Origin of the sequence: Limnobacter sp. MED105, assembly GCF_000170915.1 — a bacterium.
In the GTDB taxonomy this organism is placed as follows: Bacteria; Pseudomonadota; Gammaproteobacteria; order Burkholderiales; family Burkholderiaceae_B; genus Limnobacter.
Window position 1 is genome coordinate 57,672 of sequence record NZ_ABCT01000010.1, and the last position, 57,396, is coordinate 115,067.

The window sequence follows — 57,396 nt, forward strand, 5'->3', positions numbered from 1 at the left end:
CTCACCTTTTCAACAGGCACCTCACAGGTTATGCAAGGCAGGCCACCACTTTTCTCCAGTACCGATTTGCTGGTGACCGAGAAAGGAATTTTGGGCGAGCAAAGCAGCCCGATCGGTAACAAACTGACGTTGGTGCGAAAGACAAATATCAACTAAGTACCGCACCACCATAGAACTGCAAAAAGCACTTGTATTGATAATCATTATCATTTACGATGAATTCTCATTTGAATAAATCGGGAGTTCTTCATGCAGCAGGAAAACTGTACAGCTCAACTGGGTCAATGGCTGGCAGGCAGCGAAAACGGTTCAGTCTATTATTGCCAGGAAACCGAGGTAGTATCGCTCTGCCTTCACTACATGACCATGCGTTTTGAAGCCACCGCCTTTCGGGATTTGCTGGGCATGATGGGCTTTGCACAAGCCGAAATTCAACGGATCAAACAAGCTTTGGAGCACCCCACCTTGCAAAGCCAAAACCGCCGGCATGCAGGTGGTGCGCTTCATTGATTCATGAAGGAAATTGCCCCATGAAAGTCGAAGCCTACATGAATAAATCGATGGACACTTTGCTGATTGAAAACGACGCACTTTGCCGGCAACTGGCCAAACTGCAAGAGCGCGCCAGTGAGTTGATTCAAAAACGATCGGCCGAAGTGGAACAATTAAGCACGGTGGTGGAGTACCTGAGTGCAGAACTACATGACCGTGAAGCGATGATTCTTTTTTTGCGGGCAAAGCTTCAGGAGTTCAGGAAAATCACTGAACTCCAGTAAATCAACCCTGATCAATTGGTTTGAAGGTAACCAAAATCAAACTTGTGCGTGTCATCGTCAACACGCACAGTCACAGTGATGTCTTGCGCGCTGCTGGCCGATAGCTTTTTGGCCACGATAATTTCACCTTGTGTTTGCTCACCAGGTCGCACTACTTTCGGCTTTAAGCTGTACTTCTGAATTCGATCAAAGTCTGCAAAGGCCTGTTGCACATCAAGCCTGTCATTGAAATCGGTTTGAAACAAAAAGCCACTTCCGTGAAAACCTCGATAAAACTGAGGGTGATAAAACGGGCTGTAGAAAATTGGCGCCCTGAAACCGTAGTAAGAAAGCCGATTCTGAACATCTTGAATTTGTGCTTCATAACTAACCACAGTGGCTGGTTGACCATTGAATGTCACGGTGATGTTCTCTGTCGAAAACTCGACGGGAAACTTGCCTTTATTCACGAATGTCACGTTGAACCGCGGGTTATCGAATTGACGCATCGAGTTGTACACGGAACCAACCTGTACGGTGTGTTTTTTACTTGAGCTCAAAGACTCAAAACCCTGGTTTTGAACGGGCACCTGATTCTCGGCAACCACGGGCCGAACGCTGTACATGGAAGCACATGCACTCAAAAGCAAGGAAGCCCCTAGAACCACACCTGTTGACACGCTGAACATACGCATTTGAATCACCTTTTGCTGCTGGAGTTACTGCAAGAACCACTGCCTGATAAGGCCTGTTCATTTTATCCATATTGCATAGACCGTGATAGACATTCTTGGTTCACAGCTTGCGAGCTGGCACAGTTTCTGCATTGCAACATGCATACACGCAGTTTTGGAGACCAAAGCCGGAAATCGAGACTGTGTGGGAGGGCCAGGTGCACCTTTTGAGTGCGCGAGGTTTTCATTTGCAGCAAAAACGGGCAAAGGCGCTCACCATTTGAATGAATCCAGAGGTTCGTTCAGAAGGTGAGCGCTTTTTATTTTGATTTCAAAAAAGAGCCATTCGTTATGAACGACCATGCCAAACTGAATCTGTTTTCTTTTGCGGGAAAAATGAAAATCCTGCACATGAGCTGGATCGCATTTTTCATTACTTTCTTTGTGTGGTTCAACCATGCCCCCATGCTGGGTGCGATCGCAGAATCACTGAGCTTAAGCAAGGAACAGGTCAAAACATTGTTAATTTTGAACGTGGCGCTGACCATTCCGGCACGAATACTGATCGGCATGTTGACTGACAAATTTGGTCCCCGCCTTGTATACGCGGTACTGCTGTTTGTCTCGGCCATTCCCTGCTTCATGTTCGCGTTCTCAACCGACTTTGCGCAGGCCGCCATCTCCCGCTTTTTATTGGGCTTTATCGGTGCAGGGTTCGTGATTGGCATTCGCATGGTCAGTGAATGGTTTCCTGCGCACCAGTTGGGTACGGCTGAAGGCATTTACGGCGGTTGGGGTAACTTCGGCTCGGCAGGCGCTGCCATGTTGCTACCTACCCTCGCGCTAATGTTTGGCGGTCCCGATGGCTGGCGCTATTCAATTGCGCTGACCGGCCTGATCTGCCTGGTGTTCAGTTTCGTGTGGTATTTCAATGTCAGCGATACACCGAAAGGCTCTACCTACTTCAAGCCCAAGAAAAGCGGTGGCATGGAAGTGACCAGCGTCAGCGACTTCTATTTCATGCTGTTGATGAAGTTGCCCATGTACGCAGCACTGGCCTTGTTAACCTGGAAGTTGTCGCCAGAAGGTGTCAGCATGTTGAGCAGCGCTGCCGCCAATTCCATTTACGGCTTTCTGTTACTGATACTTGTGTACGACTGCTATGGTGCCTACAAGGTGAACAGTGATATTTTCAAAGTCCCGGTCCCTGAATTGCACCGCTACAAATTCAAACAAGTGGCAGTGTTGAATGTGTTGTACTTTGCAACCTTTGGTTCTGAATTGGCCGTGGTATCGATGCTGCCACTGTTTTACTCTGAAACATTTTCGCTGAGCCCGGTGTATGCCGGCCTTGTAGCCTCGATGTACGCTTTCATGAACTTGATGTCGCGGCCCGGTGGCGGCTGGATCAGCGACAAGTTCGGTCGCAAACGCACCTTGCTTATTCTCACCGCCGGCCTTGCCGTGGGTTACGCATTGATGGGCTTGACTGAATCAAGCTGGCCCCTGTGGCTGGCCGTAATCACCACCATGGCCTGTTCATTTTTCGTGCAGGCTGGTGAAGGTGCCGTGTTTGCAGCCGTACCATTGATCAAGCGGCGCCTGACTGGTCAAATTGCGGGCATGACTGGCGCTTACGGCAATGTAGGTGCAGTGGTTTACCTCACGGTGTTGTCGTTTGTCAGCTATCAGGCTTTCTTCTTCGTGATTGCTTTAACTGCTGTGGTGGGTTTTATTACACTGCTGTTCATGGAAGAACCACAAGGCCACATGGCTGAGGTAAAAGCAGACGGTACGGTTGAACTGATCCGCGTGGGGTGAATAAAAGCAATATGAGCAGCACACTGCAAGTTCGTTTTGGGGGTTATTCCATCGCAGGGCAAAAGCCTGTGAATCAGGATGCCTTTGCCGCCTGGTGTGGGCAAGCCGAATCGAACTTGCTCAAAGGCGCCGCGGCCGCCATTGCAGATGGGGTTAGCAGTTGCGCGGATTCTCATGTGGCCAGCCAAACTGCAGTGACCAGTTTTCTAGAGGACTATTCTTCCACGCCCTACACCTGGAGCGTTCACAAATCAGCTCGGCAAATTATTTCTGGCTTGAACGCCTGGATTTATCAGCAAAACACCAACCGTGCCAGCCACAACGACAGCCTGTTGACCACGTTCAGCGCGGTGGTGTTGAAGTCCATCACGTTACACTGTTTTCATGTGGGCGATTCACGGGTTTATCACGTGCGTGGCGATGCAATAGAGCGCCTCACCCAAGACCATGTGCGTACCGAGCGCGGGCAGGAATACTTGTCGCGCGCACTGGGCGCAGACCGGCATCTGGAACTGGACTACAGCACCCATGAATTGCAGGTGGGTGACTTGGTGGTGCTAAGTACCGATGGGGTTCACGGCGTGCTGAAGCGCCCGGAAATACTTGGCTTGATTGCGGAACATGGCACGAGCGATTTGGAACGACTTGCCCAAAACTTGGTGCAAGCGGCCTTGAGTGCTGGCAGCGACGACAACCTGACTGTGTTGTTGATGGCCATCGACGCCCTGCCCCATGAAACGCTGGACGAAGTACACCGAAAGTTGACGCAATTGCCCATACCGCCAGTGCTTCAGGTGGGCAATAAAATAGATGGCTATGAAGTACTTGAGATTATTTTCAGCGGAACCCGCAGCCACATGTACCGCGTGCGCGACATGGAAACCGGCGAACAATTCACGCTGAAAGCCCCTTCCTTGAACTTCGCTGAAGATGCCATGTACTTGAGCGGATTTGTTCGCGAAGAATGGGTGGGGCAAAGCGTTCAACATGTGAACGTGATGCGCACGCATGTACCGAAACGGCCCAAGCAGTTTCTGTATTACCTGGGCGAGTACATCGAAGGCATCAACTTGCGTGAATGGATGTACGACAACCCCAAGCCCGGTATGGATGCGGTGCGGCGCATTGTAAAGCAAGTGGTGGCAGGGCTGCGGGCCTTTCAGCGCGCCGACATGGTGCACCAGGACATCAAACCCGAAAACATCATGATTGATTCACAAGGGTGCGTGAAAATTCTGGACTTCGGCACAGTGTTGATTGCGGGTGCCGATGAACTGATTTCACCCTTGGACAAATCGGTGCCACAAGGCAGTGTGAATTATGTGGCTCCCGAATACCTGATGGGTGAAGTGGGTACTTTCAAATCCGATTTGTTTTCACTGGCCGTGGTGGTCTATGAAATGCTGACGGGCCACTTGCCGTTTGCAGAGAAAACCGTGAAGCAAGTTGAACTGAAAAGCTACAGCGATTTGCGCTACATTCCCGCCAACCACCCGCGTCGTGATTTGCCCCTGTGGGTGGAAGCCTGCCTTCGCAAAGCGCTTCAACCCAACCCGCGTTACCGCTATGATGCGCTGAGCGAATTTCTGCAAGACCTGACTGTACCCAACACCAAGCTGGAAGCCAGCTTGGCCAGGCAGCCTTTGATTGAAAAAAACCCGGTTGTAATTTGGCAGGTACTGGCTTTGGTTTTGCTGGTGCTGAACCTGATTCAAATTGTGCTTAATTAATTTGCCGACTAATTTGCCAACTAACTTGCCAACTAACGCGCCAACACCTGCGCAGGCACCGGGGCCAAAGGCGCTGCCCGTGAACTGCTGCTGGCTTGAACAGGCATGCCGTGCAAGGTGACTGAATCGACCTGGTTTTTGAAACGCGGTGTGGGCAAACGGGTGGGCTCATCGTTTGCAAAACTCACCATTTGCACACCCAGTACATCGGGTGCATTGTCTTGCAGCTTGTTTTGCCACCAGCATTCAAATACGGCTTTGTCTTGCTCCAACTGCACAATACCGTAGCCATGTTCCACCCATTCCATGAATTGAACATGCTTGTTGCCCAGCATGGTGGCGGTTTCAATGGCGCGGCTAGCGGCCACATGAACAGCAAATGGACTACCGGGCAAGGCGTTGGCTACAATTTCATCCGCCCCACCCCGTCCCATTGAAGAGGGTGCAAATTCGACTGCGGCTGAAGCTGCGCGCAAGTTAATACCAGGCAAATTGGCCGTTGCAGCCCGCTGAAAACCGGCCGCAATATTTTCTGGAGAGGTTCCCTGCCTCAAAGTGGGCACGGGTGGTGCCACTTGATACTGATTCAGCAATGCGGTTTGATCGTCCTCAACTACATCAGAAATCCAGTTGCCATGCATGTCTCCGGAGACAAACACAGTGCCATTCACGGGGGGCATTGCTCCACCGCCGCGCAATTGCGAAATCAACAAATTCCGTTCGGTGTTGTAATCGTTCCAGCGCACAGGCAATGGCACCACTGGCGAGCCCACCACATTGGGCACCACCCAAGGCGCAATCCAGGTTTGGTTGTTCAGCACTTTCCACACCACTCCGTCGGCCTCGTCTTGGCGCAGTTGTGAAAGCAGCCAGTCAAATTGAGGTTTTCCAAACAAGGTGGGTGCGCCTTCTGGCAAATGGGAAGCATCGGCCTGCAAACCATAACCTGGCAAATAACTTTGCGTGTCCAAGGCACGAATACTGGCCAGCGGGCCGTAGTTCAAACTGCGGTACACCAGTAAAGGATCAACTGGTGCGGGGTATTCAGTGTCAGGATAAAAAATGAATTCGCCACTGCCATCGGCTTTGACCGGGCGGGACGGGGTCCATTCCCAAAAGGCGCGTGTGGTGTCTAGCAAGGTACAAGTGGACTCAACACCCTCGGGCAAGGTGGTGGGCAATTCATTGCCAAAGCCTGGGTCGATGTCGTGGTTGTCCCAGGTAATAAACCAAGGGTGTTGCTGGTGCGCGGCCATCAAGTTTGGATCTGAACGAAACAGCGCATAGCGCCTTCTACATTCGTCGATGTTCAACCAGTCGCGATAATCCACATACGCGGTGTCTTCAATGTCGCGTCGGGCGCGTACCTGTTCATCTTCATCCACAAAATCGTAAATGTAGTCGCCGCAATGAATGACCAAATCCAGGTCTTCACGTTGCGCAATTGCGCCGTAACCGCTCCAAGTGCTGGACCAATAACTGGAACAGGACACCACGGCCAGGCGAATGGCTGAAACCATGTCTGCGGGTGCAGTGCGCGTGCGCCCTACAATGCTGCTGTGTGGGCCAGTTTTAAATTGATAGTAGTAAGTGGTGGCGGGCTGCAAACCCTGTGCGTCTACTTTCAAGGTGTGGTCATGCTCTGCCACCACGCGCTGTGTGCCTTGGCGCACTACATTTTGCATGTCGGCAGTGGTGCTCACCAACCAGCGCACCTGCACACCTTGTGGCGGGTATTCGGGCAAGGTAATTCGAGTCCACAAAATAACGCGGTCGGCCAAGGGGTCGCCACTGGCCACCCCGTGTGCAAATGGCATGGCCAACACCATGGGAAAGTCAAAACCAGCGGGTTCGAACCCTGGCTGTGGCAAGGCCTGCTCGAATTCATTGCTGGCAATTGGCGCGCCAGTGCCCGGATCAGAAGGCCCCACGGGTCCAGTCGGGTTGCTGGTCACCAGCGAATCGTCGCCCCCGCCGCAGCCTACCAAAGTGCTTGCCGCCATCACTTTCAACACATCCCGCCGCTTCATCCTGCCACCTTTGCTCTGTTCCTCTAGCTTGTACTGCCCAAAGCCCGGAAAGGATTGAAAATACAAAAGAGCAGGCTTACTAGATGACTCGTTTTGATTCTGAAATATGTCAAAAGCGTGGCTAGTCACACTGAGTGCTTTACCCAAACCGTGTGCCCGGTTGCGCAGTATCAAATGGTGCCGCTTTCTACATTTCTACAGGTTTCGCCATGCATCATCCAGCCATTCCCTCATTCAAACGCCGCGCTTTATTGCGGGCCATGTTTCTTGGTGCTGGTGCTTCGGCCCTGCCATTCTTGAGCGCGTGCGGTTCAGATTCCGATGCATCACTAGCCACGGCTACACCCACAGGGCCCAATGAAACCGGGAACCCGCCTGTGGTAAACCCGCCGAGTCTTGGGCCTTTGGCCATGGAATTGCCCCTGCAAGCCGGGCCTTTGGCTGGCATTGGCGAATTGGTGGCCACGGGTGTAGACAATATTTTTGCGCCAGCTGGTTTTACCGTACGCCCAGTGGCCAGGCATTTGAGCAACCCTGTGTTGGGTATTCCCGATTTACTGGGATTGACCGGTTATAACTGGCATATGTTTCCGGATGGTGGTGCAGTCTTCCCGACCGAAGATGGCGGTTGGGTCTATGTATCCAACAGCGAAACCGAAGCACCACAAGGTGGCGTGGGCGCGCTTAGGTTCAATTCACAAGGTGACATTGAATCAGCCTATCGAATTTTGACCGGAACAGCTCGCAATTGTGCAGGCGGAGCAACGCCATGGGGAACCTGGCTTAGCTGCGAAGAAACGCAAACCGGCGTGACCTCGGAATGTGACCCCTTGGGCAGCACGGCAACTGCGCGCGCATTGCCAGCGCTCGGTGTGTTCAATCACGAAGCTGTTGCCGTAGACATGGCCACCAAAACCTTGTTCCTGACCGAAGACGCGGGCGACGGCCGCTTGTACCGTTTTGTGTCGGAGGGCGAGCTACGCCCGGCAGTCAATGGGCAAATGGGCTTGAACATGGAGCAAGGCAAGCTGCAAGTTCTGGAAATTGTTGGTTTTGAAGCCGGCGCTTATCAGGAAGACATTGCCGTGGCCCAACGTGTTCACCGTGTGAAGTGGGTCGATGCGCTTGAACCAGAAAACCCGCAGGCTCAAGTGCGTACACGCACCGCCGCAGCCGGTCTTCCGGTTCCGGGCACCGTGTTCAGGGGTGGTGAAGGCATCTGGATTCAAGAATTCCCGCAGGGCGAAGCACCTTCAGTGAGCGGCGTGGCCAAGCCGATGCGCGCTGTGGTGTTCTTCGCCTGCAAGGGCGACAACCGGGTTTACGCACTGGATATCGACAATGATTTGATTGAGGTGGTCTTCGACAATAGCCAACTGGCTGAAGGCACCGGCTTTGACGACGTTGACAATCTGGTCATCAGCCCGGCTGGCGATGTCATCGTGGCCGAAGATGGCGATGCCATGCGCTTGATGGTGATGATTCCCAACAAGCCCGCAAAAATTCTGCTTCAAATTACCGGTGGTGGCAGTGAACTGGCTGGCCCCGCCTTCTCACCGGATGGCTCACGGCTTTACTTCAGCAACCAGCGCGGCCCCAACCTGCCAGCTTTGCCCGGCCTGCCCAACTTACCGGGCACTGGGGCCACCTATGAACTCTTGATACCGGAAGAATTCCGAACCGCGGTTGATTCCGCTGTGTCGCCCACCTGACACAAGCTGAAGGAACACTCAAAAATATCGGGCTGGCTTGCAAGGACAGTGTAAGCCAAGCCCCGAATGATGCAGACAATACCAAACACAATGATTATTTCGAAGTATGCTTTGGTAAGCATGTATCAATACTAAAAATAGAAGGTTCAACTTGGCCAAACCTGTCCGCAAGTCCAAAGGCAAAGAAGTCACACCCATTAGCGAAGGCGCAAAACTGGTTGATCAGTATTTTGACCACGTGGGTGAAGCTTTTCTTCGCCACGCCCCTGAAATAGACCCTGAAAAGCTGAAAGACTGGCGCCCGAAACTGTTCAGCTTCACCCGCTTGAACCCTTGGTACGGCGGCTTGGTGGGCGTGCACCGCAAGCGGATTGGTGTGGGCAAGGACAAACTGGTGTGGCTTGAAATCGGCAGTGAAAACAGCCCTGCGCTGCTGTTGATGCATGGTTTTGCTGCTGCAAAAGAGCACTGGTTGCCCTTGCTTCCTTTTTTCGCAGGTCAATTTCGCATTTTGATTCCTGACCTTCCTGGTTGGGGTGAAAGCGGTTTTAATCCGGACCGCAATTATGGCCTTGAAGACCAAACAGAACGCCTGCACGACTGGCTGACAGAAATTGGCGTTCACAAAGTGAACGTGGTGGGCAACTCCATGGGTGGCGCACTGGCGGGTCTGTTGGCCGCCCGCTTTCCGGAAATGGTCACCAGCCTGGTATTGATGGATGCGCTGGGCCTGCCTGGCACAGAGGAAACCGACTTCATTCGCGAAGTTCTTCGCGGCAAGAATCGCTTGGTTCCACGCGCCCCAATGGATGTCATGAAGTTGACAGACCTGGTATTTCACAACCGGGCCTTGGCGGCATCTGCTGCGTTTTTCTCGGCCACTGAACTGATTCACCGCAAAGATGTGAATGGATTTCTGTTTCAGGAAATGCTAAGCCGCCGCCCCGACTACACCAAAGCCACGTTTGAAGACATTTCAGCGCCCACCCTGGTGATGTGGGGCAAGCAGGACGATGTGCTGCACATTAGCTGCGCTTACGAATTCGAGCGACTGATCAAACGCTCGGAAATGTGTCTGTTCGACGGTGTAGGACACCTGCCGATGATCGAGACGCCCTACCCCTGTGCACAAGCTATCAAGGAATTTGTGCTCAGAAATCTTTAATTGAATATTTCCCTGTAGGATGCTCGCTGTAAATTGCCTTATTTGTAGCATTTTGCTACACTCAGGGCATTGCACAGTGCATCCCACCGAGGAAATATGCCATGACCAAAGCCTCTTCACCCATTCGCATTCAATCTGACTTGATGAGCAACGCCACCGTGTTGGGCAAGCTCAACCACCGCAGCGCAGCAGAACAAATCGAATACTGGGCCAGCATTGGTCAAAAAGTTGAAAGTGTGCTGGATCCGGAAACGCTGCTGCAAATCAAGGCCGGCTTGTTACGGGTCAAACTGGAACAGGTGAACGCACCGCCTGTCAGCGCCGATTGGGTGTTTGGCAACCTGGATATGAAACGCACCACTGGTGAATTGAAAGAAGAAGTAAGCCAGAACAAAGTACGTTATCAGGCCAGCAGTACACACCCTGGCCTGCTTGAACAAATCGATGCCAAAGGCAAAACCCGAATCGGTCAGTTTGAAAACGGCCAATTCAAGCCAGTCAAACTGGCATGAAGCAACTGTGGCTGCTGGTGGGTGGCAACGGGGCGGGTAAATCGACCTTTTACCGCACCCAGTTAAAGCCCTTGGGCATGCCGTTTGTCAATGCAGATGACATTGCCCGCGATGTGTTTCCCCAAGCCCCCGAGGAACACAGCTATGAAGCCGCAAAAATTGCCGAAAACCTGCGCAATAGCCTGCTGGAACAAGGCAAAAACTTCTGCTTTGAAACCGTGTTTTCACACCCCAGCAAAATCGATTTTGTCGCCAAAGCCAAAGCCTTGGGCTATCAAGTGGTGATGGTGTTTGTTCACCTCGAACAAAGCAGCCTGAACAAAGCTCGGGTGCATCAACGCATTGAAACCGGCGGGCATGCCGTACCCGACGATAAAATCGAAACGCGAATTCCACGAACTGTGGACAATGTGTTGAATGCCTTGCCTCTGTGCGATGATGTGTGGGTACTCGACAACTCCAGTGCACAGGACCCCTACAGAAAAATACTGCGAATTCAGGGTGGCGACCTGCAGGCATTCGTTCAACCGCTGCCCGATTGGGCCAGTCGCTTCAAAACACACTGAACGAACGGCATTTCGATGAGTCTTAAACAGATCAATTGAACTTTATTGAGTGACGCGAATTCGTGATGAAAACGGCAATTCGACCCCGAACCTGCTTGCTAATGGCCTGTGTGGCTGTATTGGCCGCATGCAGTGCAATCAAACTGGGTTACAACAACTCGGCAAGTTTTGCGCACACCTACCTCACCAGCAAAGTTGATTTTGATTCTGAACAATCCGCATTTCTAAAAACAAGCCTGAACGAAATTGTGGAGTGGCATCGCAACGCTGAACTTCCAGTGCTTGCCGGCGAATTGCAAGCGGCCCGCCAGGCTTTGGCCGCCCGCAATGGCGTGGTTACCCCCGTGAATGCAAATCAGGTGCAGGCACTGAACCTGGCGATCAGGGCATCGCTTCGGCGCACCGCCAATGAAGCCGCACCCGTGATCGCGAAAAACATGCTGGGTTTGTGGCCCAATCAAATTTCTGACATTCAAAAAGCGCTCGACAAATCGAATGTGGAATACCGTGAAGAACGATTGATGCAAAGCGCCGATCAGCGAGTGCGCGAGTCGGCTGAACGCATGACCGAGCGGTTCGAACGCTGGCTGGGCACATTAACTCCGGTTCAAATCAAACAAATTGAAGCTTGGGCCAGAGCCGAAACCCACAGGGCCGAGTCTCGCTATGAAAAACGGCTTGAGCGACAGCAACAATTCATGGTCTTGGTGAACAAAGCCGCCAACCGCCAAATTGATCAGGCCACATTAAGCCAGGAAATTGCCCGCTTGCTCAATGCCTGGCAAAGCCCCGCCAGTGCCGCTGAAAAACAGGAAAGCGAACAACGGCAAAAGGCAACCATTGGATTGATTGTTAATGTGCTTAATTCGGCCACTGCCGAGCAACGCAACAATGCAGCTGACCGGGCTGCAGGTTGGGCCAAAGATTTCCAGATTTTGGCCAGCAACAATTAGCTCACAATTGAATCCATAGGTACTTTACCGAAGTAATAGTTCATCGTGCTCAATACACCTATGGACCATTACCGTGCCTTTTACTGTGCCCCTTGCCCCTCAAAAGAAGCTGATCTCCTTAACTTTCACTGCATTGCTGGTTGCTTGCGGCAGCGAAGACTCCGTAGTTTCCAATAACCCGGGAACAGGTACACCGGTGACTCCACAAGAGACAGCCCAGTGCAACGAACAGTCCTGGTTTGCAGGTGTTACCGAGATTTGTAACGGGGTGCTGGTTTACCGCGATTATGTGTACGACGACTATGGTGCTGACACGGGCTTGCTGTCACCCAGCCCTGCCTTGCTGAACCTGGCGAGCCGTGGCGGGCAGTTGGGCAACCCTTTGGCCAACACCCCAGGTTTGTTGTCGCCCACAGCAGGCGATTCACGCTACCCCGCCGGCGCAGAGAGCACTGCCGACCTGATCGAACTCCGCTTGAGCCGCCAAGGCAACACCTACAGTGCAAGTTTTGAGATGAATGCCCTGTACGAAGCGGGCCAAAGCATTGCAGCGATTGCGGTGGACACAGACAACAACCCGGCAACAGGCACAGAAACCCTGATGGGACTGACGGTGCGAGGTGCCGACGCGGTGTATGAATTCAACACAGGAAACCCGGACAGCAACCTGATCACAGGCACCTTCCCTGCACCTGTAAGCAATCCGTTCAAAATGTGGGCAGTCACTGCACAAAGCAACGGCGAAGTCATGAACGTGGCATTCCGAGGTGCAGACGAAGAAGCCGACGCGCAAGGTACTGTGCCCTCGCAGGTATTGCCCAACAAAGGCGATTGGTGGGAGGACAAACAGGCGGCCGCCTTGGGGGCAGGCGACATCAGTCAGTTTTTCGCTGTGGTGGACAGCCGCAAATTGACACCAGGCACCACAGAAAAGGCGGTAGTGGATGCAGGTTTCAGACAACGGGTTTACACCTCGAAATACACGGCGCCCAATTCCACGGGTGAAGGCATGGTGCTGCAGGCCGAATCATCCAGCCCGGAGACAAACAGCCGCTTCTGTGGGCAGTACTTTCACTTCGTGGGCAAGTATCAGCCTTACGGGGTGTACATTCCCAAAAACGGCAACTTTGACGACCAGCGCAGCCTGCAAATGATTATGCATGGCTGCGAAGCCAACCATGCCAGCCAGATCAATCAGCCGGGCATGCAGGCCCAATTTGGTGACGCCCTGGACCGGGTGTTGATTTCGCCATTGGGGCGCGGTCCTTATGGGTTTTACTCCGGCTTGTCGGAACGCGATGCGCTCGACGTGCTCGACGATGCCTTGAACACGTTCAACATTGATGAGGACCGGATACTGGTGGGCGGTTATTCCATGGGAGGCTATGGTTCCACCCGCCTGGCTGCGCTGTACCCAGACCGCTTTGCGGGTTTGAGCAACTGGGTGGGCTTCACCGGCAGTATCTTGAATACTCCCTTGATTGGCGATGTGCTGATTCAAGGTGAAGAAGCACTGACCAGCGCCCTGCCCTTTGCCTTGCCAGTGAGCAGCACCATTGGCGGCGTGGGCAACATCAGCAATTACCTGGGTAATTTGCGTCACATTCCTGGTACTCATTCGTATGGTGCACTCGATGAGTTGGTGCAGGTGAACACCGGGCTTGACTGGGCACTGAAACTGAGCCAAACCGATGGCGTGCTGTACGAGTTTTACATGCACTTGGTGGCAGAACACTTAACCTTGATTGCGCTGGACGAATGGAGCAAAGAGGCAGAATTCACACGCAACTTGAAGCGCGTAAAAAACCCGGGCCGAATTACCTTCAAAACCAATGAAGCATTTGCCTATCCTGAGTATGAGATCAAGCATGACAAAGCTTATTGGCTAAGCCAAATCAAAGGCCGTGCGGAAGGTGACATTGCGATGGATGTTGAAAGCTTTGCCTGCGCACGCAGCACCAGCAACTTTGAAAACGGGCAAACCGCAGGCAATGGCCCTGTGCCCTTTATTCAAACATTCCGCAGGCTTGTGGGCATACCTGTACAGGCTGCCAGCGAGAACCGGTTGACAGCGAACCTGCGCAATGTGGCCTCGATGAGAATTGACACCACTGCAAGTTGCCTGCAAAACGGAGCCGCTTACACCGTGGTGTCCGACGGCCCCGTGGTGCTTAATTTCAGCAACGGCAAAGTATTGAATTTGCCGGCGGGCACCAGCACAGGGAATCTTTAAACCATTACCTGGCAAGAAGGTCTTGCACCTTCTTGCTGCTGTAAAAACGTTGAAGATTGCGGCGCAGGAAACTTTCTGCAACGCCTTCCTTAATAACCAGCAACGCAAGGTCGGGAATGTAATTGTCCAGTTCATCAAGGATCATTTCACGGCTGACACCAATGTCATCAAGCAAGGACTGCAGCGACTGGTCGCCATACTTCTCAAAGAAAAACTCAACACCCAAATCAATACACGACTTCAGGTATTCGGTGTTGCGGAACTCAAGCCAGAACTCATACCCCAATACCATGAATTCTTGAAGGTCTTGCTCGGTCAGGTAATCGCGATAAGCCGTCAGCGGCCATTCACGCACCACATCCCAAAACGCCAGGGCGCTATTCATGGCAGTTTCCCGATACTGCTCATTGTCCAGCGTTTCGTCTACCATCTCCAGCGAGCTTTTAACGCCACTCTCCATCAAGTTGCGCACCCGGTCTTCAAGCCCTTCTGACAAATCAGGCGCCTTCGTACTCAACCATTCACGCACCTTGCGGGTGCTGCTGGCCACAGTAGAGAATTTCATCAGGTTGTTTTGCTCAAACACGTAGCCTTTGAGCACCGTGAAAATCACATCGGACAAAAAATGCCGAAACGGCGTGCTGTTGCGGATATTGGTCACTGCGTGGTCAAGCACGCCATCCTGCTCAAAAATCTTTTCAATGAATTCAGTGGCAATGGAATCAGAGACCACTTCACCAATCCTGGTGGTTCGGCTGGCTGGGAATTCGAAAATCCGATTGGCAATCTCGCCAAACAACTCTGGAATGGCACCACCAATTTCCATCTCAACGGCATAGCGTTGAGCGGTGCCCTTGACCTTGTTTTCATCGACAGCGTCGCGCAGGCGAATGTGCTCCAACCGGTCAATCAGATACCCAACCTCTTCAGCCAGTAAGGCCTGAAACTTTTTACCCTTGAGGTTTTGCAGCCAGAAAGCCACCTCGGCTTCAAGCAATTGCGACGCCAAATCTTTGGGCTGCTCAGCGCTGGTTTTCGCCATGTCTATTCCGATGTGTAGTAGTGTTGAATGATTCTAACCTGCTGTATCGAGGTTCCCGTGTTGAAAAAACTGATTGCTTTGCTGTTTGTTAGTGCAAGTGCTCCAGCCTTGGCCCACCTGACCTGGATTGACGTGGGAGAACAAAGCCTGGGATTGTCGACCGGTCACAATTTCCCCGCCAAAGAAATTACTGTCAAGGGTGAATATGTAGACTCTGTAAGATGCGTCGGAGACGATGGCAATGTATTCGATTTGCCATTCAATGACAAAAGCATTCGCTACGTTTACAAGAAACGCCCCACCAACTGCCTGGCCATTCTAAAAACCAGCCAGATCGAGCTCTCCCCCCGCCAGGGTGCACAGCATTTTGATGAAAACAAAGTAGACAAAGTCTTGGTGAACAAGGTGAAGAACAGTGACAAATTCAGCGAAGAATATTTCAAGGCAGCACAAGTCAAACCTGTTGAGAAAGACGGTCATTTGTACAATCCCGACATTGCTCAATTCGTGACGCTGCCAGGCGATTCTTCAACGATTTATGTCTACAAAAACGGCAAACCTTTGGCTCAGCTACCAGTTGGTCTGGAGTATCCCGAAACACCTGTGACCTTGTGGTCGAAAACAGATTCAAGCGGCAAAGTCACGTTGCTGTTGCAACCCAAAGGCAAGGCACTGATTCGCACATTGATCACGGAGGAAATAGGCAACGCTTACAAAAGCCAGTTTTTGTCCGTGATTTTGAATGATGAATAAAAAAACCCCGCAATTTCTACGTTGCGGGGCTATCTAGATCAACTGAGTTTTACCCCAATACTCAATCGGGTAAATCAAACGGTTCATCAGTCTCCGAGGTCGCCAACATCAGGTTACTGACATCGTCAGGCTCCCCAGTTTCTGAAGTATCTCGCAACAGAGCGCCAGCTTCTGATGCATTGATATTTCCGTCGCCTCCTGCACTACCCAGGTTAAAAGGGGAACCATCCCCCCCGCAAGCTGCCAGTGTTACCAGCAGCGCTGCACCGGCAGCCAATCCAAGTTTGCTGTTCAGTTTCATATTCGTCTCCTTACGGTGCCGAGGCAGTTTGAGTTGGCGCTGGCGTGCCCGAGCCCGGCGTGGGCGTACTCAAGAAAGGAAAACGATTCATGAATGGCACACGCGCTTGATCCACGGCATCGTGAATACTCAAGGAAGTATTACCCAATGGCACACTGGTTGAGCTGCAATTCGAGCTAAGGTTGGTACCTGGCACTGTGTTCAGCCCCAATGCGTTTCCACTCCCATTGGCCACGCACAATCCACCCATCACAGCCACCAGCGATATATCTACTACATCATCAATTGGGCGACGACCATTTGGAAATCCAGCGGAATCACCAAAAGCCAATCCAAGCTTGTTTTGAGAAGCAATCGGAGTGGGTGCTGTTTCTGTGTTCAGTCGCAACATTTCGGAAAGCACCAAATTGGCGGGACGGTTTACACCTTCGATACCAGCAAGGAATACATTCAGCAGATCGGTGCGTGGAAAGTTTGTAGGCGCTGCGCCCGCGTTTCCCGTTTGAACCAAACTAATCAGTTGTGGCAACGTTGGATTGGACACGTAAGTGAGGAACTGACCATCACCGTTTGGCTTGGATGCATTAAAACGGTCTTTGTCTTTCAGACCAATGACCACTTCATTCACCAAAGGCATACCGAGGCGTGAAACCTGTACCCAGGCACCCCCCACCTTTTCAGCAGTTTGATGCCCTTGGGCAGGAACACCGTCACCAATTTGCACTTGACGCACACTGGCGGTGGTCCATCCCCCGATCACGTCCTCTGAGCTGGGGGTCAAACAATCTTTATGGATTTCCAACGCAATACTGGTTACGTTTTTGTCCTGAATGGAATTGACCGCAGCTGCATTTTCGAACGAACGATTGGAAATCACCTCGAAAGGCGCATTCACCAAATCAAAAATAGTACCCAGGTTAACGGCAAAACCTTCCTGTCTCTGGCCTACAAACACACGAGCCTGGTTGGTACCACTGGCACAACCGGGAATTGTCACATTGTGAATGTGCGCATCGGCATAGGCTTGATACGCGGCAGCATTACCCAGAGTTTTTTCACCAATGTAATCCACTGGTTTTTCCAGCGTGGTGCTACCACCACTGGTCTTGGCGGCCAAAGTACGGTTGTTGTTGCGCCGCCCGTCTCGTACCACCGTCAGGGTGTAGGTTTCATTCAAATTTAGATTGCTACTCCCGACCGTGTTGACTGGTCCCTGCTGAATCAACGGAATGCTGACCGACTCCGTGCCAATCATCTGCGACAGGTCGCGTAAATTGTTGCGAAAATTAAATTGAAATGTAATCTCCTCTTGTGCATCACCATCGTTGTCGATGTGAATTTCATACAGCGCGTTGGGATCCATTGAAAAATAATTTGGACCACCATAGCCGTCTTGAAGCGGCTGATAATTGGCGATCAATGTAATGAAATTAGACCGGTTGGTCTCGTAGCTACGGAACATGTAGAAATCTGTTCCATCCGCTTTTGGTGTGGTGGTAATTGAAGGCGCCTCGCGGTGGCTAGAGGCCATGGCTGCTGCGCTTACCAAGGCCAAAAGGCCTGTTGCAATAAAGTGTTTTTTGAATTTTGTATTTTTATTGAATGTGCTTGTCTTCCTCTGTGCTTTCATGATGACTCCCTTGCTTCCATTTGGTACTTCTAAAAACTACACCTGCCTAATTACATTTTGAGTATAGGGATCGATATTTCTTATCACAATGACAATTGTTGCAATAAATACTATCTTAATAACCTATTCTCTTGTTTACTAACCGTTCAACTGGGTTTTGGATGCGTCAATACAAATATTACGAATTCGTCCTGGTCGCATTTGTGGCCGTGCTGTTGTGTTCCAACCTGATTGGTCCTGCAAAAATTGCTGAACTGAATTTGCCTTTGGTTGGCACAGTCACCTTTGCCGCGGGCGTGTTGTTCTTCCCCATTTCTTACATATTCAGCGACATCCTGACCGAGGTGTATGGTTACGGTCGCGACCGCAGGGCTGTGTGGGCGGGCTTTGGGGCATTGGCCTTTGCATCATTTATGGCATATACGGTGGTGAATCTTCCCGCCGCATCTTTCTGGGTCGACAAACAAGCTGCAGTTGAAAGCGTGTTCGGCAACACTTGGCGCATTGTGTTGGCTTCGCTGATTGCTTTCTGGAGTGGCAGTTTCATCAATAGTTTTGTTCTCGCCAAAATGAAGATATGGACCCACGGCAAATGGCTGTGGACCCGCACTATCGGCTCAACTGTGGTTGGCGAATTCATCGATTCAGCCTTGTTCTACACCATCGCGTTTTGGGGCATCATGACGACAGACCAGATCATCACCGTGGCGCTGACACAGTACGTGTTGAAAACAAGCTGGGAAATTCTCGCTACGCCACTGACCTACTGGATTGTGGCCAGGCTCAAGCGTGCTGAAAACGAAGATTTTTACGACAGAAACACCAACTTCACGCCATTCAGTTTAAAGGTGTAGCACCCAGCACACCCACACGGCGTGCAGTAATGAAATGGCGTTGCCAATAAGGGCTGAGCAATTTGGCGATTTCAACGCCAGCCTTTGTGGAGACATGCATAAACTGATTGTTGCCGACATAAACGCCTACATGCCGGCGTGTAGGACCCGTGCGAAAGAAAAGAAGATCACCAGAACGCAAATCAGACAGATCAACCCGCTCACCCATGGTCATTTGCTCGCGTGAACTGCGCGGAAGCTGAAGCTGGAATTTGTCTTGAAACAAGGTTTGAATGAAGCTGGAACAATCAACGCCGTTGGCACCAGTACCCCCGAGTTTGTGTCGCGTACCCGCCCAGTTTGAATAATGAACCAACAGCGCATTTTGAACTTCATTGCTGTACGACTGCTCAACTTCAGGCTGATTCAACAAAGACTTCAGGGCAACGGAATCACTGAATGCAAAACCAGGCCACAGCGCAACGATCAACACCAGAAAACTGATTTTCATTTTGTTGAAGCGTGTAACACCGGCCATGCGAATGTTTCCAGAGTCGTGTAGTGAATGAGTGCGTGCTCTCTTCGAGGGACCGTATCATAGCGGCAAAGCGCAGAACAATCGGTAAAACTTGGTGAAAAACTCGAAACGAGTTCAAGTCAGGGCGGCAAGCCACATAAGCTGCGGCTTGCCGATTTGAAAAAACCAGAAATTATTTATTGGCAAAGTACTCGTTGGTGAGTTTCACGATGACCGGTGAAAGCAACAACAGCGAAACCAGGTTGGGCAAGGCCATGAAAGCGTTCAAGGTGTCGGCAACCAACCAAACAAAGTCGAGTTGAGTGACTGCACCCACCATGACAAAACCTGTCCACAACACGCGATAAGGCATGGTAATAGCGGTGCCGGCAATAAACTCCCAGCATTTTTCACCGAAATACGACCAACCAATAATTGTTGAGAATGCGAAGAATGCAAGGGAAATCGCCAAGATATATTCACCAATACCAGGCAAACCAGTAGCGTAGGCACTTGAACTCAACGCAGCGCCATTCACACCGCTGCTCCACACGCCAGTCACAATAATCACCAAACCTGTCATCGTGCACACAATGATGGTGTCGATGAAGGTGCCCATCATACCTACCAAACCACTCTCTACGGAATTTTTGCTTTGACCCGCCGCCTGTGCAATACCAGCGGTCCCAAGCCCCGCCTCATTGGAGAAAATGCCGCGAGCTACACCGTAACGAATCGCCAACATAATCGCTGCGCCAGCAAACCCGCCAGTTGCAGCTACAGGATTAAATGCGCTGTGAATGATCAAAGCGAAGGCAGCGGGGATCTCCTGAATATAAATACCCAGTACGATCAGGGAGGTAACAATGTAAGCAACGCACATAAACGGCACAATTTTCTGCGCTACCGCACCAATCCGCTTCACACCACCGATTAGCACGAAACCAACCAGCACTGTCATCACAATGCCGGAAATCCATTTGTCGATGCCAAAGGTCACATTCAGTACATCAGCCACGCTGTTGGACTGAACCATATTGCCAATACCAAAACCAGCAAGGCCTCCAAACAGTGCGAAAGCGATGCCCAGCCATTTCCAGTTCTTACCCAAACCATTTTTAATGGCATACATTGGCCCGCCAACCTGGTGACCGCGAGCATCGGTTTCCCGATAATGCACAGCCAACAATACCTCGGCGTATTTGGTGGCCATACCCACCAAGGCGGTCATCCACATCCAGAACAAGGCGCCAGGCCCGCCTAGCGCAATTGCAGTGGCCACGCCAGCAATATTACCCGTACCCACAGTGGCAGCCAACGCAGTCATCAAAGCCGCGTAAGGAGTAATGTCACCTTTGGCATCCGCATCGGGATTGCGGCTTTTCAGTACCCATTTAAAACCCAAGCCAATTTTTAGCAGGGGCATCAACTTCAGGCGAAGCTGCAAAAACAGACCAGTACCCAGAATGGCAACCAGCATGGGCGGGCCCCACACGATGCCGTTGATTGCATTAACAAACTGCGTGAGTGCTTCCATGCATTGTTCTCCTTGTTGTGAAAAGCGATGCGCCGATTTGGTGCTGCAATGGCGAATTGCCAGTTTAGTACGCAAGCAATGTGCCTGCGACACAATTTTTAACAAACCATGCAACTTATTGCCATAAAAAAACCCCGAACCAGGTCGGGGTTTTTCAGAAAAAGTATCGCAACTTACTGTTTCTTTTCGGGCTGCTTCTCGCCGGCTTTGGGTTGATCACCCAGAATCGACTTGGCAGGACAAATTTTAAATGCAGGACATTTTTGACAACCAACAGCAATCGCAATCGGGCAAACAGTCATGGCGGTCCTCGTTTTTAGTCATGGGAAAGTTCCCGCACGCAGTATTGCAGATTAGTGCAGCGTTCCGCTAGGGGATTTATTCAGTTGATGATTCACAAAATTCTGAGCCGCCTGGCGCGCAAAATTTTCCTCCTCAGCAGACACATCATCCAGCAACAATTGAAGCTGGTCGGGTAATTCGGTTTCAGGGAAAAGCACCTGATAAATATAAAGCCAACTTAAAGCCACACCACGATCCTTTTGCACCTCTACTCCGTCGAGATACAACAAAGACAAGCTCAACATGGACAAGGGTGAACCCAGCTTCGCCGCCTCTGTCAGGTAGGCCAAGGCCAAAGCCGCATTTTTGGCAACGCCCTTTCCGTGCAAGTAATACACGCCCACATTGTGCATGGCCTGCGACAAACCACTCTGTGCAGCTTTGTCAAAATATTTGAAAGCTCGCGGAAAATCGGGGGGTGTCGAACGCTCTAACTCAAGCGCCAAATGATAAGCAGAGTTGGGGTCGCCCAAGTCAGCGGCCTGCTGCACATAACTTTGGCTTAATTGAACATCGGCATCCAGGAATCCATCCACCCCGCCTTGGTAAATTTGAACCAGAGTCAGCACTGCCATCAACACATTGGCTTGCGCGGCTTGTTTTAGAAGGTCCATACCCCGTGGAAAATCCTGATTACCCAGTTCTCCTGACACCAACAAACGCCCGAGAATTACCTTGGCGTCTACCTCCCCAGCCTCAACGCCCTTTTCAAGCCATTCCAAAGCCTGCTTGCTATCATCGGCACTGCGGTTTTCGGCATACAAATAGGTAAAGGCAATCAGGTTTAAATGGCCGTCCCACTGCTTGTCCAGCGTGTCTAGCAAACGCTGGCGGGCCTGCGCTAACTTCTTCTCAACAAAAAGGGATTTGATTTCATCGGTGAATTCGACCGGAGGCTGGGATTGCATGGCGTGTTAAACGTAAACTGTTCGAATCGAGATCTTACTGAATAAACATGAACACACCTTACATTGCCGTTCAAATCAAAGAAGATGTTTACACCCAGATGAAGGCGCTTCACCTGCGCGCATCCAAACCCATCAGCGATGAAGACAAAGCACTGGGCGCCGACCTGCTGGCACAAACCTATGTGCAGCTGCTCGACACCTGCTTCACCCACCTGCTGGATGAATTGAACAAAACCCAACCCGACAAAATGCTGCAAGATGCTTCGAAGGTAATACACAAGGTGCAAAGCGAGGCACAACATTACATCGGCTGGCTAATAAAGTTCATTGCCAACAAACGCGTGCCGCCAGTGATTCACCACTTTCACGACATGGTTCACCTGTTGAACCTGACTGGCCAAGAACACCCTTACATCGTGATTCCGGTCACTACAACATATGCAGAAAAAGCAAGCGATGTAATGAATGCACTGGCCAGCAAAGACAGTACACGCATTGAAGAAGGTGTTGAGCTTTTGATTGAAGCGATAGAAACTGCGCTGGTACCGTTGGTGTATACGCCAAAAGACCTGATGGGTTTCAACTTTGTGATCAGCAAAACCATCAACGGTGTGATCAATGTTTTACACACCTTGTTTAAGCACACCTTGCGTAAACTACCCCCTCACATCAAGGTCGAAAGCTACCCCGCCGTCGCTACGCATTTTGAAACTTTCTTGATCAGAAAATAAACCTTAGGTGGTTTGAATGAAGTGGTGCAGAAGCGGAAACACTTCGGTTTTCGCGGCTTCACCGCGAATCATTTGACTGTGCGAGAAGTCTTTGCTAAACCCTTGCCTCACAGTGCATTCATGCCAGGTTTTGGGACCACCCAAAGCCTCGTAAATTCGCCTGCAACCCCGCGGGGGTGCAACGTCGTCCCGCCCACCGGCAATCACCAGGGAAGGCACTTTGACTTCATTCAATGCCGCCAGGTAATCAAAACCATCAGCCCCCTTCCATCGACCACTCAGGTTCCATTTACACCACTGAACCAGCAACAAGGTGGGCTCCCCCTCGGGCCCGATGGGCACGAGTTTTCTCGGTGTCCGGCCAAACAGACGGGTTAACGTTCCCAAGGCGAGTACCCGCATTTTTTCCTTCAGATTGGGGGCTGCATCGGTCACCTGCGCACCAATCAGGCTCAGGCTTTTGATTTGAGACATGCGTTCGGGCTGCCGCGCCAGCAACATCAAGGCCAGCAAACCGCCGCCACTGTGAGAAGTCCAATGCAGTTGTGAATGGCCCGTGTGTTGAACAATGAAGTCGATCGCCACGGGCAAATCGTTCAAGGCGGGATACTCGAAATTTTGTTTGCGGTGCGCAGGCCGGGCCTGGCCGTGCCCGCCCCACTCCAATAACCAGGTATCAAACCCTTGCTCGGCAAAAAAGGCGCCTAGGTGTTCAACCGCAAGCTGGTTGGACAAAGTACCGTGAGCCACCACCACAGGCAAGCCAATCGGGTTTGCCGGGCTGTAGCGATGCAAAGCCACATGGCCGCCAGCCTGCATCGGAACCAGGTGTGTTTCCTGTTTCATCACTGAATTACCTTGAGCAACGGTTACACCACCGGCTTGGAAATAAATTTCACCACCTTGGTGGCCCAGCTGCGAGGCGTGAAGCGAATGCTTTGAGCCATCGTCCAGTTCAAGGCACCGTGAATGTAAACACGCTGATTGCGCTTCATCGCGGCATAACCCTTCACTGCAACATCTTCTGAACTGGGCATTCGTTTGCCTTGCACCAACGCCGACTTCTGCATATTCGCTTCAGCCTGAAACCCCGATGCAGTCGGGCCTGGGCACAGGGTACACACTGCAACACCGCTGTCTGCCAACTCTTCAGCCAAGGCCTCACTGAAACTGAGCACATAGGCTTTGGTGGCATAGTAGGCCGCCATGTAGGGGCCAGGTTGAAATGCTGCGGTTGAAGCCACGTTTAAAATTTTTCCACGTCTGTTCAACAAATCGGGCATAAAGCCGCTGCACAACACGGTGAGTGCTTCCATGTTCAAACGCAGCATGCTGGTGGTGTCTTCGACTGGCGTGTCTTTAAACAGCCCATATGTACCCACACCCGCGTTGTTGACCAGGTAACTGAGTTCGATGCCGTGCGCTTTTACTTTGGTCACCAGCTCGCTGGCCGCATTGGGCTTGGAGAGATCCGACCCAATCACCATCACATCGACCTTGTATTTGCCCATGTAGTCCGCCGCCAGCTCGGCCAGCTTGGCCTCATTGCGCGCACTCAGCACCAGTGAAATTCCATCTTTTGCAAAACACTCCGCCAAATGCAAACCGATACCCGACGATGCACCAGTGACCAATGCCCATTGTTTCATTCCTGTTCCCCTCTTCTTACAAAATCGGCGATTGCCCACAAGGCTTTGTCGGCTTTCTCCACAAAGGCATTGAACATTTGAAAGTTGTGCCACATGCCTTCATGCACAGTGCAGCTTACTTGCACTCCAGCGGATTTGGCGCGTTGCTCGAGCAATAAAGCGTCGTCCAGCAAAATTTCATCACTGCCTACTTGGATCAACATGGGCGGCAGGTCTTCAAGATCGGCAAACACTGGGGAAACCTTGGGATCAGTTGGCAGCACTTCGCCACAATAAGCCTGCACACCGCGCTGCAAAGGCACCACACTCAACATGGGGTCGGCCTTGGCTTTTGATTGAATGGAAGCGGCAGACAATGTCATGTCCACAAAGGGGGAAATCATCACCAGGCCGGCAGGCAAAGGAAGACCTTCATTGCGCGCATAAATGGCCATGGACAAAATATGTGCTGCGCCTGCCGAGTCTCCGACCAAGGTCATGTCTTTCGGCTTCACATCGAGATCCAGCAGAGCCTGATAGGCAGCCATGCCGTCTTCAAGAGCCGCTGGGTAGGGGTCTTGCGGTGCCAATCGGTAATCAATCAGAAACACGCGTGCATTGCAGCGCACTGCAAGTTCGCTGGCCAAGGGCAAATGGGTTTCAAGCGAGCCTGCAAAAAAAGCGCCGCCATGCATGTGCAACAACACCTGGTCGGTGTGCGCATTGGCCGGGCGAACCAAGGCACACATACAGGTACCCAGTTCTAGATACTCCACACGGGCATCGGGTCGAACCTTGAACAAGGGTGCGCCGGCATTCATGGTGGCCGCCAACCAACTGAGCGGAATGGGAAGTTTGCCGGGCGCCTTGAACGTGCTGCGCAACGTTGCACGAACAGCTTTCTCGGCCACAAACTGAATCGGGTTCATGAGTGCAGGGTCTCCGAATGTTACAGCGCAATGCAATTTACGCTGTTTTTGTTATTTTCTTCAATATAGCGAATTTGCAGCAGGCCGCAGCACCAACCCACCACCCCACCCTGCAACAAGTTAGACTATTACTTCCAATTTATTAAAAAATCCCGTGAAAACAAACGCTTCCCCAAAACAATTAATTCTCGGCTTGATGTTGGCGGGCAAAGGTCGCCAAGTGAAAGCTGCCCACATCGTACTGGCTTGCAGCCTGTTTGGTGTGTCGGAAAACAGTGCACGCGTGGCCATGGCCCGCCTGGTTGCTGAAGGCCAATTAAAATCTGCTGGCCGTGGTATTTACACGCTGGGCAAACAAGCGGCGTTTACCGGGCAGGATATTCAGCGATGGAGCAACAGGCTCACCGCCACATGCGCATGGGATGGAAGCTTTTACGCCGTGTTCACTGCCCACCTTGGGCGCAGCAATCGCAAGCAGTTGCTGCTTCGCGAGAAAGCGCTGGCACTGTTGGGCTTTCGGGAATTTGAACAAGGCCTGTTTTTACGCCCGGCCAATTTAAAACTAGGCCTGACAGGCATTCAGGAAAAACTGACGGCGCAAGGGGTCGAGAAAAACGTACTCACCTTTGAAATGAAGCCATCCAGCCTTGCGCAAACCAGTCAAATTCAAAAACTGTGGGAGATTCGAAAACTTGAGAGGCTTTACTTAAGCCACACCAAAAAGTTGAACGACTGGATGCAAGGTTATTCACGCATGAAACTGGAAAAGGCTGCAAGGGACGCCTACCTGGTGGGTAGTCAGGCCATTTATGAAGTGCGCCGAGACCCCCTGCTTCCTGCAGAGTGGATTAACGCTGCTGCACGGCAACAATTCTTTGAAAGCGTGCTGCGCTTCGATGAGACAGGCACACGGGTGTGGCGCGAGTTGCAACTGCGTATATTGAAAGACGAGGAAGTGATCTAGAAAAGCATTTCATTACACTGCTTTACTTTTAATTCCACATCTGTAATATTACATCAGCAACTGTCAACGTCATTGATGGTAATGATGCACAAGACTCTGTGGAGGTCGTTATGCGCACACCCGTTTCTATTCACCAGAAAGGTTCGAGCTTTCCGGTACGCCGAATGGATTTCGATTTCTCCGACTTCAACCGACACTTTGTCAATAACGACCCAGCCAGCAGCCACGTGTGGACGGCGTTTCAAGCCTATTTTCCTGAAGGTGAGCAATTTTTTGTTGACTCGGTAAGGGATGCAAAAAAATGGGTGAAAGACGAAGCCCTGTTGAGGGAAATCAGCGCCTTTATTGGCCAGGAAGCCATGCACGGCAAAGAACATCTTGAGGCCAATGCCGAGCTGAAACGCCAAGGCATCAATGTGAATGGCTGGGATGCCCGCACACGCTGGGCCCGCAAACGGCTAAACAGCTTACTGTCGGTAAAAGCACGCCTGGCAGGTACCAGCGCGGTTGAACACTACACTGCCGTGATCGCTGAACACATTATGAAAGACAAAGACTTTCACCACATGATTGTCGACCCAACCCTTAAAAACCTGATTTATTGGCATGCCATGGAAGAAAGCGAGCACCGCGCCGTGGCCTTTGACACGCACAAAGCAGTGGGTGGCACCTATGCGCAGCGCGCAGTGGCCATGACGATTGTCTCGATTGGGATTGGCCCAGTGGTGCTGGCCGCCATGCTGAGCTGCATGAAACAGGACGGCGAGCTTTACAACTTGAAATCCTGGTTGAAATTCACCGATCTGTATTTCGGTCGCAAAGGGCTATTCCGAAAGATGATTCCCGATTTGTTGAAATTCTACAAACCGGGCTTTCACCCCATGCAGGCCAATATGGATGCGCCCATGAAACTCTGGAAGGAAAGGCTCTCGCTGGTTTAATAAAAAAAAATTTGAACGATTGATTGAATCTGAGTTACATTTCCGTCAGTATCAAAGTTAATCGTTGTAAACATAGGGTCTTTACTCAAGTATTATTCAGTGAGCAGACCCCGTAAAATTTTAAAAACAACCAGCACAAAACTCACGACACTCGAAGCCAGGCGCACAGCGACCCGGCACGTCGGAGCCAGGAGACAGACCAATGGTGTTTTTGCAGCAAAGCTCTCTTCGGAGAGCCTGTGCCGTGGCGTTTTCAATCACGGCGTTTTCGCTTAGCCAGCAAGCATTTGCTGGCGGTACAGCCAACGACAATCAAAGCACGATGGGCATTGCCACGGCCGGCGCAGGCCAGGCCGCTGAAGCCTCGGATGCGTCGGTGATCTTTTTTAATCCGGCTGCGCTGACGCGTTTCAAGCGCATCGAGGTATTGAACGTGGCCAGTATTGCCACCTTCGACAACGATTACACCTCAACCCAAAACAACGACGGTCCCCCCACCGATGACGGGCGTGAAGGCTCCGCTGGTGAGTTTTTCTCTAGAAAAGACGGCTACGACTCAGCCCTGTTCATTCCCGGTTTATTCGTGGCCATTCCGGTCAGCCCCAAGCTGGTGGTGGGTTTCAGCGCATCGGGTTCTCATGGTTTGTTGACCCGTTATCGCGAAGACTATCCTGGCCGTGGTTCTGGTCGTGAAAGTGATTTGAAGGTAACGCGTTTGAACCTTGGCTTTGGCTACAAGCTAACCCCTACCTTATCGATTGGTGCAAACGGTTCTTATGAACGCTATTTTCAGTCGATCAAACTGCGTGTAAATTTCCGCGATGCCGTGAGCAAGCTGGGGCCACCCGGAACAACCGCTCTGCTCGACGGCTTGAACACATTGGGACAAGCCCCCCCCATCCCGGGCGAAACCGACGGCAAGTTGCGGATTTTTGGTTGGGCTTTCAATGCGCAGGCTGGCCTGCTGTGGGAACCCACAGATCGGACAAGAATTGGTGCGTCTTATCGCCCCAAAACCCGGTTCAACGGCAACCAGGGCGAACTGACGATCAACGAAAATGCGGACACAGCTGCTTTCCGCAACTTTTGGCGACAGCCCCTCATTGGCGTGGGAGGCCCGATTCTGGGTGTGACGTCACAGCGGCTGGCGATTGCTTCACACACAGCTCGCCAAGCGTGATTTCCCGACGAGTCCGCATCTCGCTGTTCCCATACAGCCGAACTGGACTGATGCCACTACACCTATCAGGATACACAGAGACTTTCTGCGCTATGAGCGGGTGCACGGCCGAGTGATTGAGGACGTCCACAAACTTCAAAGCGGCACATGCTTACCGGGTTGGCTTGAACTACAAAGCCTACAAACGCCTGACTTTGCATGCAGGTTATGGCATGGAAAACGGTGTGGTGGGTGACGACCTGCGCATTCCAATTTTGCCTGACAACGATCGCCGCTTCTACGGCATAGGAGCCAGCTTCACGCCCAGCCGTGACACCACGCTTTCCGTGGCGTACGGCATTATCGATGTTGATGCAAGCGTGGTTGGTAACAACGATCAAGTTACACCGGTTGAAGTGTCAGGCGGTGAGTTCAAAGGTATTGCAGACCTCGACGCTGACTTCGTATCGTTCAGCTTGATTCAAAAGTTTTAAGTGTTGATAAAAACACCCTTGAGGCAGTAACTTGGAACGGTCGCTTTAGGCGACCGTTTTTTTCGCCTGCTCAACTTGTGCACGCAGCTCTACTTCCAGTGTAGGGTCCAGCCGCAACTGCTTGGCCAGTTCTTGCAGGTAGCTTCGCTCCATAAAACTTTCCTCGTCCACCACCAACACGCTGGCCAGAAACATCTCGGCGGCCAACTCAGGAGTAGTTGCATAACCCGCAATTTCCAGAGGGTCCAGCGGCTTGTTCATTTCTTGATCGAACCAGCGCTGCAATTGAGGATCGCTGGTAAGTTTTGCAATTTCACCGTCAATCAATTGGCGCTCTTTGGCATCAATATGACCATCGGCTTTTGCGGCGCCAATCAAGGCCCGCAAAATAGCTTGGCTGTGCTGCTCTACTTGTGGTTCTGGCAAACGGTCCACGGTTTGCGGTTCGCGTGTGGCGGCAATATTGCCTTGTTGCTGTTGCCAATTGCCATAAGCTTTATAAGCCAGCACGCCCAAGGCCGCCAAACCACCATAGGTAATCACCTTGCCTGCCATTTTTTTGTGGCGCTTGTTGCCCAACAACATGCCCAAGGCTGCTGTGGCGGCAGCACCGCCACCAGCGCCGACCAACACATCTTTCATTTGCATATTGCCAGTGGCCTTGCCACCACTTTGCAACATGCCAGTACCCGCTTTCAAGAGTTGATCAATCAGACTTTTCGAATTCACACACAGCTCCAGTTTTTTGTTCTTGAACTGAATGGACTGCGGCGATTAAAAAAGATTCCCTGCTTACTTGGGTGAGGTGTTGTAAGCACAACGAAAACCAAGGTGGGAGGTGCTGCTGGCCCCGGCAATGCCAATGCGAGCGGCAGGCCGATAACGCAGACAATATTCTGCAGCACACAGGTGTGAGCCACCCTTCAGGGTAAACAAGGTGTTGGAGTCTTGCTGCGGGCTGCACGAACAACAACCGGCCGGCTTGTCGAGGGCAGGAGCAGCAAAGGTCGACTGCGTCCATTCCCACACATTGCCGATCATGTCGTACAAACCATAACCATTGGCCGGAAACTGGCCCACAGCCACAGTACCCGGTAATCCACCGGGGGCGTAATACCAGGGAAACGCACCTTGCCAAACCTGCGCCATGCGTTGACCATTGGGTGCAAATTCGTCCCCCCAGGCAAATTGCGCATAGTGCGGGCCGCCGCGTGCGGCAAATTCCCATTCGGCTTCTGTGGGCAAGCGCCCACCTGCCCACGCAGCATAAGCTTTGGCATCTTCAAGAGCCACATGCACCACAGGGTGTTCGCTAAAATCACCGGGCAGCTCAGTACCTGGGCGTGGGTTGTACCAGCAAGCGCCCTGCACTGCTTTCCACCATTGATCGGGATTGTTCAAAGGCACTGGGCCTTGGGTCATTTGAAACACATGGGAATGACCCGTGCGCTCGGCAGCAGTCATATACTGCGTCGCCTCTACAAATTCGGCGAAATCTGAGTTGCGCACGGGAAAAACATCGATTGCGAATTCGGCCACACTCTCAGTGCGCTCAGGACGCTCTTCGGGATAATGGCGATTCGATCCCATTCGAAACTCGCCACCCGAGAGCATGTTGCAGAGTCTAGACATTCAATCCCATTTGGCTCAAAAAGCGCAGCATTTCAACCGGATTGACTTTACTGGTGTCTACATCAATTGTCACCTTGCCCAACTTGCCCTGAAAAGGATTGGGGCCTTTGTAGCGGGTCGATACCTGGTTACCTAAATCAGCACCTACCGTGAAGCCATCGTAGCTGGTTGAAAATAAAACGCGCTTGAAAGTGTGCTTGGCCACTTGCTGACCATTCACAAACAAAGCACCTTCCCCATCAAATGGGCGGCCAGTCATGCGCTGCTGATACCTGATTTTCAATTTGCCTTCGGGCAACACGTCGCTTGATTCCATTCTCTCGACATAAGGGACCAGGCTTTGTTCATAACACAGTTTGCCATTTTGAATGTAAAGCACCCAACCTGCATATTTGGCGCCTTGGGCCAGCAATACGCCATCGCCCGCAGCCTTGCTGCGTTCACATTCCAGCTCAATGGTGTGCGACAAACCACACACAATGGGTGCCACGTCGCGTGCCAAACGCTCAACAGGTGGATAAAAATCCCAACGTGCCCGCAAGCCTTTCTCTTGCCTGTCCTGAACCAAACGAAGTACCAAATTGCGATCATCGAGAGGCAACACATTGTACTGTTGCGCGGCCTGTAACCATTTGCTTTTCAGGCGCTCCACAACCTCTGGGAATTGGGTCGCGAGGTCTGTGCCTTCGGCGGGATCTTTGCTCAAATCGTAGAGTTCCCACACATCGTCCTCGAAAGGTTTGCCACGCGTGTGGCGCGCCACTGCACGCCAATTGTTCTCCATGTAAGCGCGGTGTCCCCCCAGCTCAAAGTACTGCTCACTTCGCGTAGGACTGTCAGCCTTGCTGAAGGTGGGCAACACACTTTGCCCTTCAATCGGCTTTTGAGGCTGACCTTTATACACAGCGGGGCGTTCAACACCGGTGGCTTCCAACAAGGTGGGGAACAAATCCACCACGTGCACAAAGTTGTTGCGCAATTCGCCCTGTGCTGCAATGCCCTTGGGCCAGCTCATAATCAAGGGGTCGGCTACACCTCCAAGGTGTGCATACTGTTTGTACATTTTGAATGGCGTGTTCGATGCACTGGCCCAACCCATGGGGTAATGGGGAAAGGTGCCCTCCTCGCCCAGCACATCGTACAACTGTGCGGCTTCTTCTACTGGAATCGGACGACCAAATGCAGGTGCGAACACATTGGGCGTGCCGGTGGGTGTGCCCTCAGGTGATCCGCCATTGTCAGAAAAAAGAACAACAATGGTGTTGTCGCGCACACCCAGCTCATCGAGGCTTTGCAACAAGCGGGCAATGTTGGAGTCCATATTGCTCATCAAACCTGCATACACTTCCATGTAGCGCGCCGTAATTTTTTTGTGCGCCTCAGGTAACTTGTCCCAGCTGTCTGAACCAAAGGAAAGCGGCGGCAATTCAACGGTATCGGGCATGATACCCATCGCTTTTTGTCGCGCAAGGCGCTCGGCACGCACGGTGTCCCAACCTTTGTCGTACCGACCTTTGTAAGCATCCCGTTCACGGGACCGGGCCTGCAAAGGCGAATGGGGGCCTGGAAAAGCCAAGTGAAGATAAAACGGTTTACCCGGCTCCAGCGCTTGCTGGGTGCGAATGTAGGTGATGGCGCGGTCGGTCAGGTCATCGCACACGAAATAGTCGGGGGTGTCTGGCGGCTCGACAGGCGCAATCCCGTCAAACAACTCGGAAGGTTTGAAGTAATCGGTGGAATGCCCCTGAAACCAGTAGGCACGGTCGAAACCGCGTTGTGTGGGCCAGTTGTCGTAGGGGCCATTGGCCCCGGTGGTGTGTGCGTTGTTCAGGTGCCACTTGCCACTGAGAAAAGTAGACCAACCAGCACCCTGCAGTATTTCAGCCAAGGTGGCTGCCTCGTGGGTTAAATCGCCACGATAGCCGGGGTAACCCGCGTCGATATCAGCAAGCCAACCCATGCCCGCGGAATGATGATTCAAACCCGTGAGAAACGAGGCTCGTGTGGGTGAACACATGGAACAGGTGCGAAAGTTGGTGTACTGCAAACCGGTTTTTGCCAAGGTATCGATGGCTGGGGTTTTTATTTCACTGCCGTAGCAACCCAAATCGGAAAAACCGCAATCGTCCAACAAAATAACCACCACATTGGGCGCGCCGTCTTTGGCCTTTGTTTTGCTGGCAGTGGCTGGGCGAGAATCCTGAAATGACAGGGCCACCTGCGCTGCCTCACCTTCTGGCAATGCTTTGGGTGTCATCAGGGCGCGTGCTTTGGTATTGGCTACGTGTGCACCGGTGGCAGCCACGCCCACTGTGGCTGCGCCCACGGCGAGGCCTGAGAGAAAAGCACGTCGTTTCAAACGTTTTGGAGACAAGTCTTCTGGATTGTCGTGGTCATGCTGATCGTCACTTTGCTGCGCCATGTTTGTCCCCTATTTGAATTGAATGTGTCTGATTTTTCTATTGCTTAACTAGTGACACTATTTGTGTCACTATATACAAAAGAAATTCGAATCTCAAGGAGTCGAGCACATGGCAATGCCTAAAGTTTTGAAGGTTCATGGTCTGGATCTTTCATACTTCACCGGAAAGCTTGAAGGCTACTTGCGTGGCAAGCAAATTCCCTATGAACTGATTGAAATGGACACCGCTGATTTCAAACGCTGCGGCAAGGCCACTGGCGTGGCACAGATGCCCCAAGTGGAGTGGATCAACGGGCAATGGTTGAGCGACACCACCTTGATCATTGAGTTTCTGGAAACCTTGAAACCAGAAACATCGGTGATGCCGGAACACGCCACACTTCGATTTATTGCACAGCTGTTGGAAGATTTCGGTGACGAATGGCTTTGGCGCCCTGCCCTGTATTACCGCTGGGCCCATGCGCAAGACGCAAGGTTGATGAGCCACCGCTTGGCAGACGGCATGATGCGAGATGTACCACTGCCTTTCTTCATGCGGCGCTGGGCAATATTAAACCGACAACGGCTACATTTCTTGTGGCTTGACGGTGTACGTAAAACCACCGCCAAGCGGATTGAAGCACACTATCTTGAAACACTGGATGCGCTTGAGTTGGTGCTTAAAAAACAACCGTTTCTTCTTGGTCAACGCCCTACACTGGCCGACTACGGCCTATACGGCAGCATGTTCAGGCATTTCTTTTGCGACCCCACGCCAGCGAGAATGATGCGTACGCGTGCCCCGGCTGTGCATGAATGGGTTGCACGCCTGTGGAATACAACACTGGCCGACTACAACAACGCACCATTTGCAGCGCAGTGGCCCGGCGAGTTAACCCCCTTGCTGAACATTGTGTGTGAAGAATTTTTACCCTATATGCAAGCCAATGAACAGGCCATTGAGCAAGGCACTCGGAAATTTGAATTCGACAGCAAAGGGGTTCAGTTCAAAATACCCACGCAACGTTACCGTGCCTGGCGCTATCAACGTTTAAAAACGCGCTACCAGGCACTACCGTACTCAAGCCAACAAGAGATAAACACGTGTTTTCCCGAACTGGGCACAGCCTTGAGCAAACCTGTAACATGCCCTGTAGAGGCAAGAATCAAGGGCTTGCCCATAACAACACCCACAACAATGACAAGTAGAACATGGTGAAAGTAGACGGCCGCACCACACGCGGACAAGCCAACAAAAAACAGATTGTTCAGGCACTCATTGAGTTAATACGGGAAGGCCACCCGGCGCCCACAGCAGAAATGGTTTCAGCACGCGCGGGCGTAGGCCTGCGAACCGTGTTCAGGCATTTTAAAGACATGGAAACGCTTTACAGGGAAATGACCAGTGAAGTGGATGCCATTGTTGCCCCCGTATTGGCCACCCCGGTGGTGGGCAATAACCTGCAAGAAAAACTGATGCATGCGATTGAACGTCGCGCCGACATGTTTGAAAAGCTGGCTCCGCTTCAGGCTGCAAGCCTGGTGCACCTGCATGAATCCGAATATTTGCGAAACAGACAGGCCGGTACCGTCGAATTGCAACGTTACTTGCTCAAGGCTTTTTTACCCAATGAAATTGTGAAAGACAAAGCCTTGTTTGAGGCATTTGATTTGGTACTGAGCATCGAAACATGGTTGCGACTTCGACGAGATCAAAAACTCAGCGTGAAGGCAGCCAAGAAAGTTCTCCAGCGCAGCGTTGAGCAACTATTGAAATAACAATTGGCTAGACGTTCAATCAAATCAGGCGATCAAGCAAGGCATCAAATTGTGCAATGCCTTGGTCGCGTGAAACCACAGCATCGCGAATCAACTGGCGAATACCCCAGAATGAGAGAATAACCATCCATACAAGGCCGGTGGCTGCGGCCTCATCCAGCCCTTTGGCCTTTCGAATGGCAGGCACCCAAAGCTTCAAAATGACCCCACGAATGCCCAACCGAATGGTGTCCAGTTCAGGCGAATTCAAACCCGAACCCGCGATTAATTGCCACAGTGCATCGCCTTTGCCCACAGGCATATCCAAAGACACAAACACAGCCGCACGGATGGCCTGTTTGATGTCATCTGGGTTGTTGGTAATCGCCAGTGCCGTGCCTTGCATGGTGTCCGTAAAAATAGCCCATGCAGTAGCCCCCAGCAAACTTTCAAGGTTCGGAAAATGTTGATACACCAACTGTCGGCTTACACCGGCACGGTCAGCCAATGCACTCATGTTCAACACGCCCCAACCTGCTTCTTCGACCAGCTCAGCGGCTGCATTCAGCAGCGACTTTCGGCGATCGTCCTTACCAAGGTAAGGTCTTTTTTCCTGGGTTGCGCGTGTGTTCATTCAAATAAGCTGCAAGGTTGAAACTGACTACAGTGTGCCACACATCCAAACAAATTGACACAGTGTAAATATTAATGTTTTAATCAATTATTAGAAACCCGCAACCAAGGGTCAAATGAGACACACCTACACTTTGTATGGCTGGCACTTGTCCTATTTCACAGGCAAGGCACTTTGCTATTTGCGCTACAAACAAGTTGACCATGTGCTCAAAGCAGTCAACCTGTTTACCCTCACCCGAACCATCAAGAGGAAAACCGGTGCGGCAGTCATGCCGGTGTTGAAAACACCCTCAGGTGAATGGATACAGGACACCAGCGAGATCATTGACTACATCGAGTCGCTGCACCACAAAAACCCGGTGACCCCCAATACGCCCGTACAAGAATTCGCCTCCATGCTTCTCGAGGCTTGGGGTGATGAATGGTGGGTACCTATCGCCATGCACACACGCTGGAATTACCCGGAAAACTTCGCCTTGTTTGAACACGATGCCGGCAAAGCCTTGCTGCCTTGGGCACCGCGTTTTCTACAAAACAAGGCTGCACAGCGACCAGCAAAAATGCTGCGCGGTATGTTGCCTTTTGTTGGAATAGTGCCCGAGCAATACAACACCATGAATGAATGGACCGTGCAAATGCTCGATGCCTTGAACCGACATTTTGAACATTTTCCGTTCTTGTTGGGTGCACGGCCAAGCCTGGGCGACTTTGGTTTGGTCGGCACCATGTATGGCCACCTTGGCCGCGACCCATGGCCCAAACGCGAATTGATCGAACCTCGAATACATTTGAATGCCTGGCTGGAGCGGATGAAAAACCCGGCTGGGTACGCCACACAAAACCTGCTGGGCAACGATCAGATTCCTGAAACATTGAATCCGGTTTTCAAATCGATATTTGAAGAATTCATACCGATGGTGGAACAGGTTGGCGAATTGGCCACCCAATATGCCCAGCAAAACGGATTGAATCAGCGGCTGCCCCGCCGCATCGGTGAAGTCACTACGACCATGGGCGGAAAACCCTTCAAACGTGGCGCTCTCCCCTACATGATCTGGATGATGCAGCGCGCCCTAGATAGTTATACCAGCATGGCCGACAGCGACAAACATGAAGTGCGCACCTGGCTGAAACAACACAATGCCGAACACCTATTGAATCTTAACCTGCCCCGCGTAGAGCGCCGGGCATTGACAGTGGCGGTGATCGCATTGCCACCACGACACATGGAGAAAGCAGCTTGAACAAAACAGTCGTTATTACTGGGGCCTCATCGGGCATTGGGAAAGCCTTGGCCCTTGAATTTGCACAGCGCGGTTACAACCTTGGCCTGGCTGCACGCCGACTGGACAAACTGGAAGCACTTCGCGCCGAGATCGCCCTGCTGCCTGGCTGTCAGAATTTACAAGTCGAAATCATTGAACTGGATGTCAACAACACCAATGCCGTTGGGCCTGCATTGCATACGGTGTTCAGTCATTTGAACCGGGTTGATGTGGTCATTGTAAACGCCGGTGTGAACAAGTTAACCGGTGTAGGCAAGGGCCAGTTAAACGATGAATTGGGATTGATGCAAACCAATTTGCTGGGTGCCATTGCCACCATCAATGCTGCTGTGGAATGGTTCAAACAGGCAGGTGGCGGTCATGTAGTGGGCATTTCATCGCTGGCCTCACTCACCCCCATTCCAAAGCAGGCAGCCTATTGCGCCACCAAGGCTGGGCTGTCCATGTACCTGGATGCCGCAGCCATTGAATTGAAAAAGTACAGAATCGATTTCACCAAAATTCTTCCTGGTTTTGTAAAAACTGAAATCGTGGATGACATGGACAAGTTTCCATTTCTGGTATCGGCAGAACAGGCTGCCCGGGAAATGGCCAATCACATTGAAAAACGCCGCAGCGTCGGTGTGGTGCCAGGTTACCCTTGGAAACTCTTGAAGCCTTTGTTGGCCAACATGCCCACGGGTGTGTGGCGTTACATGAAATGAACAGGCCATGAAACCTTCTTACTCCGTTCTTGGATTCATTGCGGTAGCTACGCTGATCGGCGTGCTTGAATGGCACAGCGGCGAGCAAGCTGCCAGCAATGAGTTGGTGGTGACCGAGGCACAGCGTGCCTTTGTGCGCGAACAGGTTCTACAGGCGGGTACGCAGGCGAACAGTTCTGCAAGTTTTGAGCAAGCAATGGCCACCTACATTGATGAGGAGATTCTTTACCGGGAAGGCTTGAAACTTGGTTTGGAAAAAGACGATTTGATTGTAAAGCGTCGTGTGGTGCAAAAAATGCGCTTTCTGCTCGAGGACATGACCCCAATTGCACCACCCACTGAAGCTCAACTCCAGACCTGGTTGGGTCAAAACGCGCAACGCTATCAAACTGAACAAACAATTGTGTTTGATCATCATTTTTTCAGTCGCGGCAAACGCGGCGATGAAGCGTTTTATCACGCAGGCATTGCACGCGACGATTTGCTTGCGGGCCAAAAGGTTACATCTGACCCGTTTCCCCTGCAAACAGATTCTGAATTACTGAGCCGTGAAAGAATTGCAAAAGAATTTGGTGTAATCACCAGCGCAACAATTTTCGATTTGCCCCTTGATGAGTGGTCACCCCCCGTGCAATCACCGCTTGGCGTTCATCTTTTCAAAGTGAGCCAGAAAAATGCGGGGCGTACCATGACGCTTGAAGAAGCAGGCAGTCAACTTCGATCCGACTTGATCGCAGCCCAGCGGGAAGCTGTAAACGATGCCGGCCTGGCTGCCCTGCGTGCCACCTACACCATCAAGGAAGCCCCATGAAACCCTGGGCAGTCGCTTGCTTGCTGGGTATGGGCCTGCTAAGCGCTGGCATCACAGGCCATGCACACGAAATGGGCACCTCGGCCTTGATTGTTCACGAGAGCACCCAAGGCACTGGCCAGTTTGTGTTCAAACGCACCGTGGGATCAGATGACCAGATACCTCCGATCGACTTTCAGTTTGAACCGGCGTGCGAGTTACGCGATGTCAGCACCGAGTGGGAAGGCAACACGGAACTGATTCAGCGCGGCAGTTTTTTTTGCAGCGGTGCACTGACTGAGCACCAAATTTCAGTGAGCGGATTTACCCGGCTTGCACCCGATCTGATCGTTCTTGCAAGCCCACAGCAAGGTGACCGAATTCACGCAGTGCTTACGCCCAAAGAGTTCACTATTTCATTGGACACAAAAGCCCCAATAACACCTCCACTCGAATACCTCAGCATCGGAATTGAACACATTGTGTTTGGTTTGGACCATGTGCTATTTGTGGCCGGACTTTACCTGCTTTGGAGAAAACGAAAACAGAACGTAAAACAATTGGTCGGGCAGTTCACCCTGTTCACGGTCGGGCACAGCCTGACTCTGGCCTTGTTGGTGTTGGGCTGGATTGCAGTACCCACACGCGCCATTGAAGCGTGGATTGCACTCAGCGTATTGTGGCTTGCCTGGGAGCTGGTTCGAGAAGAACCGGCTCAACCGTCGAACTGGTCCCATCTGTTATTGATCGCCGCTTTTGGTCTTTTGCATGGCTCGGGTTTTGCCCTGTCGATGGAAGAACGTGGGTTTCCTCAAGATGCACTGCTAAGCACGCTGCTACTGTTTAATCTGGGCATAGAAATTGGCCAATTGTGGATCGTCACGGTGCTGGCCACGGCATTCACACTACTCGAAAAAACCCACTTGCCCAATTACACACGCTTCGCCCAATATGCCCTAACCCTTTGCATCGGCGGCGCCGCACTGTACTGGACGCTTGAGAGGATTCACAGCTATGTATGAACACAGCACGGTGGTGCGCAAATTAATGCCAGCACGCCTATTAATTTCAACCATTTTTGTGCTGAGCCTTTCGGCCTGCCTGAATTCCAGCGACACAACTGTTGCCCAAACCAATACACCCACTACAGTAAGCCCGGCTGAACGCCCGGACGATGTGGAATGCTTGGGCAGTAGCGTGCGCAAGCAGGCCTTCTTTGGTGATTTGCACATTCACACCAAACTTTCTTTTGACGCCTACTTTTTCAATTCAATCAATGGCCCTCGCGAGGCTTATCAGTTCGCCAAAGGCGAAAACGCCTTTTTGCCCTCCGGTGAAGACCCTGACACACCCATGCGGCAAATCAACATTGGCCGCCCTCTCGATTTCGCGGCAGTCACTGAACATGCCGAACAACTGGGCACCTTCTCCAATATTTGCGAACTACAAGGCAACCTTCCAGCGGGCACCAACCCGGCCTGTGCGGTATTGGGGCAAGTGATTCGTGACAACGTATCGGTGTTCATTACAGGAAATGTGCCCCTTTACCTGCAACTGGTCACCAGCGCGGGTAGCCGCATACCCAGCACGCGAACCTGGGAAGAAATACAAGCCGTGGCCAATGCAGAGAACCAGCCCTGCAAATTCACCACCTTCAATGGCTATGAGTTTTCATCCAACAAAGGTGGGCAAGTTCTGCACCGCAATGTCATTTTCGAAGGCACCCAAGTTCCCGGCGATGTCATCAGTTCAATTCCGCCCATTCCGACCACCGACAACACCAACGACGAGTGGGGCTTGTTTGATCGCCTGAAAACCGAATGCCTTGATGTGGAAGGCTGTGACGTGGTCACCATTCCCCACAGCACCAATCAAAGCGATGGTCGCTTTGCTCGTGCACGCCAGGCCGATACTGGCCTGCCACTGGCCAGAAATAATGCCACACTGACTGCAGCCGATGCCACGTTGCGCAACACCTTCGATCGCCTGTTTGAAATTGTTCAACACAAAGGCGCCAGTGAATGCATCACCGGATTCAACAAAGGCTTAACCGGCGGCGAGGAATCGGGCTGCGGCTTTGAAGAATGGAAAACCCTGTGCAAAGGCAATTCAGATGACCCTGCCGAATGCGCCAAGGTTTGCAAGGGCAAACCCAATGACCCCTTGTTTTGCCAGGTTAACCGCCTGCAAGGCACCGGAAAAAGCATTCATGCTGCCAGCGAATGTACAGGCAGTGATATTGGTGGTTCAACTCCGGCCGACTGCACAACTCCATTGGATTACGCACGCAATGTGCTACCTGAAGGCAGTGCCATTCAACGCAAACTGGGCGTGAACCCTTATCAATACGGTTTCATTGGCTCAAGCGACACGCACAACGGCATTGCAGGCAACACAGACAAAACAAAATTTGCCAAAAATTCTGGCCACGGCGGTGTACTGGACGACGAACCCAACGAAGCCTTGGGCAACTGGGAATGCAAACAGCGACCATTGCCCACGGATTCCATCACTGGTTTCAAATTGCCATTCAGCACCGAATCAGCGGCAGACCCCAACAACTGCGAAGAGCGCGTATTCAACCCGGTGGCCTCGAATTTCACGCCTGGCGGCTTGGCCGGTGTGTGGGCCCGTGAAAATACGCGCAAGGAAATTTTTGCTGCCTTGAAGCGGCGCGAAACATTTGCCACCTCGGGCTCGCGCATGCGCATCCGCACGCTCGCATCCAGCAGGCCCTTCCCCACCAATATTTGTGAACAGCTGGCCTCGGGTGCAAGCCCGATTGAAGAAGGTTTGGTAGACGGCGTTCCCATGGGGGGCACGCTCAATGTCCAAGGTAGCGGCCCCTACATTGTGGCCTATGCCATTCAAGACCCCGGCGGTGAAGAAGCAGGCGTGCCCCTGCAGCGGCTGGAGTTGATCAAAACCTGGGCTGATTCAAAAGGCGACTTGAAACAACAGGTTTTAAAGCTGGCCGAAAATTCCAACGCACCACAGCCCAATTCTGATTGCAGCATTCAGCAGCAAGGCCCTGAGCAAATGTGTGCGGTGTTTCATGACACCCAATACAACGCGAGCACTGGTGCCAGTTATTACGCCCGCGCACTGGAAAACAACTCATGTCGCTGGACCACGAAAATGTGTACAGCCAAAGGTGTGCAATGCGAAGCACTGCAACCAGGCAACGGATTGTTCTCCGCGCAAAGTGGTTTTGCCGGTTACGAAGGTTGTTGTCGCATTGAGGGTGAGCCTGGGAATTTCCGCGGTGACTTCCGATTCATTACCCAACAGGAACGCGCCTGGAGTTCGCCCATTTGGGTTGAAGGCAAATTACAAGGTTCTACGCCATGATCAAAAAACTGCTGATTGCATCCCTTGCCTTGATGGCTGTTGGTGCATCCATCGCCTATGTTCAACGCAGCAATATTGCCCTGACACTGGTTGAAAAAGTAGCCACAGAACGCATGAAGAACCCGCTGGATGGTTTAAGCGATGGTTTGCATGTGGGTTTGTGCGGCACTGGCTCACCCTTCCCCGACCCACAGCGCGCAGCCCCTTGCACCTTGGTGATTGCAGGCAAAGACATGTTTTTGTTCGATGCTGGCAGCGCCGCCGCCAAACAGATTGCCAACATGAATTTTTCAACAGGCCAGCTCAAAGGTGTGTTCATCACCCACCTTCATTCCGACCACATTGACGGCCTTGGCGAAGTGCTAATGACCCGCTGGGCGCAGCACACTGAAGGGCAACGATTGACCGTACATGGCCCCACCGGCGTGTCCAATGTATTGAATGGCTTCAAGATGGCCTACGAAGCCGACAATGGCTACCGCACGGCACACCACGGCGCTGCAACCATGCCCCCTGAACTGGCCGGTGCCGACGTGAATGAGTTCACGGTACAAAAAGGCAGTACCACCACCGTGCTTCAACAGCCTGATTTGCTGATTGAAGCCTTTGCGGTGAACCACCAACCCATTAACCCGGCGGTGGGTTATCGAATTGCCTACAAAGGCCGAACCGTGGTTCTTAGTGGCGACACCACCAGTGACGAACAAGTGAAAAACGCGGCCCGCAAGGCTGACCTGTTGGTACATGAAGCACTAAGCCCCGAACTGGTGGCCCGTTTGCAAGACACTGCCATCAAAAACCAGCGAAGCAAGCTCGCCAAAATCTTCTCCGACATTCCCAACTACCATGCAAGCCCACTGGATGTAGCTGTGCTGGCGCAGGAAGCCGAGGTTGGCCATGTCGTGCTGAGCCACATTGTGCCGCCATTGCCCTTGCCACCCCTGAAGGAAATCTTTCTGGGCAAGGCGCCCGATGTATTCCAAGGGCCCTTCCGCATTGGGGAAGACGGCGATTTCATCAGCCTGCCCGCTGGCAGCAAAGAAGTGATTTACGGTCGCCGATAAAACTTTTTCCCAATTCGACAAGATTTCTTGTTACATTTGAAAAAAATGAGAATTGGAGACAAAAATGTCAGCATCAACCTTCGACGTGGTCATCAAGGGTGGACGGTATTTTGATGGCACAGGTGGCCCTTCGGCCATTCGACACATCGGTATCAAAGACGGCCGTATCGCCGCAGTCAGCGAAACAGCGCTTCAATTCGAGGGCAACCCGCGAATTATTGATGCGACCGGCCATTGGGTCACCCCCGGTTTTCTGGACACCCACACCCACTACGACGCCGAAATGATCGTGGCCCCCAGCCTGTCTGAATCGGTTCGTCATGGCGTAACCACAGTACTGGTGGGCAGTTGCTCACTCAGCATGATTTGCAGCGAAGCCGAAGATGCTTCGGACATTTTCACGCGCGTGGAAACCGTGCCCCGTGAAAAAGTGCTCCCGATTCTTCAAGAGAAAAAAACCTGGAGCACGCCGCGCCAGTGGGTTGAGTTTGTGCAAAAACAACCGCTGGGCCCGAACCTGATTTCATTTTTGGGCCACAGCGATTTGCGCGTGGGCACCATGGGTTTGCTGGACTCAACCGACCGCAAAATCAAGCCCACAGAAGCCCAAATGCAGAAAATGGAAGCCACGTTGACCGAAGCGCTGGACGCTGGTTTCCTGGGCCTTTCAACCATGTGCCTGAAATGGGACAAAATAGACGGCGACCGCGCCTGGTCAAAAAGCCTGCCCAGCACCTATGCCCGCTGGAGCGAGCTTCGCCGCTTGAACAAGATTTTGCGCAAGTACCGCCGCGTGCACCAGGGCGCACCGAACGCAGCCAACCCGCTGCAAATTTTCGAGTATCTGATTGAAACACTGGGCTGGATTCGCAAACCCCTGAAAACCACGCTGATTGCGCTCATCGACTTGAAAGGCAACAAAACCGTTCGGCCCATGGCGCAAATTTCAAGCAAGGTGGTGAATTGGCTAGGCGGTGCATTCCGCTGGCAGTTGCTGCCCACGCCGTTCACGGTGTATGCAGATGGCATTGATGTGGTGTTTTTTGAAGAATTTGGTGCCGGCGAAATGGCACTGGATTTGCGCACGCAAATTGAACGCAACAGCCTGCTTCAAAACGAAGATTACCGCCGCCAGTTCCGCAAGTTTTATGGCCAGAAACTCAGCCCGCGTGTTTGGCAGCGTGATTTCGGTGATGCCATTATTCTGGAATGCCCCGATGCCAATTTGGTGGGCAAAAACTTTGATGAAGTGGCCCGCGCACGCAAAGTGCATGTGGTCGATTTGTTTCTGGACCTGGTGGTGCAGTTTGGGCGCCAGTTGCGCTGGTACACCACCGTGGGCAATCACAAGCGCGAGGTAATTCGCGAACTGGTGCAAGACAAAAATACACTGATCACTTTCAGCGACGCAGGCGCGCACATTCGCAACATGGCGTTCTACAACCTGCCCTTGCGCTTTCTGAAACTGATCCAGGAAACCATCGACGAGCACCAACCCATCATGAGCATGGAACATGCAGTGTGGCGCTTAACCGGCGAGCAGGCCGACTGGCTCGGCATTGAAGCCGGCAAGATTCGCGTGGGTGACCGAGCTGATGTGGTGGTGCTGAACCCGGATGCGCTGAATCAGAACCTTGAGCAGGTGAGCTGGGGCGAGATGGAGAATTTTGGCTTGCAACGATTGGTGAACAGAAACCCGGGCGTTGTAAAACATGTGCTGATTAATGGCAAGATAGCAGTTGAGAACGAGGCCGTAGTGCCCGAACTCGGCAAAGAAATGGGCTTTGGGCAATTTTTGCCTGCAAGAACCTGAACAAAGTAAAAAACCAAACAATCCACGGAGAAGTACGATGATTGGATATGTAACACTCGGCACCAATGACCTGCCAAAAAGCGGTGAATATTTTGACAAGCTGCTGGCACCCTTAGGCGCCAAGCGCGTGCTGGATTTGCCGCACGGCATTTTCTGGGGCACCAGCCTGGCCGAGCCATTCTTGGGCATCATGAAACCTGCCAACGGCCAAGCTGCCAGTGTAGGCAACGGCACCATGGTTGCGATTGCTGCCAAAGACCGCGCACAGGTCGACGCTTTCTATGCCCATTGCAAAGAGCACGGCTGCACCTGTGAAGGCGCACCCGGCGAACGCATGCCCGGCTTTTACGCGGCCTACTTCCGCACACCGGAAGGCCACAAGATGAACATTTTCAAAATGGGCTAAAGCTTGAATTCAGTTGATTCAATCATTGACGAGTTTGCAGGCCTTGAAGAAGTACCTGCACCCTGGACCTTGACCGGCAAAGGATTGATTGTGCTCATGCGCAGCAAGGCTGAAAAGCTGATTGCTGACAAACGCATTCCGCTGGACATTCGCGACACGCTGAAAACACCTTTGAGTGTGTTGATGTTCGTGGATTACACCCATTCCAACGTCGGGCCCTACAAGGAATTGCTCTACATTCCAGGCACCGCACAGTTCAGTGAAAAGCTTGGCAACAAACGCCTGCCAACCATCAGCAATATTGTGGTGAGCAGCGCGAGCAGCGTTAAAAATGGTCGAATCAATTGGGGCATTCCGAAAAACCTGTGCAGCATCGATGTTGCACAGGGTCCGGAGGGGGTGCAGGAAATCAACCTGCACCACGACGGTATTGCCCAGTTTGAACTGGCCTACCGCGGCAAGGGTTTTTCCTTCCCAATTCACACCAGCCTGGTGCCCGGTTTCATGAAAACCTTGGGTCAACGCTGGCAAGGTCAGGAGTTTTTATACAGCCCAAGCGCGAAAGGCAAGGCCCGGTTTGCCAATGTGCATGTGCTACAAAACCTGGGCGATGCCTTTCCGGATCTGGACATCAAGGATGTGGTCACTGCACTTGAAATCACCCAGTTTCAGATGACTTTTCCAGTGGCCCACATCGCTTGAACTAACTGCTCAAACTTATCGGTCAAACAAAGGCTGCAAGTCGGCCTTTTTGTTGATCCCCGATTGCAAAGCCAACATCAGCAAGATGCGTGCTTTTTGGGGTGACAAATCATCGGCCATGACAGCACCTGCATCGAACGTAGTTTTACCGCCACCCACAAAGCCATAGTTGGCCATCACCCGACCCTGGTGCACGCGCGTTGAAATGACCACAGGCACGTTTTTCGACAAGGCGTACTGCACTGCCTCAAACATGGGGATATTCATATTGCCCATACCCAAAGCCTGAACAACAATACCCTTCACGCCACGGTCAACGGCATTGCGCAAAGCGGCGCCTGTTGCACCGCCATACATGGCAACAATTTCCACCTCAGGCATGGGGCCATCGACCAACTGGAATGTTTGGCGACGCAGCGGTGTCGTGGCATACATGACACGGTCCGGGTACACCTCACCAATCAATCCAAATGCACCGCTCTGGAAGGTTTCAACGTTCTGCGTATGGGTTTTGGTCACATAACGCGCAGCATTGATCTGGTTGTTCATGGCCAGCATCACGCCCTTGTTCCTGGACTGTTCATCCACCGCAATTCGCACGGCATTCAGCAGGTTACGGGGGCCGTCAAAATCAGACGAAGAGGCGTTGCGCTGGGCACCAATCAACACCACGGGCTTTTCAGAACGCACAGTCAGGTCCAGCCAAAATGCGGTTTCTTCCAGCGTATCCGTGCCGTGGGAAACAATCACACCGGCCACTTCAGGACGAGCCAAAGCTGCATTCACTTCCTTGGTCAACTGCACCCAACGTGGCGGGTCCATGTAATCGGATGGCACATTCGACAAACTCTTGACCTGAATGTTGGCGTACTTGCCCACATCCGGCACCGTGGCCAACAAATCTTCACCTGAAATGGCTGGCACGGGCGCATTTTTCACCGGGTCAATTTTCATGGCAATGGTGCCGCCGGTGGCAATGAATTGCACCACGGGTTTGTCTTGTGCATGCACGGCAAAAGTAGTGGTCAGCAAGGCTGACGCAAGCAAGGCTTTTAATTTCATCCCAATCTCCTGTTTTTATGGAAGTCGCCCCGACACTTGGTTTTCGAGGCCATTTAACTCTAACAGGGCAAGTAAATTACCCGCGGGTCACTTAGTCAGAGTAGTCACAGGACTTGCCACACTTGTTAACCAACGCAGAATTTGATAAGCACTGCGATGTAACCTTTCCGGGAAATCCGGCGAATACCCTCCTGAACAAAACGCAGCATGCGGAGGGTTGTATGACAAGTCGCTTGAACTTCATGGCAGGCACAGGTGCTTTGGCCCTCCTCGGCCTGGGCAGTTCACCTGCTTTGGCCCAGCAAGGCAGTTGCAATTGGACGAGCCCCGTTGAGCGCATGATCGTCGCCGAGCTTTACACGTCGGAAGGCTGTAGCAGCTGCCCACCTGCTGACCGTTGGCTAAGCAGCCAGCTGACCACACCGGAGCGGGCAAACAATATCCTGGCGCTTTCATTTCATGTGGACTACTGGAATTACATCGGCTGGGAAGACCCCTACTCGAAAAAGCAATTCACCGAACGGCAATATGGCCACAAACGGGCTGGCAATGTCAGTCAAATTTACACACCGCAGTATGTGTTTTCCAACCGAGAGGTTCGTCGTTGGGGCCAGGCCGGGCTGATTCCTCAGCGACTGGCTGCCATGCAACAAGACAAGGCACCCGTGGGCCTGCAAGTGTCGCTGGAACGAAAGGCCGCCAATCAGGTCGAAGTGAAAGTTAAAACCGAATGGCTGGATGAACGTTATTCTGGAGGGCGCGTGTTTGTTGCCTTCTATGAAGACAACTTGAGCCAACAGGTGAAGGCCGGAGAAAACCGGGGCGAATTATTGAAACACGACCGGGTGGTGCGGCATTTGAGTGAAGCGAAAAAAGTGTCACCCACCGCGAAGGTTCAGGTGTTCAAGCACACCCTGCCAGCCGACTGGAACCAAAACAATGTGGGGCTTGGCGTGATTGTTGAAAACAATGAATCCAATACCGTTCTTCAGGCATTGAATGCACCAAGGGCCCTAGGCCAGTGCAGTTGAATATTGATTGAGTGATTTAAAAGAAGGAAATACCACCATGCAACGTCGTACAGTCATCGCAGGTTTGGCCGCCATCGGCGCAGGTCTGTTTTTCACAAAACCCATGAGTTCAATTGCCAGCATGAACAAGCTGAATAAATCTGAAGCCGAATGGCTGAAAATCATCAAGAAAGACCAGTACAACGTGCTGTTCAAAGAGGCCACCGAGCGCCCGTTCTCCAGCCCCTTGAATGACGAGAAACGCAAGGGCACCTATGTGTGTGCAGCCTGTAACCTGCCGCTGTTCCCTTCCCAATACAAATACGACAGTGGCACTGGTTGGCCCAGTTTTTTTGATGCCAACAAAGGCGCACTGAATACCAAAACCGATTACAAACTGATTTTGCCGCGCACGGAATACCACTGCAGCAATTGTGGCGGCCACCAAGGCCATGTGTTCGACGACGGCCCTGCCCCAACCGGCAAACGCTATTGCAACAACGGCCTGGCGCTGGCGTTCGTTCCCGAAGGTCAAACATTACCTGCAGTGCGCAAGGCGTAAAAAAATGACATACATGAAACTCAAAACAACCTTGGCCGTAGCCTTGGGCTTGCTTGCTGCAACAGGCGCACAAGCTGAAACAAAAACTGCGGTGTTTGGCGGCGGCTGCTTTTGGTGCACCGAAGCTGACTTTGACAAAGTGCCTGGCGTGTTGAAAACAATTTCAGGCTACGCAGGCGGGCAGTACAAAGACCCGGATTACAAGGTGGTGAGTGCAGGCCGTACAGATCACACCGAGGTGGTTGAAGTGACTTACGACGACACGAAAGTCAGCTACAGCCAATTGGTGGAATACTTCTGGAAAACAATCGACCCGACCGTGAAGAACCGCCAGTTCTGCGACGCAGGCACGCAATACCGAAGCGGGTTTTACTACCTGAACGAGGAACAAAAGAAAATTGCGGAAGCCAGCAAAGCCAAACTGCAAGCCAGTGGGAAATTCAGAACCATTTACACCGAAGTGGCGCCCGTGGTGAAGTTTTACCCGGCCGAGGAATACCACCAGGATTACTACACGAAGAATCCGATTCGCTACGGTTACTATCGCAATGGCTGTGGGCGGGACAAACGCCTTGAGGAATTGTGGGGCCCCAAGACGGGTCGCTAATTGCTATCCGTTAACGCATTTCTGGCAGAGAGAAATGGAAAGTGCTGCCCACACCCACCTGACTCTCTAGCCAAACCTCGCCACGCATCAACTCCACCAATCTTCGGGTAATGGTCAGCCCCAGACCCGTGCCCCCGAAGTTTCGGGTAATCGACGAATCAGCCTGTTCAAACGGTTTGAATATTGAGCTGACCTTCTCAAACGGCACACCGATACCGGTGTCGCGAATCGAGCATTTCAGCAATTGAATGCCCTGCAGGTCTTTGCCTGCCTGCACGTGTAGGTACACGCCACCGCGCTCTGTGAATTTGATCGCATTGCCCACCATGTTGTTGATGATTTGCAAAAGGCGTACCGGGTCGCCTACAAATTCTTTTGGGAACCCCTCCGAGAAAGTGCATTGCAACTCCAGGCATTTGGATTTGGCCCGTGGAATCATGGGGCCAAGTGCCTGCTCGAATATTCGTTTCGGATCGAACACCACAGTGTCGATGGTCATCATGCCTGCTTCAATTTTCGAGAAGTCCAGAATTTCGTTCACGATCAGCAACAAGGTGTTGGCTGAGTCGTTTGCAACCTGTAAAAACTCTCGTTGAACCTTGGTCAGTTTGGTTTCCAGGGCAAGCTCAGTCATACCGATAATGCCATTTAGGGGAGTTCGAATTTCATGACTCATATTGGCCAGAAATTCGCTTTTTGCGCGATTAGCGCTTTCCGCGACTTCTTTGGCTCTGGACTCACCGTCCAGGTGTTCTGTGGTCCGCTTCAATTTCTCGAAAGCGGGTCGAAACTCGGTCGGTAAATTTTCAATCAATAATTCAGATTCATCGCCCTCTACACAGGACGGCGCTGCGTCAAATGTTTCCACACGTTCAAGCGCCCCCAGCCAGCGTTTCAATGGAAACCAGATAATCAGCATGCCACCAACCAAACCGCCTACGGCGCTGAGCATGGCCACACGAATCAAACCCCAAAAACCTTCGGCAATCGCATCGACCGCAAAGGTGAAGCGCAACACGCCGTAGTCCAAACCACCGGCGTTGATGGCCCGGTTTACATCGTAAAGTTGCTCGGCTACTTTATTTCGCAACCAGGTCGGGGCTGTACTTTTTGAAATGCCAGAGTTCTCGCTTCGAATCATTCCTCCAGACAAATCGATGAATTTGGCAGAGGAAAAACGGGAACCTGCGATTGCCTTGTTCAAAGTGCGCTGAATAGTATCGTAATCGCCGATCACCGCACTGTCTGACACGGTTTGAGCAACCACTTCAATCATCATGTTGGCCGAGTCTTGCGCTTCCTCCAATGTACTGTGGTACTGAAAACGAGAAAATGCCACAAAGCTGATGGAAACGAACAAGAGCAAAGCCACCGTGTACAACAAGAACACGCGACCAATCAGGGACGACGGCAACAAACGAATTGGCATCATGGCAATAAACAGACTGGCATTAACGTACCGCCATGGGCGCTGTGGCATAAAAACGGCGATAACTCTCGTAATCTTTGTCAGTGGCCTGCAAGAAGTGGCTGTTCGCATCCATGCCCACCGACTCGGAGGCCTGCTTCAGAATCAATGCACCGGCTTTGCTTTTGTGCATCATGATAAAAGCGTTGGCGACAGCGCGTACATCCTTGGTGCTTACCTTGCTGGAGGCCATCAAGGCCAGATCCAGGTAGGACTCGGAAGTCCAAAGCACCCTGAACTTGATGCCCTGCTTCTCTGTGAAACCGTCGATCAACGCTGAATTACTACCCACCGCTTTTGCTTTGCCTGCCAACAACTGAGCAAATGCAGCATTCTGATTTCCCGCAAATACCGCGTTTACGTCAACACCTCGATTCAACAATTCAGCCTGTGGCACTCGGTAGCCCACAAATGCCTCGGGACCAGCAAAGACCATATCCTCTTTGTTCAGTTCTTCAAGTGTGCGAATCGGAGAGTTATCCAGCACCGCAATTTGTCCTTGCAAAGCTGGCCCAGTCCGTCGCCCGAACACCTTCCAACCCAACTTGTCACGTTCTGGGCTGAACAGGTGATTGGAAAATACGAACTCGACTTCCTGTGCCAACACATAAGCTGTGGTATCGGCAGAAGTTCTGCCGATTTTCAGTTCGAGCTGAACACCACTTTGCTGGCTGATGTACTGAATAATCGGATTCCAGTAAGCCGCTGTTTTGGGAATATCCCATTGGTTCACTGGCGAAAACCGGTAGACCACTTGCTGTGCTTGCGCCTGCTGGGGCTGAGCCAGCATTCCGGTCATCACCAAACACACAGAGAAAAACATACGCAACATGCTTGAACCGCCCTATCTTGAATATTCAAGGGCAAGGATAAAGCAATGACAGAAAAGTTAAACCATTAAATAGTCTATATTTTACAATTTAACTTTCCTTATACCTTCTGTCGCACTTATACAAATCGCAAGCCCTTGAACTTCTCTCGAAGCTCAGACTTCTGCACTTTGCCTGTTGCACCAATAGGCATGGTATCCACAAACTCGACATCGTCTGGGATGTGCATTTTGGTAATTCGCCCTTCATAAAAATTCAGAATGTCCTGTTTGCTGACATCCGTACCAGGGCGTTTTACAACAATCAGCAATGGGCGCTCATTCCATTTTTCATGAGGAATCGCAATCACTGCAGACTGCAGTACCGCCGGGTGCGACATGGCAATGTTTTCAAGATCAATTGAACTAATCCACTCCCCGCCCGACTTGATCACATCTTTGGTTCGATCGGTAATTTGCATCAAACCATCGGGTGCCATGCGGGCAACGTCCCCAGTTGCAAACCAGCGTTTGCCGGTGGCATCGTGGCTGAAGGCCTTGGCGCCATCACCCCCGTAGTACTCGTGCAATACCCAATGACCACGCACATGCAACTCGCCGCTCTGTTCAAAATCCCACGGCAATTCAGTGCCATCTTCTGCGAGCAATTTCATGTCTACACCAAAAATGGTGCGTCCTTGCTTGGCCACAATTTCGTATTGTTCCTGTTTGGGCAAACTGCGCTCATCACCACTCAATTTGGACACAGTACCCAAGGGCGACATTTCGGTACTGCCCCAACCCTGCATCAACTCCACGCCCATTTCGTCAAACTCTTTGATCAAACTGACAGGCACGGCCGAACCACCCACCAGCGAGCGTTTCAAGGTGCTAAACGTGAGCCCGTTTTGTTTCATGTGATTGATCAAACCTAGCCAAATGGTGGGCACACCAGCTGCCACTGTCACCTTTTCGCCTTCCAGCAAATTGTAGATGGACGGGCCATCCAGCTGCGGGCCGGGCATGACCAGCTTGCAACCCGTCATCAATGCGGCATAAGGCAAACCCCAGGCATTCACATGGAACATGGGTACAACAGGCAACACAGTGTCTTTTCGGGTCAGCGCAATGGCATCTGCGCAATTGGACATCATGGCGTGCAACATGGTTGAGCGGTGTGAATACAAAATCCCTTTGGGGTTGCCAGTGGTGCCCGAGGTGTAACACAGGGTACAAGCGGAGTTCTCATCAAACTCGGGCCACACGTACTCATCGTTCTGCACCTTGAGCAAGGCTTCGTAATTCAACAAACCGGCCACGGGTGGCTCTGCAGGCATCTTGTCTTCGTCGATCAACAAAATCCAGTTTTTAACGCTGGGGCAATGCGGTGCAATCGCCTTGATCAGAGGCGCAAAGGTCAGGTCGAAAAAAATGGTGGTGTCTTGTGCGTGGTTGATAATGTAGATCAACTGCTGCGGTGTGTAACGGGGATTCAACGTGTGAGTCACTGCACCCATGCCCGCCACAGCATAATAAATTTCAATGTGGCGGTGACTATTCCAGGCAATCGTACCAATGTTCTCGCCCTGCTGAATATTCAAGCCATTCAGTGCATTGGCAAGTTGCCTGGCACGCGCCGCCATCGCTTTGAAGGTGATTCGGTGAAGGTCACCTTCCACCCTGCGGCTCACCACTTCTTGCCCACCGTAAAATCGTTCGGCATGCACCAAAATTGAAGAAAGCAGCATTTCCTGCTTCATCATCAGACCTGGCTTCAACATCGTTTCCGTCTCCTCTGCGTTGTATTTTTTTAAAGTGTACCGCAGAGAATCGTAATCGTGATTCTATTTTTAGGGGTTAATCAAACTGACCGTGCCAAGAACGATGGGCCAGATCCCGGTGTAAGTTCCGTCTTCCGGTTGGGTTTTAAGGTCGAGTTGATAAACGATCCTGAACTCGCGTGTGAGCAGTTGATCAACATCGTCCATATTGAAGGTGATAACACCGGCGCCACCAGGCGTCAGGCTGATTGATTTTCCAATTTGCGTGCTGTCTTGAAACAAGCTCACCGAAATGCTGTTGACCTGATCATCCAGGTAGTGAATTTTGCTGCCCTTCAACATGCTGAGCCTGTTGCTGACAAAATTCAATGGAACAGAAACAATGGGAGTGGTGTTGGTTCTGATTGAAAAACAGCCCTCAGCGGTAGCACCCTGGCAACCACCCACAATGGTCGACGTATAGTTGACCGCAATACCACTGGACGATTTCACGATCGTAACAATCGCCGGCTGCGTGACCGCAGACGCAGTGGTTGTTGCACCTATTTCCACTGAAACACGTGGATTCGCAAAAATCGTTACCGCATTCGCATGCATGGCTGTCATGGCCAACAACAAGCCAACCAGGGCGGATGCTTTGTGGATTAAGCGCATAGTTCTCTTCGCACCCATGTCAGTAACTGATCGTTAAGGTTAATGTGCCGGAGTACAAACCAGCATTTGTATTCAAATTGCTGCCCACATCCAGAATTCGCCCGTACAGCGTAAAAGTGGGCGGCGTAGAAAATGAAAGTGGTTTCTGTGAATTGCCCAAGCCCAAAGGACAATTTCCTGTGAACGAGAAAACAGCAGAGCCCGCCACACTGGGGTACACATTGCTGTAGTTCGCATCGGAATACACGCCATAAGTCAGCGCGCTCCCGAGGTTTTGTAACAGCCGGTTAGCATTGCTGGTTGAATCAGACAGGGCGACAAAAGTGCTGCCAGAAACTGTTGTGGCGTTAAGTCCCCTGCAGGTGCAACTCATTTGCACACTGCCCACGGTGGTTCGGTTGCCATTGGAAGGTTGATAATTCCCAAATGCCAAGGTGCCACCTCCCACTGAGCATGAGCTAACGTCACCTGCGTAGGCCTTGCCACCCAACAATCCGAGCCCGGCCAAAGCCAGGAGCACTGAAAAAAATATGTTCAATGAACGGTCCGGCATTTCAATGTTCCCAGATCAATTGGCGAGCCGCCCTCAGGCGCACTCTTGTTCAAATCAAATTCAAAATGACATTCACCGCCCTTCCATTTCGCGGTATAGGCAGCTGCATCAGGTGCATCTGCCAAATAAACCAAACCTTCAGTGCCCACCACCAAATTAATGTGAACCCCATTGCGCTTGAAAATTGGCGCGCCTGAGGGCACATCATTCCCCTCAGCATCCTTCAGAACAAAGGTCACCGAACGCACAAGCCGTACAGGAAAATCGAGTACGACACCACTTCGGTAATATGGAACCCCCACCAGTTCAGTCGCGCCAATTTCCACTTCAAATGGCAAATCGGCTTGTTCAATTGAAATTCGGTTGTCCTCATAAGATCTTAGATTGGGCACCACCAGGGCCCCAGATGAATTGGTTCGCCCCACCGCCTGATTCTCAGCGAATACCGTCACACCCTCGAAGCCTTTAACCCGCACCACACCGAAACTGTCGTTCAGGCGTCGAGAGAGGTAAACACCACCATCCATGAATACCGCACTGCCTGATGCACCCACACTTTGGCTGCTCTGCCCTTGCTGCGAGCTGGCCGAGGCAGTGACCGTGGAGTAGTTGAAATTCCGCGCCACTTCAGCCCGGTAAGTGTTGTTCAAGCCAGCCTCCAGGCCATATCCTGTGCCCAAGCCCAAGGGCAGGCTTTTACGAAACTGTGCACTTGCAAACAGTTTGTCGTTGCCCGATTTGCTGACCTGGTACGCAGTGGATCGCGTTTGATCCAAAGGCATAAAAGCACTCAAGAAAAAAGAGCGTTGACCATCGGCCAGCAACGATTGGGTGTAAGACAAACTCACTGACAATTTGCCGAACAACTGCAAAAAATAAGCGGTCGAAAATGTTTCGTTTGGAATGCCTGCGAACTCGGACGATGAATAGGTAAAAGACACTGCACCGTATTCACCAAAGCCATAAGAAAACCGGGAATTCAGGGCATGTGAGGTGGTGCGCTGAGGACCGAATTCAGAAATCAGGCGAAAGTTGTCTGACGCTTGCTGATACTGAACACCAATCGCGGAAGTACGCGCCTGCCGCTCAAACCCAACAACAGTCAAGCTTCCAGAACCTTGATCCGACTGGCTACCTGCCAAGTCGAAGTTAACCGCGCCTAAACCTGCAATGGCCTGCACAATGCCACCGCCAGCCAGGCGGCTGCTTGCGCTGGACTCGGCATGAAAGCCAGCCGTGAAATCATCAGTGAAACCATAACGATGCGTGGCGCTGATCAGCGAGTCTCCATAGTCGTTGCCTTCACGACCAAAGTTGCGCCGAAGCTGACCTACTTCATATGAAAAGTCGTGCTGACCGTTACGCAACAAACCTGGGCTTTGATAGAACGACTGAGTCAAAATTTGCTCACGACCCGATGCATCGCGAATCACCACACGCACATCACCCACACCGGTGCTTGAAGGTATGTTGTCAATGTTGAAGGGGCCTGGTGCCACTTGCCGGCGTGATTGAAGCACGTTATTCACAAACACCTCAACTGTGGAAGGTGCAGTGGCTATGCCGGTTGCGGCTCTTAAGGGGCTGGATGTCAGGTAGGGTTGAGTGCGAAAGTTAGTGGCGTATTGAACGCCGCCGATCCGGTTGCTGATACTCCAGGGTGCAGACTTCGAAATTGAATCCCCAAAACGAAGCGAGGCCACCGAATCCGGCAAATCCATTTCCCAAGTCGAGTTCAAACGAATCGCCCCGGACTGAGTAGGTGACTGAGACACAAAAAAGTTGCTTGAACCGACCCCGTACGGGGTGAACACGGCAGGTTCCAGAAATGCAGAAGTGAAGTTCTCACTGTCAATCGTGGTGCTGGACAAATCGTAGTTGAAAAAAGCACCAAAGCCTGAAGTTAAAGTACCTTGATTGCTGGCTGACTGGTAGCTCATTGAACGTGCAATAAAACGTTCTGCTGCGGCATTGAACTGCAGAAACAGATTTTTCTCGTCGAGCACATAGCTGGTGCCCTCTGCAATGGGTATCCGGTAGTAGACAGCGCCACCATACTCAATGGTTGGTAAACCATTCGAGTCGATTCGCCACACCGAAAGTTCCTGTTCTTGTGCATACAGATCGTTGGTGACACCAAATAAAACAACTGAAGGATCTGGCAGATCGGTGCCGTTAATTCGAACCTGTACGACCAGCTCTTGAAATGCCGACGTATTGACCTGAATTTCCTGCCCAATCGCTGTTTTAGCGGGTAACAACAGTGCGCACAGCACAAGCAGGAAATAAGGCATTGATCACCAATGCCGAATCAATTGTCGAAGGACACAGTTTGCTCAATCAATAGTCCTTCACCTATTGCTTGAATTTTCAGATTTTTGCCGGGCAGCGTGCTTGCACCCGCCGCTGCCAAGGGGTAAACCTTGGTCGCGCCCGACAACACCTGGATGACCGGCGGAGCTGACTCCACGGGCAAACCTGTGGCGATGTCAGTAATCTTCACCTCAACAGCCTTCACATACACGTTGCCGGGGTTGTGGGCGGTCAAGGCCAGGCTTCCGTCTGGCAGTTTCATGTACTTGAACTCCAGGGCCTTTCTGTCCACTTTGGCAGGCACAACATGCACGGGAATGTTCATTTGCAAAGCCACACGAACTCCGCCCTCTTCAAGTGGCTTTTCGGATGGAATTTCTTTCACGAACAATCGGTAAGTTTGTTCAACCGGAAAGTCTTGGCGATTGCGAAGTGCAATGCGAACAATTTGGGACGCCGCAGGTGCAATGTTGAACACTCTGGGGCTGATCAAGATGTCTTTGCTGGCCTCATACACCTCCTGGCCGTCTTTCTGTGACCACAAATACGCATCCAGTTGCATGGACAACGGCTCATCGGCGGATTCATTGGTAATTGTCAACGCGTATGTGGGCTGACGCGAAGGCATGGAAATATTTACCGAAGACACGGTAAAGTTGCCTGCCTGCGCACCCACATTGGCGACTGAAAGCAGAATAAATGCAGAAATTTTTGTCCAGATATTCATAGGCCTGTGGCAGAGAGTAATTAATAAAAAACAAAACCCCGGCGCTCGGCCGGGGCTATGCTAAGCATTAACACAATGTGCCTGAATCTATTAATAAGTCAATGTCACAGTCGTTGTTGCTGAGTAGTTACCAGCACGTGCATTTTCATAGGCAGCTTCCTGGATGGTCGCTGTCACGGTGTGTGACTGAACCTTGCCTGCACCAAAACCAGCGCCGGTACCACTAGGTGCAGCAATCGCCAGGGTTGATGGAATATCAAAACCGCCACCAGCCAAACCCAAAGTCAGTGTGGCGAGAACGCCCAAGGTGTAAGTTGTCGCATTGGTACAGTTAACACTCACGCCACCAGTGCTTGACTTGGGGCCAGTGGTGTCACCAGCCGTGATTGGCGCAATCACGATGTTGTTTGCGCTGACCTTGCAAAAAGCAAGAACTGATGCCGACACT

Annotated in this window: 56 protein-coding genes (2 of these 56 running past the window's edge); 32 read left to right on the top strand and 24 right to left on the bottom strand. The window is 51.9% G+C overall.

Annotated features, from left to right (window positions below):
• The 3 genes from LMED105_RS10290 to LMED105_RS10300 form a co-directional block, all read left to right on the top strand.
• On the top strand, positions 1-156 hold the final stretch of the coding sequence (locus LMED105_RS10290; protein WP_008250950.1) for a hypothetical protein. 660 nt of this gene lie to the left of the window's left edge; the window shows 156 of its 816 coding nt (coding positions 661-816); its start codon lies beyond the left edge, outside the window; its stop codon occupies positions 154-156.
• A gap of 93 nt (positions 157-249) precedes the next feature.
• A complete protein-coding gene (locus LMED105_RS10295; protein ID WP_008250951.1) occupies positions 250-510 on the top strand; it encodes a hypothetical protein in 261 nt (86 codons plus the stop codon).
• A gap of 20 nt (positions 511-530) precedes the next feature.
• Positions 531-776 (top strand): hypothetical protein, encoded by a 246-nt coding sequence (locus LMED105_RS10300; protein ID WP_008250952.1) that lies wholly within the window; start codon positions 531-533, stop codon positions 774-776.
• 11 nt (positions 777-787) lie between these two features.
• Here the strand turns inward: LMED105_RS10300 and LMED105_RS10305 are convergent, their stop codons facing one another.
• On the bottom strand, positions 788-1,450 hold the full coding sequence (locus LMED105_RS10305; RefSeq protein WP_040513198.1) for a hypothetical protein: 663 nt from the start codon (positions 1,448-1,450) through the stop codon (positions 788-790).
• Positions 1,451-1,780: 330 nt separating this feature from the next.
• Here LMED105_RS10305 and LMED105_RS10310 point away from each other — a divergent pair, with 330 nt between their 5' ends.
• Together LMED105_RS10310 and LMED105_RS10315 are read left to right on the top strand one after the other, a co-directional pair.
• Positions 1,781-3,250: a NarK family nitrate/nitrite MFS transporter gene (locus LMED105_RS10310; protein WP_040513223.1), complete on the top strand. Its 1,470-nt coding sequence runs from the start codon at positions 1,781-1,783 to the stop codon at positions 3,248-3,250.
• Positions 3,251-3,261: 11 nt separating this feature from the next.
• On the top strand, positions 3,262-4,980 hold the full coding sequence (locus LMED105_RS10315) for a bifunctional protein-serine/threonine kinase/phosphatase (protein ID WP_008250958.1): 1,719 nt from the start codon (positions 3,262-3,264) through the stop codon (positions 4,978-4,980).
• 32 nt (positions 4,981-5,012) lie between these two features.
• Here LMED105_RS10315 and LMED105_RS10320 read toward each other — a convergent pair whose 3' ends face one another.
• A complete protein-coding gene (locus LMED105_RS10320) occupies positions 5,013-7,010 on the bottom strand; it encodes an alkaline phosphatase (RefSeq protein ID WP_156799656.1) in 1,998 nt (665 codons plus the stop codon).
• 209 nt (positions 7,011-7,219) lie between these two features.
• Between LMED105_RS10320 and LMED105_RS10325 the strand changes: the two genes are divergently transcribed.
• From LMED105_RS10325 to LMED105_RS10350, 6 genes are all read left to right on the top strand, one after another.
• Positions 7,220-8,722, top strand: coding sequence for an alkaline phosphatase PhoX (locus LMED105_RS10325; protein ID WP_040513225.1), 1,503 nt, complete (start codon positions 7,220-7,222; stop codon positions 8,720-8,722).
• A 151-nt stretch (positions 8,723-8,873) separates the two neighbouring features.
• Positions 8,874-9,887 (top strand): alpha/beta fold hydrolase, encoded by a 1,014-nt coding sequence (locus tag LMED105_RS10330; protein WP_008250961.1) that lies wholly within the window; start codon positions 8,874-8,876, stop codon positions 9,885-9,887.
• Positions 9,888-9,988: 101 nt separating this feature from the next.
• Positions 9,989-10,399, top strand: a complete 411-nt coding sequence (locus LMED105_RS10335) for a hypothetical protein (protein WP_008250962.1) — start codon at positions 9,989-9,991, stop codon at positions 10,397-10,399.
• The gene (locus tag LMED105_RS10340; RefSeq protein ID WP_008250963.1) at positions 10,396-10,965 is read left to right on the top strand and encodes an AAA family ATPase; all 570 of its coding nucleotides are present in this window, start codon (positions 10,396-10,398) and stop codon (positions 10,963-10,965) included. Before LMED105_RS10335 ends, LMED105_RS10340 begins: the two co-directional genes overlap by 4 nt.
• Positions 10,966-11,030: 65 nt before the next feature.
• Positions 11,031-11,918: a DUF6279 family lipoprotein gene (locus LMED105_RS10345; protein ID WP_008250965.1), complete on the top strand. Its 888-nt coding sequence runs from the start codon at positions 11,031-11,033 to the stop codon at positions 11,916-11,918.
• A 73-nt stretch (positions 11,919-11,991) separates the two neighbouring features.
• Positions 11,992-14,151 (top strand): hypothetical protein, encoded by a 2,160-nt coding sequence (locus LMED105_RS10350; RefSeq protein ID WP_040513200.1) that lies wholly within the window; start codon positions 11,992-11,994, stop codon positions 14,149-14,151.
• 4 nt (positions 14,152-14,155) lie between these two features.
• On the opposite strand, the gene LMED105_RS10355 is transcribed toward LMED105_RS10350, so the two are convergent.
• Positions 14,156-15,193, bottom strand: coding sequence for a hypothetical protein (locus LMED105_RS10355; RefSeq protein ID WP_008250968.1), 1,038 nt, complete (start codon positions 15,191-15,193; stop codon positions 14,156-14,158).
• Between the two features lie 57 nt (positions 15,194-15,250).
• Here LMED105_RS10355 and LMED105_RS10360 point away from each other — a divergent pair, with 57 nt between their 5' ends.
• Positions 15,251-15,946: a hypothetical protein gene (locus LMED105_RS10360; protein ID WP_040513202.1), complete on the top strand. Its 696-nt coding sequence runs from the start codon at positions 15,251-15,253 to the stop codon at positions 15,944-15,946.
• 61 nt (positions 15,947-16,007) lie between these two features.
• Here the strand turns inward: LMED105_RS10360 and LMED105_RS10365 are convergent, their stop codons facing one another.
• Positions 16,008-16,247, bottom strand: a complete 240-nt coding sequence (locus LMED105_RS10365; RefSeq protein WP_008250972.1) for a hypothetical protein — start codon at positions 16,245-16,247, stop codon at positions 16,008-16,010.
• Positions 16,248-16,257: 10 nt separating this feature from the next.
• Positions 16,258-17,877 carry a DUF4331 domain-containing protein gene (locus tag LMED105_RS10370; RefSeq protein ID WP_008250973.1) on the bottom strand — a complete coding sequence of 540 codons (1,620 nt, stop codon included), beginning with the start codon at positions 17,875-17,877 and terminating at the stop codon, positions 16,258-16,260.
• 161 nt (positions 17,878-18,038) lie between these two features.
• On the opposite strand from LMED105_RS10370, the gene LMED105_RS10375 reads away from it, so the two are divergent.
• Positions 18,039-18,731 (top strand): queuosine precursor transporter, encoded by a 693-nt coding sequence (locus LMED105_RS10375; protein WP_008250975.1) that lies wholly within the window; start codon positions 18,039-18,041, stop codon positions 18,729-18,731.
• On the opposite strand, the gene LMED105_RS10380 is transcribed toward LMED105_RS10375, so the two are convergent.
• The 3 genes from LMED105_RS10380 to LMED105_RS10390 form a co-directional block, all read right to left on the bottom strand.
• The gene (locus tag LMED105_RS10380) at positions 18,715-19,248 is read right to left on the bottom strand and encodes an NlpC/P60 family protein (protein WP_008250976.1); all 534 of its coding nucleotides are present in this window, start codon (positions 19,246-19,248) and stop codon (positions 18,715-18,717) included. The genes LMED105_RS10375 and LMED105_RS10380 overlap by 17 nt on opposite strands.
• Before the next feature lie 172 nt (positions 19,249-19,420).
• Positions 19,421-20,764, bottom strand: a complete 1,344-nt coding sequence (locus LMED105_RS10385; RefSeq protein WP_040513230.1) for a sodium:alanine symporter family protein — start codon at positions 20,762-20,764, stop codon at positions 19,421-19,423.
• Positions 20,765-21,117: 353 nt separating this feature from the next.
• Complete coding sequence (locus LMED105_RS10390) at positions 21,118-22,014, bottom strand: tetratricopeptide repeat protein (RefSeq protein WP_008250982.1); 897 nt, start codon at positions 22,012-22,014, stop codon at positions 21,118-21,120.
• 47 nt (positions 22,015-22,061) lie between these two features.
• On the opposite strand from LMED105_RS10390, the gene LMED105_RS10395 reads away from it, so the two are divergent.
• Complete coding sequence (locus LMED105_RS10395) at positions 22,062-22,745, top strand: hypothetical protein (protein ID WP_008250984.1); 684 nt, start codon at positions 22,062-22,064, stop codon at positions 22,743-22,745.
• Positions 22,746-22,748: 3 nt separating this feature from the next.
• Here the strand turns inward: LMED105_RS10395 and LMED105_RS10400 are convergent, their stop codons facing one another.
• Genes LMED105_RS10400 through LMED105_RS10410 form a run of 3 tightly spaced genes read right to left on the bottom strand, consistent with a single transcriptional unit; the run spans position 22,749 to position 25,302 of the window.
• Positions 22,749-23,591, bottom strand: a complete 843-nt coding sequence (locus LMED105_RS10400; RefSeq protein WP_008250993.1) for an alpha/beta fold hydrolase — start codon at positions 23,589-23,591, stop codon at positions 22,749-22,751.
• A 23-nt stretch (positions 23,592-23,614) separates the two neighbouring features.
• Entirely contained in the window at positions 23,615-24,394 is a 780-nt protein-coding gene (locus LMED105_RS10405; RefSeq protein WP_008250994.1) for an SDR family oxidoreductase, read from the bottom strand.
• Positions 24,391-25,302, bottom strand: coding sequence for an alpha/beta hydrolase (locus tag LMED105_RS10410; protein WP_008250995.1), 912 nt, complete (start codon positions 25,300-25,302; stop codon positions 24,391-24,393). Before LMED105_RS10410 ends, LMED105_RS10405 begins: the two co-directional genes overlap by 4 nt.
• A 154-nt stretch (positions 25,303-25,456) precedes the next feature.
• Between LMED105_RS10410 and LMED105_RS10415 the strand changes: the two genes are divergently transcribed.
• The 4 genes from LMED105_RS10415 to LMED105_RS10430 all read left to right on the top strand — a co-directional run bounded on the left by LMED105_RS10415 (position 25,457) and on the right by LMED105_RS10430 (position 28,860).
• Positions 25,457-26,266 (top strand): PaaX family transcriptional regulator C-terminal domain-containing protein, encoded by an 810-nt coding sequence (locus tag LMED105_RS10415; protein ID WP_008250997.1) that lies wholly within the window; start codon positions 25,457-25,459, stop codon positions 26,264-26,266.
• 110 nt (positions 26,267-26,376) lie between these two features.
• Positions 26,377-27,207 (top strand): metal-dependent hydrolase, encoded by an 831-nt coding sequence (locus tag LMED105_RS10420; protein ID WP_040513204.1) that lies wholly within the window; start codon positions 26,377-26,379, stop codon positions 27,205-27,207.
• 244 nt (positions 27,208-27,451) lie between these two features.
• The gene (locus LMED105_RS10425; RefSeq protein ID WP_008251001.1) at positions 27,452-28,387 is read left to right on the top strand and encodes an OmpP1/FadL family transporter; all 936 of its coding nucleotides are present in this window, start codon (positions 27,452-27,454) and stop codon (positions 28,385-28,387) included.
• A gap of 116 nt (positions 28,388-28,503) precedes the next feature.
• Positions 28,504-28,860: an outer membrane protein transport protein gene (locus tag LMED105_RS10430; RefSeq protein WP_083797169.1), complete on the top strand. Its 357-nt coding sequence runs from the start codon at positions 28,504-28,506 to the stop codon at positions 28,858-28,860.
• Between the two features lie 45 nt (positions 28,861-28,905).
• On the opposite strand, the gene LMED105_RS10435 is transcribed toward LMED105_RS10430, so the two are convergent.
• The 3 genes from LMED105_RS10435 to LMED105_RS10445 all read right to left on the bottom strand — a co-directional run bounded on the left by LMED105_RS10435 (position 28,906) and on the right by LMED105_RS10445 (position 32,914).
• Positions 28,906-29,589: a tellurite resistance TerB family protein gene (locus tag LMED105_RS10435; RefSeq protein WP_008251003.1), complete on the bottom strand. Its 684-nt coding sequence runs from the start codon at positions 29,587-29,589 to the stop codon at positions 28,906-28,908.
• A gap of 63 nt (positions 29,590-29,652) precedes the next feature.
• The gene (locus LMED105_RS10440; protein WP_040513206.1) at positions 29,653-30,492 is read right to left on the bottom strand and encodes a formylglycine-generating enzyme family protein; all 840 of its coding nucleotides are present in this window, start codon (positions 30,490-30,492) and stop codon (positions 29,653-29,655) included.
• Positions 30,485-32,914, bottom strand: a complete 2,430-nt coding sequence (locus tag LMED105_RS10445; protein WP_008251005.1) for an arylsulfatase — start codon at positions 32,912-32,914, stop codon at positions 30,485-30,487. The genes LMED105_RS10440 and LMED105_RS10445 overlap by 8 nt, the downstream gene beginning before the upstream one ends.
• Before the next feature lie 109 nt (positions 32,915-33,023).
• Between LMED105_RS10445 and LMED105_RS10450 the strand changes: the two genes are divergently transcribed.
• Positions 33,024-34,112 (top strand): glutathione S-transferase family protein, encoded by a 1,089-nt coding sequence (locus LMED105_RS10450; RefSeq protein WP_008251006.1) that lies wholly within the window; start codon positions 33,024-33,026, stop codon positions 34,110-34,112.
• Positions 34,106-34,672, top strand: a complete 567-nt coding sequence (locus tag LMED105_RS10455) for a TetR/AcrR family transcriptional regulator (RefSeq protein WP_008251007.1) — start codon at positions 34,106-34,108, stop codon at positions 34,670-34,672. Before LMED105_RS10450 ends, LMED105_RS10455 begins: the two co-directional genes overlap by 7 nt.
• A gap of 19 nt (positions 34,673-34,691) precedes the next feature.
• On the opposite strand, the gene LMED105_RS16355 is transcribed toward LMED105_RS10455, so the two are convergent.
• The gene (locus LMED105_RS16355; RefSeq protein ID WP_008251009.1) at positions 34,692-35,285 is read right to left on the bottom strand and encodes a TetR/AcrR family transcriptional regulator; all 594 of its coding nucleotides are present in this window, start codon (positions 35,283-35,285) and stop codon (positions 34,692-34,694) included.
• A 115-nt stretch (positions 35,286-35,400) separates the two neighbouring features.
• Here LMED105_RS16355 and LMED105_RS10465 point away from each other — a divergent pair, with 115 nt between their 5' ends.
• The 9 genes from LMED105_RS10465 (at position 35,401) to LMED105_RS16370 (ending at position 45,403) form a co-directional block, all read left to right on the top strand.
• On the top strand, positions 35,401-36,531 hold the full coding sequence (locus tag LMED105_RS10465) for a glutathione S-transferase family protein (protein ID WP_008251011.1): 1,131 nt from the start codon (positions 35,401-35,403) through the stop codon (positions 36,529-36,531).
• Positions 36,528-37,277 (top strand): SDR family oxidoreductase, encoded by a 750-nt coding sequence (locus tag LMED105_RS10470; protein ID WP_008251013.1) that lies wholly within the window; start codon positions 36,528-36,530, stop codon positions 37,275-37,277. The genes LMED105_RS10465 and LMED105_RS10470 overlap by 4 nt, the downstream gene beginning before the upstream one ends.
• A 7-nt stretch (positions 37,278-37,284) precedes the next feature.
• Positions 37,285-38,088: a peptidyl-prolyl cis-trans isomerase gene (locus LMED105_RS16360; protein WP_008251015.1), complete on the top strand. Its 804-nt coding sequence runs from the start codon at positions 37,285-37,287 to the stop codon at positions 38,086-38,088.
• Positions 38,085-39,089: a HupE/UreJ family protein gene (locus LMED105_RS16365; RefSeq protein WP_008251017.1), complete on the top strand. Its 1,005-nt coding sequence runs from the start codon at positions 38,085-38,087 to the stop codon at positions 39,087-39,089. Before LMED105_RS16360 ends, LMED105_RS16365 begins: the two co-directional genes overlap by 4 nt.
• The gene (locus tag LMED105_RS10485) at positions 39,082-41,418 is read left to right on the top strand and encodes a DUF3604 domain-containing protein (RefSeq protein WP_008251019.1); all 2,337 of its coding nucleotides are present in this window, start codon (positions 39,082-39,084) and stop codon (positions 41,416-41,418) included. Before LMED105_RS16365 ends, LMED105_RS10485 begins: the two co-directional genes overlap by 8 nt.
• Positions 41,415-42,482 carry an MBL fold metallo-hydrolase gene (locus LMED105_RS10490; RefSeq protein ID WP_008251020.1) on the top strand — a complete coding sequence of 356 codons (1,068 nt, stop codon included), beginning with the start codon at positions 41,415-41,417 and terminating at the stop codon, positions 42,480-42,482. Before LMED105_RS10485 ends, LMED105_RS10490 begins: the two co-directional genes overlap by 4 nt.
• A gap of 64 nt (positions 42,483-42,546) precedes the next feature.
• Complete coding sequence (locus tag LMED105_RS10495; RefSeq protein ID WP_008251021.1) at positions 42,547-44,295, top strand: amidohydrolase family protein; 1,749 nt, start codon at positions 42,547-42,549, stop codon at positions 44,293-44,295.
• A gap of 37 nt (positions 44,296-44,332) precedes the next feature.
• Positions 44,333-44,701, top strand: coding sequence for a VOC family protein (locus LMED105_RS10500; protein ID WP_008251022.1), 369 nt, complete (start codon positions 44,333-44,335; stop codon positions 44,699-44,701).
• A 3-nt stretch (positions 44,702-44,704) separates the two neighbouring features.
• Entirely contained in the window at positions 44,705-45,403 is a 699-nt protein-coding gene (locus LMED105_RS16370; protein WP_008251024.1) for a hypothetical protein, read from the top strand.
• A 15-nt stretch (positions 45,404-45,418) separates the two neighbouring features.
• Here the strand turns inward: LMED105_RS16370 and LMED105_RS10510 are convergent, their stop codons facing one another.
• Complete coding sequence (locus tag LMED105_RS10510) at positions 45,419-46,465, bottom strand: asparaginase (protein ID WP_008251031.1); 1,047 nt, start codon at positions 46,463-46,465, stop codon at positions 45,419-45,421.
• A 221-nt stretch (positions 46,466-46,686) separates the two neighbouring features.
• Between LMED105_RS10510 and LMED105_RS10515 the strand changes: the two genes are divergently transcribed.
• From LMED105_RS10515 to msrA, 3 genes are read left to right on the top strand one after another with little or no spacing between them, the layout of a single operon-like run.
• A complete protein-coding gene (locus tag LMED105_RS10515; protein WP_156799657.1) occupies positions 46,687-47,496 on the top strand; it encodes a DUF1223 domain-containing protein in 810 nt (269 codons plus the stop codon).
• Between the two features lie 37 nt (positions 47,497-47,533).
• On the top strand, positions 47,534-48,037 hold the full coding sequence (gene msrB / locus LMED105_RS10520) for a peptide-methionine (R)-S-oxide reductase MsrB (protein ID WP_040513207.1): 504 nt from the start codon (positions 47,534-47,536) through the stop codon (positions 48,035-48,037).
• Positions 48,038-48,041: 4 nt separating this feature from the next.
• Positions 48,042-48,644: a peptide-methionine (S)-S-oxide reductase MsrA gene (msrA, locus tag LMED105_RS10525; protein WP_008251034.1), complete on the top strand. Its 603-nt coding sequence runs from the start codon at positions 48,042-48,044 to the stop codon at positions 48,642-48,644.
• Positions 48,645-48,654: 10 nt separating this feature from the next.
• Here msrA and LMED105_RS16375 read toward each other — a convergent pair whose 3' ends face one another.
• The 8 genes from LMED105_RS16375 to LMED105_RS10565 all read right to left on the bottom strand — a co-directional run.
• Entirely contained in the window at positions 48,655-50,124 is a 1,470-nt protein-coding gene (locus LMED105_RS16375; protein ID WP_008251035.1) for an ATP-binding protein, read from the bottom strand.
• Positions 50,096-50,944, bottom strand: a complete 849-nt coding sequence (locus tag LMED105_RS10535; protein WP_008251036.1) for a phosphate/phosphite/phosphonate ABC transporter substrate-binding protein — start codon at positions 50,942-50,944, stop codon at positions 50,096-50,098. The genes LMED105_RS16375 and LMED105_RS10535 overlap by 29 nt, the downstream gene beginning before the upstream one ends.
• A 116-nt stretch (positions 50,945-51,060) precedes the next feature.
• Entirely contained in the window at positions 51,061-52,701 is a 1,641-nt protein-coding gene (locus LMED105_RS10540; RefSeq protein WP_008251037.1) for a 3-(methylthio)propionyl-CoA ligase, read from the bottom strand.
• 69 nt (positions 52,702-52,770) lie between these two features.
• Positions 52,771-53,355 carry a hypothetical protein gene (locus tag LMED105_RS10545; protein ID WP_156799658.1) on the bottom strand — a complete coding sequence of 195 codons (585 nt, stop codon included), beginning with the start codon at positions 53,353-53,355 and terminating at the stop codon, positions 52,771-52,773.
• A 19-nt stretch (positions 53,356-53,374) separates the two neighbouring features.
• A complete protein-coding gene (locus tag LMED105_RS10550; protein WP_008251039.1) occupies positions 53,375-53,908 on the bottom strand; it encodes a spore coat protein U domain-containing protein in 534 nt (177 codons plus the stop codon).
• The gene (locus LMED105_RS10555) at positions 53,890-56,202 is read right to left on the bottom strand and encodes a fimbria/pilus outer membrane usher protein (RefSeq protein WP_008251040.1); all 2,313 of its coding nucleotides are present in this window, start codon (positions 56,200-56,202) and stop codon (positions 53,890-53,892) included. Before LMED105_RS10555 ends, LMED105_RS10550 begins: the two co-directional genes overlap by 19 nt.
• Positions 56,203-56,219: 17 nt before the next feature.
• On the bottom strand, positions 56,220-56,948 hold the full coding sequence (locus LMED105_RS16380; RefSeq protein ID WP_008251041.1) for a molecular chaperone: 729 nt from the start codon (positions 56,946-56,948) through the stop codon (positions 56,220-56,222).
• Positions 56,949-57,038: 90 nt separating this feature from the next.
• A protein-coding gene (locus tag LMED105_RS10565; protein ID WP_008251042.1) for a spore coat protein U domain-containing protein crosses the window boundary here: on the bottom strand, positions 57,039-57,396 show its 3' portion. Its footprint extends 92 nt past the window's final position; the window shows 358 of its 450 coding nt (coding positions 93-450); its start codon lies off the right edge, out of view; its stop codon occupies positions 57,039-57,041.

What these genes read in the sequence shown, in the direction of transcription:
- LMED105_RS10295 (WP_008250951.1), top strand. Translation starts at nt 250, where the DNA reads ATGCAGCAGGAAAACTGTACAGCTCAACTGGGTCAATGGCTGGCAGGC.
- LMED105_RS10300 (WP_008250952.1), top strand. Translation starts at nt 531, where the DNA reads ATGAAAGTCGAAGCCTACATGAATAAATCGATGGACACTTTGCTGATT.
- LMED105_RS10305 (WP_040513198.1), bottom strand. Translation starts at nt 1,450, where the DNA reads ATGCGTATGTTCAGCGTGTCAACAGGTGTGGTTCTAGGGGCTTCCTTG.
- LMED105_RS10310 (WP_040513223.1), top strand. Translation starts at nt 1,781, where the DNA reads ATGAACGACCATGCCAAACTGAATCTGTTTTCTTTTGCGGGAAAAATG.
- LMED105_RS10315 (WP_008250958.1), top strand. Translation starts at nt 3,262, where the DNA reads ATGAGCAGCACACTGCAAGTTCGTTTTGGGGGTTATTCCATCGCAGGG.
- LMED105_RS10320 (WP_156799656.1), bottom strand. Translation starts at nt 7,010, where the DNA reads ATGAAGCGGCGGGATGTGTTGAAAGTGATGGCGGCAAGCACTTTGGTA.
- LMED105_RS10325 (WP_040513225.1), top strand. Translation starts at nt 7,220, where the DNA reads ATGCATCATCCAGCCATTCCCTCATTCAAACGCCGCGCTTTATTGCGG.
- LMED105_RS10335 (WP_008250962.1), top strand. Translation starts at nt 9,989, where the DNA reads ATGACCAAAGCCTCTTCACCCATTCGCATTCAATCTGACTTGATGAGC.
- LMED105_RS10340 (WP_008250963.1), top strand. Translation starts at nt 10,396, where the DNA reads ATGAAGCAACTGTGGCTGCTGGTGGGTGGCAACGGGGCGGGTAAATCG.
- LMED105_RS10345 (WP_008250965.1), top strand. Translation starts at nt 11,031, where the DNA reads ATGAAAACGGCAATTCGACCCCGAACCTGCTTGCTAATGGCCTGTGTG.
- LMED105_RS10355 (WP_008250968.1), bottom strand. Translation starts at nt 15,193, where the DNA reads ATGGCGAAAACCAGCGCTGAGCAGCCCAAAGATTTGGCGTCGCAATTG.
- LMED105_RS10365 (WP_008250972.1), bottom strand. Translation starts at nt 16,247, where the DNA reads ATGAAACTGAACAGCAAACTTGGATTGGCTGCCGGTGCAGCGCTGCTG.
- LMED105_RS10370 (WP_008250973.1), bottom strand. Translation starts at nt 17,877, where the DNA reads ATGAAAGCACAGAGGAAGACAAGCACATTCAATAAAAATACAAAATTC.
- LMED105_RS10375 (WP_008250975.1), top strand. Translation starts at nt 18,039, where the DNA reads ATGCGTCAATACAAATATTACGAATTCGTCCTGGTCGCATTTGTGGCC.
- LMED105_RS10380 (WP_008250976.1), bottom strand. Translation starts at nt 19,248, where the DNA reads ATGGCCGGTGTTACACGCTTCAACAAAATGAAAATCAGTTTTCTGGTG.
- LMED105_RS10385 (WP_040513230.1), bottom strand. Translation starts at nt 20,764, where the DNA reads ATGGAAGCACTCACGCAGTTTGTTAATGCAATCAACGGCATCGTGTGG.
- LMED105_RS10390 (WP_008250982.1), bottom strand. Translation starts at nt 22,014, where the DNA reads ATGCAATCCCAGCCTCCGGTCGAATTCACCGATGAAATCAAATCCCTT.
- LMED105_RS10395 (WP_008250984.1), top strand. Translation starts at nt 22,062, where the DNA reads ATGAACACACCTTACATTGCCGTTCAAATCAAAGAAGATGTTTACACC.
- LMED105_RS10400 (WP_008250993.1), bottom strand. Translation starts at nt 23,591, where the DNA reads ATGAAACAGGAAACACACCTGGTTCCGATGCAGGCTGGCGGCCATGTG.
- LMED105_RS10405 (WP_008250994.1), bottom strand. Translation starts at nt 24,394, where the DNA reads ATGAAACAATGGGCATTGGTCACTGGTGCATCGTCGGGTATCGGTTTG.
- LMED105_RS10410 (WP_008250995.1), bottom strand. Translation starts at nt 25,302, where the DNA reads ATGAACCCGATTCAGTTTGTGGCCGAGAAAGCTGTTCGTGCAACGTTG.
- LMED105_RS10420 (WP_040513204.1), top strand. Translation starts at nt 26,377, where the DNA reads ATGCGCACACCCGTTTCTATTCACCAGAAAGGTTCGAGCTTTCCGGTA.
- LMED105_RS10440 (WP_040513206.1), bottom strand. Translation starts at nt 30,492, where the DNA reads ATGTCTAGACTCTGCAACATGCTCTCGGGTGGCGAGTTTCGAATGGGA.
- LMED105_RS10445 (WP_008251005.1), bottom strand. Translation starts at nt 32,914, where the DNA reads ATGGCGCAGCAAAGTGACGATCAGCATGACCACGACAATCCAGAAGAC.
- LMED105_RS10450 (WP_008251006.1), top strand. Translation starts at nt 33,024, where the DNA reads ATGGCAATGCCTAAAGTTTTGAAGGTTCATGGTCTGGATCTTTCATAC.
- LMED105_RS10455 (WP_008251007.1), top strand. Translation starts at nt 34,106, where the DNA reads ATGGTGAAAGTAGACGGCCGCACCACACGCGGACAAGCCAACAAAAAA.
- LMED105_RS16355 (WP_008251009.1), bottom strand. Translation starts at nt 35,285, where the DNA reads ATGAACACACGCGCAACCCAGGAAAAAAGACCTTACCTTGGTAAGGAC.
- LMED105_RS10465 (WP_008251011.1), top strand. Translation starts at nt 35,401, where the DNA reads ATGAGACACACCTACACTTTGTATGGCTGGCACTTGTCCTATTTCACA.
- LMED105_RS16360 (WP_008251015.1), top strand. Translation starts at nt 37,285, where the DNA reads ATGAAACCTTCTTACTCCGTTCTTGGATTCATTGCGGTAGCTACGCTG.
- LMED105_RS16365 (WP_008251017.1), top strand. Translation starts at nt 38,085, where the DNA reads ATGAAACCCTGGGCAGTCGCTTGCTTGCTGGGTATGGGCCTGCTAAGC.
- LMED105_RS10485 (WP_008251019.1), top strand. Translation starts at nt 39,082, where the DNA reads ATGTATGAACACAGCACGGTGGTGCGCAAATTAATGCCAGCACGCCTA.
- LMED105_RS10490 (WP_008251020.1), top strand. Translation starts at nt 41,415, where the DNA reads ATGATCAAAAAACTGCTGATTGCATCCCTTGCCTTGATGGCTGTTGGT.
- LMED105_RS10495 (WP_008251021.1), top strand. Translation starts at nt 42,547, where the DNA reads ATGTCAGCATCAACCTTCGACGTGGTCATCAAGGGTGGACGGTATTTT.
- LMED105_RS10500 (WP_008251022.1), top strand. Translation starts at nt 44,333, where the DNA reads ATGATTGGATATGTAACACTCGGCACCAATGACCTGCCAAAAAGCGGT.
- LMED105_RS10510 (WP_008251031.1), bottom strand. Translation starts at nt 46,465, where the DNA reads ATGAAATTAAAAGCCTTGCTTGCGTCAGCCTTGCTGACCACTACTTTT.
- LMED105_RS10515 (WP_156799657.1), top strand. Translation starts at nt 46,687, where the DNA reads ATGACAAGTCGCTTGAACTTCATGGCAGGCACAGGTGCTTTGGCCCTC.
- msrB (WP_040513207.1), top strand. Translation starts at nt 47,534, where the DNA reads ATGCAACGTCGTACAGTCATCGCAGGTTTGGCCGCCATCGGCGCAGGT.
- msrA (WP_008251034.1), top strand. Translation starts at nt 48,042, where the DNA reads ATGACATACATGAAACTCAAAACAACCTTGGCCGTAGCCTTGGGCTTG.
- LMED105_RS16375 (WP_008251035.1), bottom strand. Translation starts at nt 50,124, where the DNA reads ATGCCACAGCGCCCATGGCGGTACGTTAATGCCAGTCTGTTTATTGCC.
- LMED105_RS10535 (WP_008251036.1), bottom strand. Translation starts at nt 50,944, where the DNA reads ATGTTGCGTATGTTTTTCTCTGTGTGTTTGGTGATGACCGGAATGCTG.
- LMED105_RS10540 (WP_008251037.1), bottom strand. Translation starts at nt 52,701, where the DNA reads ATGTTGAAGCCAGGTCTGATGATGAAGCAGGAAATGCTGCTTTCTTCA.
- LMED105_RS10545 (WP_156799658.1), bottom strand. Translation starts at nt 53,355, where the DNA reads ATGCGCTTAATCCACAAAGCATCCGCCCTGGTTGGCTTGTTGTTGGCC.
- LMED105_RS10550 (WP_008251039.1), bottom strand. Translation starts at nt 53,908, where the DNA reads ATGCCGGACCGTTCATTGAACATATTTTTTTCAGTGCTCCTGGCTTTG.
- LMED105_RS10555 (WP_008251040.1), bottom strand. Translation starts at nt 56,202, where the DNA reads ATGCCTTATTTCCTGCTTGTGCTGTGCGCACTGTTGTTACCCGCTAAA.
- LMED105_RS16380 (WP_008251041.1), bottom strand. Translation starts at nt 56,948, where the DNA reads ATGAATATCTGGACAAAAATTTCTGCATTTATTCTGCTTTCAGTCGCC.